Annotated in this window: 43 protein-coding genes, 10 tRNA genes, 1 other RNA gene and 1 riboswitch (2 of these 55 running past the window's edge); of the genes, 24 read left to right on the top strand and 30 right to left on the bottom strand. The window is 71.1% G+C overall.

The window, feature by feature from the left end; genetic code table 11:
* Positions 1–1,672, bottom strand: the 5' portion of a protein-coding gene (locus ACGFW6_RS36745; protein WP_393520130.1) for an asparagine synthase-related protein. 446 nt of this gene lie to the left of the window's left edge; only the first 1,672 of its 2,118 coding nucleotides appear in the window; it begins with the start codon at positions 1,670–1,672; its stop codon lies beyond the left edge, outside the window.
* Between the two features lie 760 nt (positions 1,673–2,432).
* Between ACGFW6_RS36745 and ACGFW6_RS36740 the strand changes: the two genes are divergently transcribed.
* The 4 genes from ACGFW6_RS36740 (at position 2,433) to ACGFW6_RS36725 (ending at position 8,021) form a co-directional block, all read left to right on the top strand.
* Positions 2,433–3,857 carry an MFS transporter gene (locus ACGFW6_RS36740; protein ID WP_393520127.1) on the top strand — a complete coding sequence of 475 codons (1,425 nt, stop codon included), beginning with the start codon at positions 2,433–2,435 and terminating at the stop codon, positions 3,855–3,857.
* Between the two features lie 491 nt (positions 3,858–4,348).
* Positions 4,349–5,557, top strand: coding sequence for an L-2-hydroxyglutarate oxidase (gene lhgO / locus ACGFW6_RS36735; protein ID WP_393520124.1), 1,209 nt, complete (start codon positions 4,349–4,351; stop codon positions 5,555–5,557).
* 100 nt (positions 5,558–5,657) lie between these two features.
* Positions 5,658–6,509, top strand: a complete 852-nt coding sequence (gene trmB, locus ACGFW6_RS36730; protein WP_393520121.1) for a tRNA (guanosine(46)-N7)-methyltransferase TrmB — start codon at positions 5,658–5,660, stop codon at positions 6,507–6,509.
* A 135-nt stretch (positions 6,510–6,644) separates the two neighbouring features.
* Positions 6,645–8,021 carry a PrsW family intramembrane metalloprotease gene (locus ACGFW6_RS36725; protein WP_393520118.1) on the top strand — a complete coding sequence of 459 codons (1,377 nt, stop codon included), beginning with the start codon at positions 6,645–6,647 and terminating at the stop codon, positions 8,019–8,021.
* Positions 8,022–8,145: 124 nt separating this feature from the next.
* On the opposite strand, the gene ACGFW6_RS36720 is transcribed toward ACGFW6_RS36725, so the two are convergent.
* From ACGFW6_RS36720 to ACGFW6_RS36705, 4 genes are all read right to left on the bottom strand, one after another.
* Positions 8,146–9,171 (bottom strand): M23 family metallopeptidase, encoded by a 1,026-nt coding sequence (locus tag ACGFW6_RS36720; RefSeq protein WP_393520115.1) that lies wholly within the window; start codon positions 9,169–9,171, stop codon positions 8,146–8,148.
* An 11-nt stretch (positions 9,172–9,182) separates the two neighbouring features.
* Positions 9,183–9,340, bottom strand: a riboswitch (cyclic di-AMP (ydaO/yuaA leader).
* 233 nt (positions 9,341–9,573) lie between these two features.
* Positions 9,574–10,635: a PP2C family protein-serine/threonine phosphatase gene (locus tag ACGFW6_RS36715; RefSeq protein ID WP_393520112.1), complete on the bottom strand. Its 1,062-nt coding sequence runs from the start codon at positions 10,633–10,635 to the stop codon at positions 9,574–9,576.
* A 125-nt stretch (positions 10,636–10,760) separates the two neighbouring features.
* Positions 10,761–10,834 (bottom strand) — tRNA-Met (locus ACGFW6_RS36710).
* A 112-nt stretch (positions 10,835–10,946) separates the two neighbouring features.
* Positions 10,947–12,080 (bottom strand): dihydrofolate reductase family protein, encoded by a 1,134-nt coding sequence (locus tag ACGFW6_RS36705; protein ID WP_393520109.1) that lies wholly within the window; start codon positions 12,078–12,080, stop codon positions 10,947–10,949.
* Positions 12,081–12,146: 66 nt separating this feature from the next.
* Between ACGFW6_RS36705 and ACGFW6_RS36700 the strand changes: the two genes are divergently transcribed.
* Positions 12,147–12,662 carry a MarR family winged helix-turn-helix transcriptional regulator gene (locus ACGFW6_RS36700; RefSeq protein WP_393520106.1) on the top strand — a complete coding sequence of 172 codons (516 nt, stop codon included), beginning with the start codon at positions 12,147–12,149 and terminating at the stop codon, positions 12,660–12,662.
* 252 nt (positions 12,663–12,914) lie between these two features.
* Here the strand turns inward: ACGFW6_RS36700 and ACGFW6_RS36695 are convergent, their stop codons facing one another.
* The 7 genes from ACGFW6_RS36695 to ACGFW6_RS36665 all read right to left on the bottom strand — a co-directional run bounded on the left by ACGFW6_RS36695 (position 12,915) and on the right by ACGFW6_RS36665 (position 22,303).
* Positions 12,915–13,694 carry an MBL fold metallo-hydrolase gene (locus ACGFW6_RS36695; RefSeq protein WP_393520103.1) on the bottom strand — a complete coding sequence of 260 codons (780 nt, stop codon included), beginning with the start codon at positions 13,692–13,694 and terminating at the stop codon, positions 12,915–12,917.
* A gap of 196 nt (positions 13,695–13,890) precedes the next feature.
* Positions 13,891–13,963 (bottom strand) — tRNA-Lys (locus ACGFW6_RS36690).
* Positions 13,964–14,082: 119 nt separating this feature from the next.
* A complete protein-coding gene (locus ACGFW6_RS36685) occupies positions 14,083–15,663 on the bottom strand; it encodes an amino acid permease (protein ID WP_393520101.1) in 1,581 nt (526 codons plus the stop codon).
* Positions 15,664–15,711: 48 nt separating this feature from the next.
* Positions 15,712–18,801 (bottom strand): FG-GAP repeat domain-containing protein, encoded by a 3,090-nt coding sequence (locus ACGFW6_RS36680; protein WP_393520098.1) that lies wholly within the window; start codon positions 18,799–18,801, stop codon positions 15,712–15,714.
* A 245-nt stretch (positions 18,802–19,046) separates the two neighbouring features.
* Positions 19,047–21,053, bottom strand: a complete 2,007-nt coding sequence (locus ACGFW6_RS36675) for a DEAD/DEAH box helicase (protein WP_393520095.1) — start codon at positions 21,051–21,053, stop codon at positions 19,047–19,049.
* 248 nt (positions 21,054–21,301) lie between these two features.
* The gene (locus tag ACGFW6_RS36670) at positions 21,302–21,841 is read right to left on the bottom strand and encodes a hypothetical protein (RefSeq protein WP_393520092.1); all 540 of its coding nucleotides are present in this window, start codon (positions 21,839–21,841) and stop codon (positions 21,302–21,304) included.
* A gap of 111 nt (positions 21,842–21,952) precedes the next feature.
* Positions 21,953–22,303 carry a metallopeptidase family protein gene (locus tag ACGFW6_RS36665; RefSeq protein WP_328880690.1) on the bottom strand — a complete coding sequence of 117 codons (351 nt, stop codon included), beginning with the start codon at positions 22,301–22,303 and terminating at the stop codon, positions 21,953–21,955.
* 85 nt (positions 22,304–22,388) lie between these two features.
* Between ACGFW6_RS36665 and ACGFW6_RS36660 the strand changes: the two genes are divergently transcribed.
* The 7 genes from ACGFW6_RS36660 (at position 22,389) to ACGFW6_RS36630 (ending at position 28,924) form a co-directional block, all read left to right on the top strand.
* Positions 22,389–23,960, top strand: coding sequence for a metallophosphoesterase (locus tag ACGFW6_RS36660; protein ID WP_393520089.1), 1,572 nt, complete (start codon positions 22,389–22,391; stop codon positions 23,958–23,960).
* 80 nt (positions 23,961–24,040) lie between these two features.
* Positions 24,041–24,113, top strand: a tRNA-Glu gene (locus ACGFW6_RS36655).
* 37 nt (positions 24,114–24,150) lie between these two features.
* Positions 24,151–24,228 (top strand) — tRNA-Asp (locus ACGFW6_RS36650).
* 21 nt (positions 24,229–24,249) lie between these two features.
* Positions 24,250–24,323 (top strand) — tRNA-Phe (locus tag ACGFW6_RS36645).
* A gap of 95 nt (positions 24,324–24,418) precedes the next feature.
* On the top strand, positions 24,419–28,396 hold the full coding sequence (hrpA, locus tag ACGFW6_RS36640; RefSeq protein WP_393520086.1) for an ATP-dependent RNA helicase HrpA: 3,978 nt from the start codon (positions 24,419–24,421) through the stop codon (positions 28,394–28,396).
* Positions 28,397–28,490: 94 nt separating this feature from the next.
* Positions 28,491–28,565 (top strand) — tRNA-Asp (locus ACGFW6_RS36635).
* A 164-nt stretch (positions 28,566–28,729) separates the two neighbouring features.
* Positions 28,730–28,924: a DUF6274 family protein gene (locus ACGFW6_RS36630; protein WP_393520084.1), complete on the top strand. Its 195-nt coding sequence runs from the start codon at positions 28,730–28,732 to the stop codon at positions 28,922–28,924.
* A gap of 538 nt (positions 28,925–29,462) precedes the next feature.
* Here the strand turns inward: ACGFW6_RS36630 and bldC are convergent.
* A complete protein-coding gene (bldC, locus tag ACGFW6_RS36625; RefSeq protein ID WP_003949541.1) occupies positions 29,463–29,669 on the bottom strand; it encodes a developmental transcriptional regulator BldC in 207 nt (68 codons plus the stop codon).
* Between the two features lie 579 nt (positions 29,670–30,248).
* Positions 30,249–31,091, bottom strand: coding sequence for a hypothetical protein (locus tag ACGFW6_RS36620; protein WP_393520081.1), 843 nt, complete (start codon positions 31,089–31,091; stop codon positions 30,249–30,251).
* A 222-nt stretch (positions 31,092–31,313) separates the two neighbouring features.
* On the opposite strand from ACGFW6_RS36620, the gene ACGFW6_RS36615 reads away from it, so the two are divergent.
* Positions 31,314–32,411, top strand: coding sequence for a Leu/Phe/Val dehydrogenase (locus ACGFW6_RS36615; protein ID WP_393520078.1), 1,098 nt, complete (start codon positions 31,314–31,316; stop codon positions 32,409–32,411).
* 284 nt (positions 32,412–32,695) lie between these two features.
* Complete coding sequence (locus ACGFW6_RS36610; protein WP_393520075.1) at positions 32,696–32,956, top strand: DUF3073 domain-containing protein; 261 nt, start codon at positions 32,696–32,698, stop codon at positions 32,954–32,956.
* A 72-nt stretch (positions 32,957–33,028) separates the two neighbouring features.
* Here ACGFW6_RS36610 and purM read toward each other — a convergent pair whose 3' ends face one another.
* The 9 genes from purM to purS all read right to left on the bottom strand — a co-directional run bounded on the left by purM (position 33,029) and on the right by purS (position 42,099).
* Positions 33,029–34,105, bottom strand: a complete 1,077-nt coding sequence (purM, locus tag ACGFW6_RS36605) for a phosphoribosylformylglycinamidine cyclo-ligase (RefSeq protein ID WP_393520072.1) — start codon at positions 34,103–34,105, stop codon at positions 33,029–33,031.
* 34 nt (positions 34,106–34,139) lie between these two features.
* A complete protein-coding gene (gene purF / locus ACGFW6_RS36600; RefSeq protein WP_393520069.1) occupies positions 34,140–35,669 on the bottom strand; it encodes an amidophosphoribosyltransferase in 1,530 nt (509 codons plus the stop codon).
* 61 nt (positions 35,670–35,730) lie between these two features.
* Entirely contained in the window at positions 35,731–36,501 is a 771-nt protein-coding gene (locus ACGFW6_RS36595) for an META domain-containing protein (protein WP_393520066.1), read from the bottom strand.
* A 68-nt stretch (positions 36,502–36,569) separates the two neighbouring features.
* Positions 36,570–37,367, bottom strand: coding sequence for a sterol carrier family protein (locus tag ACGFW6_RS36590; RefSeq protein ID WP_393520063.1), 798 nt, complete (start codon positions 37,365–37,367; stop codon positions 36,570–36,572).
* Between the two features lie 10 nt (positions 37,368–37,377).
* Positions 37,378–38,211, bottom strand: a complete 834-nt coding sequence (locus tag ACGFW6_RS36585; RefSeq protein WP_393520060.1) for a M23 family metallopeptidase — start codon at positions 38,209–38,211, stop codon at positions 37,378–37,380.
* Positions 38,212–38,233: 22 nt separating this feature from the next.
* A complete protein-coding gene (locus tag ACGFW6_RS36580; protein WP_393520057.1) occupies positions 38,234–38,737 on the bottom strand; it encodes an ArsR/SmtB family transcription factor in 504 nt (167 codons plus the stop codon).
* A gap of 166 nt (positions 38,738–38,903) precedes the next feature.
* The gene (gene purL, locus ACGFW6_RS36575; protein ID WP_393520054.1) at positions 38,904–41,162 is read right to left on the bottom strand and encodes a phosphoribosylformylglycinamidine synthase subunit PurL; all 2,259 of its coding nucleotides are present in this window, start codon (positions 41,160–41,162) and stop codon (positions 38,904–38,906) included.
* Positions 41,159–41,839, bottom strand: a complete 681-nt coding sequence (purQ, locus tag ACGFW6_RS36570) for a phosphoribosylformylglycinamidine synthase subunit PurQ (RefSeq protein ID WP_393520051.1) — start codon at positions 41,837–41,839, stop codon at positions 41,159–41,161. The genes purL and purQ overlap by 4 nt, the downstream gene beginning before the upstream one ends.
* Positions 41,836–42,099, bottom strand: coding sequence for a phosphoribosylformylglycinamidine synthase subunit PurS (gene purS, locus ACGFW6_RS36565; RefSeq protein WP_019982969.1), 264 nt, complete (start codon positions 42,097–42,099; stop codon positions 41,836–41,838). Before purS ends, purQ begins: the two co-directional genes overlap by 4 nt.
* A gap of 364 nt (positions 42,100–42,463) precedes the next feature.
* Here purS and ACGFW6_RS36560 point away from each other — a divergent pair, with 364 nt between their 5' ends.
* The 8 genes from ACGFW6_RS36560 to ACGFW6_RS36525 all read left to right on the top strand — a co-directional run bounded on the left by ACGFW6_RS36560 (position 42,464) and on the right by ACGFW6_RS36525 (position 46,998).
* Complete coding sequence (locus tag ACGFW6_RS36560) at positions 42,464–42,781, top strand: Lsr2 family protein (RefSeq protein ID WP_030947653.1); 318 nt, start codon at positions 42,464–42,466, stop codon at positions 42,779–42,781.
* A gap of 160 nt (positions 42,782–42,941) precedes the next feature.
* Positions 42,942–43,013: transfer RNA gene (locus tag ACGFW6_RS36555), tRNA-Gly, on the top strand.
* A 97-nt stretch (positions 43,014–43,110) separates the two neighbouring features.
* Positions 43,111–43,183: transfer RNA gene (locus tag ACGFW6_RS36550), tRNA-Gly, on the top strand.
* A gap of 130 nt (positions 43,184–43,313) precedes the next feature.
* Positions 43,314–44,273 (top strand): ABC transporter ATP-binding protein, encoded by a 960-nt coding sequence (locus ACGFW6_RS36545; protein ID WP_393520048.1) that lies wholly within the window; start codon positions 43,314–43,316, stop codon positions 44,271–44,273.
* The gene (locus ACGFW6_RS36540) at positions 44,270–45,046 is read left to right on the top strand and encodes an ABC transporter permease (RefSeq protein ID WP_393520045.1); all 777 of its coding nucleotides are present in this window, start codon (positions 44,270–44,272) and stop codon (positions 45,044–45,046) included. Before ACGFW6_RS36545 ends, ACGFW6_RS36540 begins: the two co-directional genes overlap by 4 nt.
* Before the next feature lie 16 nt (positions 45,047–45,062).
* On the top strand, positions 45,063–46,289 hold the full coding sequence (locus ACGFW6_RS36535) for a sensor histidine kinase (protein ID WP_393520042.1): 1,227 nt from the start codon (positions 45,063–45,065) through the stop codon (positions 46,287–46,289).
* On the top strand, positions 46,286–46,900 hold the full coding sequence (locus ACGFW6_RS36530) for a response regulator (RefSeq protein WP_393520039.1): 615 nt from the start codon (positions 46,286–46,288) through the stop codon (positions 46,898–46,900). The genes ACGFW6_RS36535 and ACGFW6_RS36530 overlap by 4 nt, the downstream gene beginning before the upstream one ends.
* 22 nt (positions 46,901–46,922) lie before the next feature.
* A tRNA-Gly gene (locus tag ACGFW6_RS36525) sits at positions 46,923–46,998 on the top strand.
* A gap of 41 nt (positions 46,999–47,039) precedes the next feature.
* Here the strand turns inward: ACGFW6_RS36525 and ACGFW6_RS36520 are convergent.
* From ACGFW6_RS36520 to ffs, 6 genes are all read right to left on the bottom strand, one after another.
* Entirely contained in the window at positions 47,040–47,939 is a 900-nt protein-coding gene (locus tag ACGFW6_RS36520; RefSeq protein WP_393520036.1) for a phosphoribosylaminoimidazolesuccinocarboxamide synthase, read from the bottom strand.
* Between the two features lie 83 nt (positions 47,940–48,022).
* Positions 48,023–49,513 carry a N,N-dimethylformamidase beta subunit family domain-containing protein gene (locus tag ACGFW6_RS36515; RefSeq protein ID WP_393520033.1) on the bottom strand — a complete coding sequence of 497 codons (1,491 nt, stop codon included), beginning with the start codon at positions 49,511–49,513 and terminating at the stop codon, positions 48,023–48,025.
* A 319-nt stretch (positions 49,514–49,832) separates the two neighbouring features.
* Positions 49,833–52,037: a hypothetical protein gene (locus ACGFW6_RS36510; RefSeq protein ID WP_393520030.1), complete on the bottom strand. Its 2,205-nt coding sequence runs from the start codon at positions 52,035–52,037 to the stop codon at positions 49,833–49,835.
* Between the two features lie 381 nt (positions 52,038–52,418).
* Positions 52,419–53,669, bottom strand: a complete 1,251-nt coding sequence (gene purD, locus ACGFW6_RS36505; RefSeq protein ID WP_393520027.1) for a phosphoribosylamine--glycine ligase — start codon at positions 53,667–53,669, stop codon at positions 52,419–52,421.
* Between the two features lie 359 nt (positions 53,670–54,028).
* Entirely contained in the window at positions 54,029–56,332 is a 2,304-nt protein-coding gene (locus ACGFW6_RS36500; protein ID WP_393520024.1) for a DNA polymerase III subunit gamma and tau, read from the bottom strand.
* A gap of 110 nt (positions 56,333–56,442) precedes the next feature.
* Positions 56,443–56,539, bottom strand: an RNA gene (ffs, locus tag ACGFW6_RS36495) — signal recognition particle sRNA small type.
* A gap of 73 nt (positions 56,540–56,612) precedes the next feature.
* Here ffs and ACGFW6_RS36490 point away from each other — a divergent pair.
* Both ACGFW6_RS36490 and ACGFW6_RS36485 read left to right on the top strand, forming a co-directional pair.
* Positions 56,613–56,700 (top strand) — tRNA-Ser (locus ACGFW6_RS36490).
* Positions 56,701–56,827: 127 nt separating this feature from the next.
* Positions 56,828–57,007 carry a hypothetical protein gene (locus ACGFW6_RS36485; RefSeq protein WP_393520021.1) on the top strand — a complete coding sequence of 60 codons (180 nt, stop codon included), beginning with the start codon at positions 56,828–56,830 and terminating at the stop codon, positions 57,005–57,007.
* A gap of 43 nt (positions 57,008–57,050) precedes the next feature.
* Here ACGFW6_RS36485 and ACGFW6_RS36480 read toward each other — a convergent pair whose 3' ends face one another.
* On the bottom strand, positions 57,051–57,671 hold the 3' portion of the coding sequence (locus ACGFW6_RS36480; protein ID WP_393520018.1) for a phosphatidylserine/phosphatidylglycerophosphate/cardiolipin synthase family protein. 594 nt of this gene lie beyond the right edge of the window; only the last 621 of its 1,215 coding nucleotides appear in the window; its start codon lies beyond the right edge, outside the window; its stop codon occupies positions 57,051–57,053.

Here is a 57,671-nt window from a genome sequence, read left to right as displayed (position 1 = left end):
GGGCCTCCGGCAGGGCGCGGCAGGCGCGGACGACCTGGTTGTCGAGGAAGGGCGTGTGCAGGCGCTGGGAGCGGATCTCGGCGGCCTGTTCCAGGACCCGGATGTCCGAGGCGTACCGGGCGAGGGCGGCACGCGCGCGGTAGTCGCCGGGACGCTGGCCCGGTCCCACTCCGTTGCGCCCCGTCACCCCCTGCAGGCGAACCGATACTTCAGCCAGCGCCTCACCGGTCAGCCAGCGCGCCGCGGGACCCGGTCGGGCCCAGGTGAGCGCGGCGAGGGAGGCCCCCACGGCGCCCCCGGGTTCGTCGAAGCGGCGTTCCATCAGACGGTCCGCGAGGGACTCGAGGCCCGTCCGGTACGGGGTCCGGGCCAGCTTCCGTGCCGCGCCGTACACGCGCGCGGGGACCAGCACCGAGCCGTCCGCCTTCGCCAGGGCCGCGACCGGGCGGACCAGGTGGCGCCGTTTGCGGTCCATCAGCAGGTCCGCGAGACGGGCCGGGTGGGCGTCCAGGACCTGGCGGGCGCCGTAGCCGGTGAAGTGGTCGGCGCTGCCGGAGGCGAGGCGGGCGCGGTGCCGCGCCGCCGTCACCAGGCTCGGGCCGGGCTCGTCGGTCAGCGGGCCGTCCAGGTCGGCGTACGGCAGTGTCTCCTCGCCGCCGGCCACCACCACGTGATGCAGGCGCGGGTTGGCCGCGAGGGCGCCCGCCCGCTCCAGTTCCGCCTCACGGCCGGCGACCGCGAGGTCGTTGAAGGTGACCGCCAGGAGGCGTTCGCCCGCGCCCGTGCCGTGCCCCAGCACCGTGCCCGGCATGCCCGGGAGGCCGGCGGCCAGCAGCGCGAGGGTGCCCGAGGCGGGGCCGCCGGACAGGTCGGCGCCGATGCCCGGCACCGGCATCCCGCGCGCGGCACGCCGCTCGGCGGGACCCATCCCCGGCACCGGACCGGGGTCGATGTCGGGGACGTGGCGGGGTGCGGACAGACGCGCGCGCACCGCCTCCACCAGGGCGTCGCGGACGGCGTCGACCGCGCTGTCAGGGTCGGCCGTCGGCGCCGCCACCGCGAGCGAGGCGACCGGCTCGTACCCGGCGATCTCGCGTGCTCCGGCGCGCAGGATCAGTGCATGCCCCGGCGGAATGCGCCGTACGCCGTCGTACGGGGTGGAGTCGTGCAGGGCCGCCGGCACGTCGGGGGCGGCGAGCAGGGCCGCGAGGTGTCCGAAGTCGAGGTTGGCCTCGATGAGGTCGGCGAGGGGAAGCGCGGCGGTCGCGTACGCCGTACCGCCCGCCCAGGGGGTGTAGAACACCGGCCGGGCGCCCGCCAGATCGCCGCACACCATGAGCCGGCGGCCGACCTGGACCACGGCCGTGTAGCTGCCGGACCAGGCCGTCAGGTGCCGAAGTGCCCCTCCGCGCGCGGCGAACAGGCCGAGGCGGAGCTGCTCGTCGCTCGCCCCGCAGGTGCCGAGGACGGCGATCCGGTTCTGCGCGTCGGCCTTCACCACGCGCACCTCGTCGGGGCGCCAGTCGCCGACCGCCCACAGCGGATCGGGGTCGCCCCACAGGAGTTGGGACCCCACCGGGTGCACGGTCTCGCCGTCGCCGCCGGTCGCCCCCGCGGAACCGATTCCGGCGGCAACCGCGGCGGTGCTGCTCCATCCCACCAACCACCGCATGGACGCCTCCACAGGCTGTGGACAACCAGTGCACCGTACGAACCGGTTCACCATGCTGCCATGAAGGACGCGCGCCGGAGCGGCGGCGGAGCAGGTCGCGATCGGCCGATCAGGCCCGTGCGGGCGCAGGTACGGCCCACGGCACGCGCTCTGAACACCCGGACGGAGCAAGGGGATCCACGCGCGCGGGACCAGCAGGTCCGGCCGTCCGGAGCGGCGAGATCAAGCAATACCCACGGCGCGAATGCGCCCCCGATACGCTCCCCAAAAACTCCCTTCGCGCCCTCAAGTGCCATGGTAGGAGCGGCATTCACCCACGAGAGGCGGGGTCGGTTTTCGGCCAAATCGGCGTCGTAGGGACAGGCTCACGCACACTCCGTGCAAGCCCTCCGCACTACTCGCCGTGCTCGCCGCGTGCGCAGTCCGGGGAACGGAGTGCGCCCCCCGGACCGTTCCGCCGCCCGCGGGGATGGAGGCGGCGGAATCCCCCAGCCCACTGGATCCAGTACAGCGGGCCGACCCACGCATCAGCCATGGAACCGCTCCCCCGGTGGCCGGAGAAGAGCGCACGGACGGGCGCACGGCCACACACTGGGAGCACGCCACAACTGTGCGTAGGGGGTGCCCACTTGAGTACGGACCACAATCCCGCCATCCGGAAGAATGCCCCTTAACGCTTGGGATGCGGCGAACTACGCTGGGTTTACGAATGCCGCGTGGTTATGCCAGCGCGGCAGCCGTCTGTGTCGAGGGGTGGCGCATGTCCAGGGAGCAACGCGGGCCGAACGAAAAGCTCGGCGCCGTTCTCGCCCTCGCGGGAATCAGCAACGCAGGACTCGCTCGGCGCGTCAACGACCTTGGCGCTCAGCGGGGCCTGACTCTTCGCTATGACAAGACCTCGGTGGCGCGCTGGGTGTCGAAGGGCATGGTGCCGCAGGGCGCCGCCCCGCACCTCATCGCCGCCGCGATCGGCCAGAAGCTCGGCCGCCCGGTGCCGCTCCACGAGATCGGCCTGGCGGACGCGGACCCCGCACCGGAAGTGGGCCTCGCCTTCCCCCGGGACGTCGGACAGGCGGTGAAGTCGGCGACGGAGCTCTACCGTCTCGACCTGGCCGGCCGCCGCGCGGGCTCCGGCGGCATCTGGCAGTCGCTGGCCGGCTCCTTCGCGGTGAGCGCATACGCAACGCCCGCCTCACGGTGGCTGATAACCCCGGCCGACAGTTCGGTCGCGCGCGAGGTGAGTCCTGCCGAGGCCTCCGGCGCACCGCTCAAAGTCGGCCACAGCGACGTACAGAAGCTGCGGGAGGCCGCCGAGGACGCCAGGCGCTGGGACTCCAAGTACGGAGGCGGCGACTGGCGTTCGTCCATGGTGCCCGAGTGCCTACGAGTGGAGGCGGCACCGCTGCTGCTCGGCTCGTACTCCGACGAAGTGGGCCGTGCTCTGTTCGGGGCGAGTGCCGAACTCACCCGCCTCGCCGGGTGGATGGCCTTCGACACCGGGCAGCAGGAGGCGGCGCAGCGCTACTACATCCAGGCGCTGCGGCTCGCCCGCGCGGCGGCCGACGTGCCGCTGGGCGGGTACGTCCTGGCGTCGATGTCGCTCCAGGCGACCTACCGGGGCTTCGGCGACGAGGGCGTCGACCTCGCGCAGGCCGCGCTGGAACGCAATCGAGGGCTCGCTACGGCCCGCACCATGAGCTTCTTCCGCCTCGTCGAGGCACGCGCACACGCGCGCGCCAATGACGCGCAGGCGGCCGGCGCCGCCCTGAAGGCGGCGGAGGGCTGGCTGGAGCGCTCCCGGGAGGGCGACAACGACCCGTCCTGGCTCGGCTTCTACTCCTACGACCGCTTCGCCGCGGACGCCGCGGAGTGCTACCGGGACCTGAAGGCACCGCGCCAGGTACGGCGGTTCACCGAGCAGGCCCTGTCGAAGCCGACGGAGGAGTTCGTGCGCTCGCACGGGCTGCGGCTGGTGGTCTCGGCGGTGGCCGAGCTGGAGTCCGGCAACCTCGACGCCGCCTGCGAGCAGGGCGTGCGGGCGGTGGAGGTGGCGGGACGGATATCGTCCGCGCGCACCACGGAGTACGTGAAGGACCTGCTGCACCGTCTGGAGCCCTACGGCGACGAGCCGCGGGTCGTCGAGCTGCGCGAGCGGGCCCGGCCGCTGCTCATGGCACCGGCCTAGGGGCCGGCGTTCGGATCAGGACCCAGGTGACGCGCCCGGGAGACCGGCGGCTCGGCATCCCCGGGCCGCCGCCCGTCCGTGGCGCCCTTCGTGCTGCCCGGCGGGCCATCGACGCGGCCGACGGGACGACCCACGTCCCAGCGGCTTGCGGGACGACCCATGCCCCAGCGGCTTGCGGGACGACCCACGCCCCAGCGGCTTGCGCGATGATTCCTGCCCCGGCGGTCGACGTGATGATCCACGCCCCGGCGGCCGGCGTGACGGTCCATACGCCGCCGGACGGCTGCCGCACCGTCGAAGCGGAGCTTGAACGTCCGGTGGCCGGTTCACGGCAGGTGAGTGGCCGGATCTCCCGGTCCTGCCCCAGGTTCTCCCCCGGAATCACCGGGAATCGCCTCGCCGGACGGCACCTCGTGCGGAGCGCGGCGTTCCGATGGTTTGACCGCGCTGTCAGTGGCGCAAGGCATTATCGAAACCGGGAGGTGGGGCAGGTGCGGGCGATCGCTTACGACTGTGACGTGCTCGTGGTCGGCGGTGGCATCGTCGGGCTGGCCACGGCGTACGCGATCACGCGCGCTGCGCCGGGCACCCGGGTGACCGTGCTGGAGAAGGAGCCGGGACCGGCCCGCCACCAGACGGGACGCAACAGCGGGGTCATCCACAGCGGGATCTACTACCGGCCGGGATCCCTCAAGGCGCGGTACGCGGTGCGGGGCGCCGCCGAGATGGTCAAGTTCTGCGCGGAGTACGGCATCGCGCACGCCGTCACCGGCAAGCTGATCGTCGCGACCGAGCGCGAGGAGCTGCCGCGGCTGCACGCCCTGGTCCAGCGCGGCCGGGAGAACGGCATTCCGGTACGGGAGCTGCGGGCGGCGCAGATCGAGGAGTACGAACCGGAGGTGCGCGGGCTGGCCGCCATACACGTCGGCACGACGGGCGTGTGCGACTTCGTCGGGGTCGCCCGGCAGCTCGCCGAGGGCTCCGGGGCGGAGATCCGCTACGGCGCACAGGTCGAGCGCGTCGACCGGCGGGCGGACCTGGGGGTCGCGGTACGGACGACGGCCGGGGACGTGGTGCGCGGGCGGGTCCTGGTGAACTGCGCCGGGCTGTACTGCGACGAGGTGGCCCGGATGACCGGGGACGAGCCGGAGGTGCGGATCGTGCCGTTCCGGGGCGAGTACTACTCCCTGGCGCGCCCCGAGCTGGTGCGGGGACTGGTGTATCCGGTGCCGGATCCGGCGTTCCCGTTCCTCGGGGTGCACCTCACACGCGGGATCGACGGCGGTGTGCACATCGGCCCGAACGCGGTGCCGGCGCTGGCCCGCGAGGGCTACGGCTGGGGTGTCGTACGACCGGGAGAGGTCGGGACGACGCTGGCCTGGCCCGGGGCATGGCGGATGGCGCGGCGGCACTGGCGGTACGGCGCCGGGGAGCTGCGGCGGTCGGTGTCCAAGGGGGCGTTCACGGTGGCGGTGCGCAGATTGCTGCCGGCGGTCACGTCGGACGATCTGGTGCCCTCGGCGGCGGGCGTGCGGGCGCAGGCGGTGCTCCGGGACGGATCACTGGTGGACGACTTCCTGATCCGCGAGGGCGCCCGGGCCGTGCACGTGCTGAACGCTCCGAGCCCCGCGGCGACGGCGTCCCTGCCGATCGGCCGGGAGGTGGCGCGCAGGGCGTTGGCGGTGCTGGGCTCCGTGTGAGCCGGCAGCCCGCGCCGCCCGGGGGCGCGGACCCGCGCGGATGCGGTCGGGGAGCGGCCGTGGGTCTCCCCGTCCCGCTCCCCGTAAAATCGGCCCCACTGTGTCTGACTCCCTCAACGCCTCCGAAGCCCCCCGGCCCGCCGCCCCCACCCAGCCCGAGACCGGTGGGGACGGGCTGCGCCATGTCCCCGGGATCTCCGTCCGGCACACCCGGGCCAAGGGTGAGCCCCGTTTCCCGGACGGGCCCAGGGCCGATCCCGCCGGGTCGCACTTCGAGCGGCGGATCCGCAGCTTCCAGCCGCGGCGCAGCAGGGTGACCGCGGGGCAGGCGGACGCGCTGCAGCGGCTGTGGCCCAAGTGGGGCCTGGACATCGACGGGCAGCAGGTGGTCGACCTGGCCGAGCTGTTCGGGAACGACAACCCCGTCGTCCTGGAGATCGGCTTCGGCATGGGCGAGGCGACCGCGCAGATGGCCGCCGGCGACCCCGGCACCAACATCCTCGCCGTCGACGTCCACACCCCGGGGCAGGGAAACCTCCTCAACCTCGCCGACCACCACGGTCTCGGCAACATCCGGGTGGGCAACGGCGACGCCATCATCCTGTTGCGGGAGATGCTGGAGCCGGACGCGCTCGACGGACTGCGCGTCTACTTCCCGGACCCGTGGCCGAAGAAGCGGCACCACAAGCGGCGGCTCATCCAGCCCGAGTTCCTCGACCTCGCCGCGACCCGGCTGCGGCCCTGCGCGCTGGTGCACTGCGCCACCGACTGGGAACCGTACGCCGAACAGATGCTCGAAGTTCTGGCGGCGCATCCCGACTTCGAGAACACCGTCGCCGACGGCGGTTTCGCGCCCCGTCCCGAGTTCCGGCCGCTGACCCGTTTCGAGGGCCAGGGACTGGACAAGGGTCATGTGGTGAACGACCTGCTCTTCCGCCGCGTACAGCGGTAGGAGCAGCGGGAACAACAGCACCGACGACCGTCCGCCGAGGACATCGACAGCAGCATCGACAGCAACCCCTCACCGGCGCCCGAGCCCCCCTCGCGCTGCTGCGGGCGGCGCCTCTGCCTCGTTAGGGTCAATGCCGTGGCCACCTGTCCCCCGTACCCGACGCACCCCACCGGTCCCACCGGCGGCGCACTGCGGCACGCGCACTGGTGGCAGCGGCGGTGGGTGCGCTACGGCGCGCTCAGCACCCTCCTCGCGCTCTCCGGGCTGGTGATCCTCGCGCTGGTGCGCGAGCAGACCGGGACCGAGGGGTTCCTGGTCGGACTCGGGCTCGCCGTGCTGCCCGTGCCGCTGCTGGTGGCGTCCTTCCGCTGGCTGGACCGGGTCGAGCCGGGCCCTTGGCGCAATCTGCTGTTCTCCTTCGCCTGGGGTGCCTGCGCCGCGGCGCTGATAGCGATCGTCGCGAACAGCTTCGCGACCAGATGGATAGCGACCGCGACGGCGGATCCCTCGCACGCGGACACCCTGGGAGCGACCGTCATAGCGCCCGTGGTGGAGGAGTTGGCGAAGGCCGCGGCCGTGCTGCTGGTCTTCCTCTTCCGCCGCCGGGACTTCACCGGCATCGTCGACGGCGTGGTGATAGCCGGGGTCACCGCCACCGGCTTCGCGTTCACCGAGAACATCCTCTACCTCGGCACCGCCTTCGGTACCGACCAGCTCTCCGGCGACAGCGGCATCGCCTCCGTCACGGCGGCGACCTTCTTCGTCCGCGTCATCATGTCGCCCTTCGCGCACCCGCTCTTCACCGTGCTGACCGGCATCGGCTTCGGAATCGCCGCGCTGTCGGGCGAGCGCCAGCATGTGCGCCGGGTCCTGCTCCCGTTCCTCGGCCTGCTGCTCGCGATGGGCATGCACGCCCTGTGGAACGGCTCCTCCACCTTCGGCGAGTACGGCTTCTTCGCCGTGTACGCGACCCTCATGGTGCCCGCGTTCGGGCTGCTGACCTGGCTGGTGATCTGGACCCGCCAGCGCGAGCTGCGGACCGTGCGTGAGGAACTGCCCGCCTATGTCATGGCCGGGTGGCTGTCGCCGGGCGAGCCGTTCGCGCTGGGCTCGATGCGGGACCGCCGGGTGGCCCGGCAGTACGCGCGTCGGCGCGGCGGACGGGCGGCGGCGCGGACGGTCGCGCAATACGAGGCCTACGCCACGTCGCTGGCGTTCCTGCGGCACCGGGGACGCCTCGGGAAGGCCGGCGCGGACTTCGTCGTACGGGAACAGGAGCTCCTGCAGGCCCTGTGGCACCGCCGGGAGTTCGCCCGCCCGGCCCTGGAACACGCGGCCTCAGCACAGGCCCGGCAGGCACACGAGCACGGATACGGGCACGGGCACGGGTACGGGTACGGGTACGCATACCCGGCGCCGGCGCCGGTCTACTGGCAGTCCTACGGCCAGGTCGACGGGCCCGGGTACGGCCCGACGGCGCCGTACCCCGCGTACAACCCGTACCGGACGTGACCGGGCCGGCGCACGGGAAGCGTTGACCGGCTCCGCGGACATGCCGAAAACCGGCAGCCCTGACGTCGGGGGGTCGTCGCCAGGACCGCCGGGGATCAGAAGTGGATACCCGTTTCGGGGTGGGTCAGGGGGTGAGGCCCTTGCCCTGGAGCCAGGCCATCGGGTCGATGCCGTTGGTGCTGCCGTCGGGGTGCACCTCGAGGTGCAGGTGGGCGCCGGTCACGTTGCCGGTGGCACCCACGCGGCCGATGACGTCGCCGGTGTTGACCTTCTGGCCCACGCTGACGCTGATCGAGGACTGGTGCGCGAACCAGAGCTCGGTGCCGTCGTCGAGGGTGATCTCGGTCTTGTAGCCGTAGGAGCCGTCCCAGCCGGCGAAGGTGACCGTGCCGGAGTGGATCGCCTTGATCAGCGTCCCGGTGGGGGCGGCGAAGTCGAGGCCGGTGTGGTACCCGGAGGACCAGTAGGCGCCGGCCTGGCCGAACGTCGAGGTGATCGTGTACGAGGAGGTCGGCAGCGTGTACTGCTTGGCCAGCTCGGCGAGGCGCTCGGCCTCGGCCTTCTTGCGGGCCTCCTCCTCGGCGGCGGCCTTCGCGGCGGCGGCCTTGGCCTTGGCCTCGGTCTCCGCCTTGGCGGCCGCTTCGGCGGCCTCCTTCTCGGCGGCGGCGACGGCGGCCGCGGCGGCCTTGCTGTCGATCTGGTCCTGCTGGAGCTCGGCCTGCGCGATGATCCGGCTGCGCAGCGCCTCACCGGCGTCCGAGGTGCCCTGCGCGGTCTGCTCGGTCGTCTCGCCCATCGTGCTGAGGGCGGTGGCCGTGTCCTCGGCGGGCTCGGAGGAGTCGTCGGAGATCAGCGGCAGGTCGGGCATGGTGATGGCGACCGGCGGCTTGCCGCTGTTCGCGCTGGCCATGCCGCCCGCGCCGACGGCGGCTATGACGCCTACGCCGAGAACGGTGGAGCTGCGGGCGAGTCCCCCGCCACGCTGCTTGGAGACGCGGTGCCTGCCACGAACGGGACGAAGGGAATCCGCGGTGGGGTTCCACTCCTCGAACGGGCCCTCGTCGGTGCGGTTGCGGTCGTAGCCGAAGGTTTCCGTGCTGCGCTGACTCGGCACGAACGGGGCTTGCGGAGCAGGCCGGTTGGACGCCACGTGGGCGTACTCCTTTCCTTCCTTCTCGCCTACCGGGTTAGCTGACGGGTTCGGAGCAGGAAGGTCTCCTACGCGCGTATATCAACCGTGACTTCCCGGCGATATCCGCGCGATTCACCCCAGGGTGGTGGTTCCCCGGCTCCCTTGCGGGACTCGGCGCGTGCGCACGGAGCCGACTCTTGTGACGGCTGGGACGACCGCGCTGCGTTATCGAACGTTAATAGACGCGGGGTGCGGATTCCAAGCTGTTCCTCTTGATCATTAACGATTTCCGCCTGGACTTACGGGTCACGAGTGGCCTAAATCGGGCGAGTTGGCCAAACCTCAGAGACCACATAGGTATTGACGGTGTGTCAGTTGTTATGCGGAGGGGGGTCGTCCGATCACCCCCGGTGACGACGATCAGGGCCGGCGTACGGCCATGAGCGCCATGTCGTCCGCCATTCCTCCACCGGAGTGCCGTCTCACCTCCACCGAAAGCACACCAAGCAGGGCACCGGGTTCGCGCAGCGCGTTGGCGCGTCCCGCGAGACCCGTCTCGGGGTCGTAGAACCGCCCGCCCTCGTCCCGTGCCTCGGACAGTCCGTCGGTGTACAGCAGCAGCGTGGCCCCGCCCGGGAAGGCGGCCTCGTCGGCCCGGTCGGGCCAGGCGCCCAGTTCGCCCATGCCGAGCGGCAGGGCGGGTTCGGTGGCGGGCAGCGGCCGTACGGTCCCGTCGGCGTACAGCAGCAGCGGTGACGGATGCCCGCGGTTGACGAGGCGCACGATCGCCTCGCCGTGCGGGAGTTCGGCGAGTACGGCGGTGGTGAACCCCTCGCGGGCCTCGATCCCTTCGCGCCGGGTGCGCTCGCGCGCCAGGGCCCGCTCCAGCCGCTGCGCGACCGCCTCCAGCGTGGCCTCCTGCTCCGCGGCCTCCCTGAAGGCGCCGATCACGACGGCGACCGCGCCGACCGCGCTCATGCCCTTGCCGCGCACGTCCCCGACGATCAGCCGGACGCCGTGCGGACTGTCCTGCACCGCGTACAGGTCCCCGCCGATGGAGGCGCCCTCCTGCGCCGCCTCGTAGCGCGCGGCGATCTCGAAGCCGCCGATCCGCTCGGCGGGCTCCGGCAGGACGGCCCGCTGGGCGGCCTCGGCGATCTCACGGACGGAGGCGAGGCGCTCGTCGCTGCGGCGGACGAGGAGATGGATGAGGACGGCGAGCACGGAGACGACCACGGTGGTGACCAACTCGGTGATCACCTCCGCCTTGGGCAGGCCGCCGTGCAGGCCGCGGAGCACGAGCAGCACGGTGACGGCCACGACGCCGGTGAGCACCGTGCCGCGCAGCGAGTAGAGAGGGGCGGCGACCAGGGGCGCGGCGGTGAAGAAGGGAGCACCGGTGAAGTCGGTGGGCGTGACGTGGTCGTACACGGCACCCATCGCGATCAGCAGGGCGGGGAGCGACCGGACGAACCGGCGCACGTATGAGATCCGCCCTTCCTCCACCCCACCAGGGTTGCCGAAGCGGAGGCGGGGAGCGAGCGGTGAGAGCCGACCGGGAAAACACTCAGGGCCGGAACTGATGAGTTCCGGCCCTGAGCCTTCAGTAGCGGGGACAGGATTTGAACCTGCGACCTCTGGGTTATGAGCCCAGCGAGCTACCGAGCTGCTCCACCCCGCGTCGGTGAAACCAATAGTACGCCATCCGCGGGACGCTCAGCACACGACTTTCCGGCACACTGCCCTGAACAGGACTTTTCGGTCACCAGTGCGGGCCACGTCACACCTGGCGCTCAGGGCAGGAGGTGCGCGTTGGGTGCCTTGGCCCGCTCCGCGTACTCCGGCAGGACCAGGACGTCCACGCCCCGCGCCGCGAGCATTCCGCTGCCGTCGGCCCCCGTCACGAACGTGTCCGGCTCCCGCCAGGCCGTCACCACCCGGCGGACCCCCGCTTCGAGGATCAGCCGGGCGCAGGGCACGGGGCGGGACGAGCGGTGCGTGCACGGCTCCAGGCTGCTGTACACCGTGGCGGAGGCGAGCCTCGGATCCCCGGCCGCGATCTTCGCCAGTGCCGCCTCCTCCGCGTGCACCACCCGATCGCCGCTCTCCCGCGAGTGCCCGCGGGCCAGCTCGGTCCCGTCGGCCGCGACGACCACCGCGCCGACGCTGAAGGCCGTCTCCGACGGCGGACACAGCTCCGCCAGCTCGCACGCCAGCGCCAGCCAGTGCCGGTCCGCGGCGGAGGGGAGGGCACCGCTGCCGGGTGCGGTGGGCGCGTAGCGCATCAGGACGACGTCCTCGATGGGGCGGGACTCCAGCAGCCGCAGCCGGCCGCCCTGGTAACCGCCCGGCCCGAACAGCCGGGGCGCCTCGGGGTCGCCCACGAACAGCGGCGCCAGCACCAGCTGCAGTTCGTCGGCCAGCCCCTGCGTCATGAGCTGCGTGTGGACGGTGCCGCCGCCCTCGACCATCAGCCGCTCGACGCCGCGCACCTCGCGCAGATGCGCCAGCAGGGCCCGCCAGTCCAGCTCCGGCCCCAGCACGACGACGTCCGCCGCGACCGGCGACCGGCGCAGCCGCTCCGCGCCCTTCTCCGTCGTGTAGACGATCTTCTCGCCGCCGGTGTGCCAGAAGTGGGCCGCCGCATCCAGCTCGCCGGAGGCGCTGACCGTGACCTTCAGCGGATACTCGGGCCTGCCCGCCGCCGTGCGCGCGGCCCGCCGCTCGGCCGAGTTCACCAGCAGCCGCGGGTTGTCCGCCCGGATCGTGCCGGCGCCGATCAGGATCGCGTCCACCGACGCACGGACCTCGTCGACCCGGTCGAAGTCGGCCGGGCCGGACAGCAGCAGGCGCTCGGTGGTGGTGTCGTCGAGGTAGCCGTCCAGGGACACGGCGGCGGACAGCAGGACGTAGGGGTACGACGGCATCGGCGCGCTCTCCGGCTCGGCAGACTCGATCTTGGTTCAAGTTTGAAACAAACCTACACTGATGGCATGACGACTCGCTGGCTCACCCCCGAGGAGCAGCGCGCCTGGCGCGCGTACATCGGCGCCGTCCACCTGGTGGAGGACGCGCTGGACCGGCAGCTCCAGCAGGAGGCCGGCATGCCTCACATGTACTACTCCATCCTGTCCACCCTGTCCGAGTCCCCGGAACGGCGGCTCCGGATGACCGATCTCGCGGAACGGCTGAAGATCACCCGCAGCCGGCTCACGTACGCCGTGACACGGCTGGAGAAGGACGGCCTGGTCCGGCGCGAGGACTGCCGCTGGGACAAGCGGGGCAGCATCGCCGCGCTCACCGAGGAGGGCATGACGGTCCTGGAGGGCGCGGCGCCCGGCCATGTCGAGACGGTGCGCTCGGTACTCTTCGACCGGCTGAGCCCGGAACAGGTCGGACAGCTGGAGGAGATCTTCACGCAGGTCACCGAGGGCTTCCAGGGCGAGACGGCGAACGCCGCCGGGGAGGACGTGCCCTGGCGGCGGCGTTCGGGCAAGTCCTGCTCGTGACCCGGACGGGAAATCTGTTGATTCCTGCGCGCGAAGGTCCTCCAGACCCAGCACACCCTGCCGCTGGGCGACCTGACGAAGCTCAGCGCCGGCTGAGCCCGCTCTCCTCAAGGGACCGTTCTCTGCGGAGGGTTCGAGGGTTCACGGAGAGGAGATCACGGGCCGGCGGGAACTCGCCCTGCGCCGAGGGGGGAATCGTCCTGCCCGGCCGGCACCGTGCTCGGCCTGCCCCCGGAGGGCACCGGGTGCCACTCACCCCCATTGCACGCGCTCGGTCAGCCCCGCGGCCTCGAAGGCGGCCGCCAACTCCTCGCGGCCCTCGGTGAAGTGGGCCCAGCTGTCGAAGTGGACCGGGACTATCCGCCGCGCATCGAGAATCCCGGCGGCCTCGGCGGCCCGCGCGCTGTCGAGGGTGAGGAGCTGCCGGTCGAGGACCGGGGTACGGGCGGCGCCGGCGAACAGCACGGCGAGGTCCACCGGCCCGAACCGCTCGGCGACCTCCTCGACCGGCCCGAGCTGGGCGTTGTCCCCGCTGACATAGACGGTGGGCAGCCCGTCCCCGGTCAGCACGAATCCGACGACCTGTCCGACGACCGCTTCGAGCTGCGCCCGCTCCCCCGGCCCGTGCAGCGCGGGCGCCCCGGTCACGGTGACGACACCTCCACCGGGCCGCTCCACCTCCACCGACTCCCAGTCCGCCAGCCCACGCGCGGTCCCGCCGAGCCGCTGGGCCCCGCCGGGCGTGGTCAGCGTGAGCGGTACGTCGGCGAGCAGCGCCCGCCCGGAGACGTCGAGGTTGTCGGGGTGCTCGTCGTGCGACAGCAACACCAGGTCGATACGGCCGAGTTCACCGACCGAGCCCGACGCGGGAGCCGTCTTGGTCAGGGCCCGGCCACCGCCCAGTGGGTAGTCGCCGGGCGCGTCGAACGTGGGGTCGGTGAGAATCCGCAGGCCGCCGTACTCGATCAGGGCGGTGGGACCACCGAAGACACGGACGGGAACCTGCTCACTGGTGATGCGGGTGGCAGCCATCGACAGTCAGACCTCACGGTTGCGAGTGAATGTATCCGTGAGACGACAGTAGCCATACCTCACGGATGGACGCAAGCAAGAACGTGAGAAGTCGGGAGCGCCGACAGGCCCCGGACAACGCAACGGCGCCCGGGCCGACCAAAGTCGACCCGGGCGCCGCAAGCAGAACGGACGGTCTCTCACCGTCCGCGAACCGTAGGCCCTGTGGGACTCGAACCCACAACCAATGGATTAAAAGTCCACTGCTCTGCCAATTGAGCTAAGGGCCCAGGCGATGTTGCCACCCCGAGCATAGCCCGACGTGGCCGAGTCTCCGATCGGGTATCGGGGTCACGGCCGCGTCGGCGGTGGCACAGGGTGCCGGAATGAGCCCTCACGCACCGAAGTGCTACGGATCCACCGGTTCGGGCGCCCCCACCCGCCCCGCCTCCCGGGCGATGTTCCGCTCGTGCCCGGGGTTGAGGAACCAGTGCCGGGCCGAGGCCAGCCACCAGCCCCAGGCGAAGCCGAGGACGACCAGGACGGCGACCGGGGCGTAGTTGAAGGTCTCCCAGGTCACCGGCGAGACCTGCGGCAGCATGAACAGCACCGTGATCACGCCGACCCAGCCCACCGCCACCACGCCAACGATCCGCGACCAGCGGCCCAGATGCCACGGCCCGCGCTCGAACGCCTCTCCCTTGCGCACCCGCAGCAGCGTCGGGATGACGTACGCGATGTACAGGCCGATGACCGCGATCGACGTCACCGCCGCGTACGCCGTCACATTGATCAGATACGGCAGGCCGAGCACCAGTGCCCCGCCCGCCGCCAGCCACACCGCCGCGACCGGTGTCCGGGTGCGCGGGCTGACCGTGTGCCAGAGGTGCGAGAAGGGCAGGGCGCCGTCGCGCGAGAAGGCGTAGATCATGCGGCTGTTGGCCGTCACGGACGCCATCCCGCAGAACAGCTGCGCCCCGACGACGACCAGCAGGAGCAGCTTGCCCGCCGTCGCCCCGAGCGCGTCGAGCAGGATCTGCGCGGGCGGCGCGCCCGTCGGGGAGGTGAGGGCGCCCTCGTACGACTGGATCGCGAAGGTGAAACCGAGGAGGAGCACGAAACCGGCGATCCACGACGTCCAGATCGACCGCACGATGCCCTTCGGGCCGGCCGTCGAGGCGTCGTGCGTCTCCTCCGTCATGTGGGCGGAGGCGTCGTAGCCGGTGAAGGTGTACTGGGCCATCAGCAGCCCGAGCAGGACCACGTAGACCCCGCTGCCCCAGCCCGTGTTGTTGACGAACTCGCCGAAGACGAAGGACGCGGACTGGTGCCGGTCCGGCACGAAGGCCAGCGCGCCGACGATCACCGCGACGCCCAGCACGTGCCACCACACGCTGATGCTGTTGAGCAGCGCGACGATCCGCACGCCGAAGGTGTTCAGCAGACCGTGCAGCACCAGGATCCCGGCGAACAGCAGGATCGTGCGGCCCGGCGTCACCTCGAAGCCGAACTGGAGGTTCAGATAGGCGCCGAGGAAGGACGCCGCCCCGAAGTCGATGCCCGCGGTCACCGCGACCTGGCCCAGCACGTTGAACCAGCCCGTGAACCACGCCCACGCGGCGGCCGTACGCGACGGCGCGAGCCGGTGCGCCCAGAAGTACAGGCCGGCGGAGGTCGGGTAGGCCGAGCAGATCTCGGCCATCGACAGCCCCACGAACAGGGTCATCAGGCCGACGGCCACCCAGCCCCAGGTGATCACCGCCGGGCCGCCCGTGTTCATCCCGAACAGATACAGCGTCAGACAGCCCGAGAGGACCGAGATGATCGTGAAGGAGACCGCGTAGTTGGAGAACGCCGACATGCGGCGGGCGAGAACCTGCGTGTAGCCGAGCTGGGCCAGCCGCTCTTCGTCGGAGAGCCGCACGTCCGGAGGTCTTCCGTCCGGGAGCTTTCCGTCCGACCGCCCGCTCGCTATGGCGTCATCTGTCATGTCCCCAGCGATTCCCGCACTGGGGACGTGACATGCGTCACAACATGGCTAAAAGATGCCCTTGTAGCCCTGCCATCCACCGGCGATCTTCACTCGGGCGCCGAAAGACCCCTTGCCGTCACCGTTGTTGCGCCAGACATCGCCGCTGCCGTCCCGCGAGACGAGGTCGGCCTTGCCGTCGCCGGTGATGTCCCCGGGCCCGACGATGACGTCGTAGCCCGTGCCCCAGTTCGCGAAGACCTTCACCCGGTCCTTCAACAGCCCGTTGCCGAGCCCGTTGTAGCGCCACAGCGTCCCGGACCGGTCCCGGGCGAGAACGTCCCCGTGACCGTCGCCGTTCAGGTCCCCGGCGCCCACGATCTTCGGGTAACCGGTCCACGCCGAACGGATCTTCCTGCCGGCCGCCAGCGTCCCGTCGCTCTTGGCCGCGAAGAGATGGATGTCCCCGGTCGACGCCTTGCGCGCCAGCAGATCGGGCCGCTTGTCGCCGGTCAGATCGCCGGGTGAGGTGAGCACGTCGTAGGCGTTCCAGCCGGTGCCGAGCTTCACGTACGACATCGAAGTGGCGGGCGCCTGACCGCACTTGACCTTGTAGCCGCGCAGCGCACCGTCACTCATCCGCACCAGCACGTCATTGCACCGGTCGCCGTTCAGATCCCCGAACGGCACCGCGACCGCCTTCGTCGACCAGCCGCTCCCCGAGACCTTCCCGGAGAAACCGCCCTTGCCGGTGCCCTGCTGGAAGGTGAGAGTGCCGGAGGAGTTGAGGGTGAGCAGGTCGCCGGTACCGTCGGGCAACCCGTCCGGTCCCGCGTGGTCGTGGCGCACCGGGTCGCCGCGCAGCAGCCTGACCGACCCTCGCACCTCCAGCGGGGCTCCCGCACCGTCCGCGGGCGTGACGCTCAGCGTCCAGTCGTAGGAGCCGCTCGGCAGGAACGCGACACCGGTGCGCGCGGGGTCGTCCCCGCCCCACCCGACGCTCAGCTCACCACGCGCCGCACCGCCGGTGGTCGTGGCGACGGCGTTCCCCGCCTTGTTCCGCACCGTCAGCTTCCAGCCCGCCGAGGGCTTGGACAGCAGCACGGTGGTCAGGGTGTCGGGCACGGCGCCCGTGGCGCGCGCCTGGACGGACGCGACGTTCTGCGCCGGCCCGAGCAGCCGCAGCGGCTGCTGCGGGACTCCGGACGGTACGAGGTGGACGCGCTCCTCGGTATCGACGTACGCCGCGTTGGCGCCGGACTCGTCCACCGTCCAGCGCACGTCGCGCTGCGCGACCCCGGTGTCCGGCAGATCCCCGATGACCCGGTCGACCGCCGTGCCCCCCGCCACCGCGGTCATCGTCAGCTTCCCGGCCTGCTTGTCATGGGTGACGACGTACCCGTCGCCGAGCTTGGCCTCGCCCGTCGGCACGGGCACGGACTTCTTCAGCGTCCGGTCGTAGACACCGGCCCGGTTCTCGCAGTTCCAGTACAGGTAGCGGCCGAGAGCCTGCAGTTCGACGGGGATGCAGCCGGCGTCGGTGGTGACGGTGCTGGAGGTCCTCGTCGACAGGTTCAGTGCCGTGACCGCGCCCGGGGACGTCGCCGGCGTCCACAGGACGTCGCCGGAGAGGGCGGCGGCCGCGGACGTCCGCGCGACCTCGGCACCGCTGCCGCCGATCCGGTAGACGTACGACGCACCCGGCGTCGCGTAGAGGACGTACTGCCCCGACACATCGGTGACGATCCCGTCGGCGGGCACACCCCGCTGCCAGAACCCCGCGTCCGTCGGACCGTTGACCCGCAGCACCTCGGCCTCGGAGCCGTGCTCCAGCCAGACGATCCGGCCGTCGGCGGTCCCGAAGACCCGCGAGCACGTGATGTCCAGCGCCGGACACGCGTCCATCACGACGGTCGAGTCCGGCGACGGCGTGAAGTCGGACCGCTCACCGAACTCGGGCGCACCGGTGGCCGCGACGGTCCGTACGTAGTCGTCACGCTGCGCCTCCTTGCTCGTGTCGGTGACGACCAGGCGGCCCTGTTCGAGGGAGATGCCCTGGATCCGGGCCGGCGGCTTCGGCAGCGCCTTCACCCGGGTGACGACCGGACGGCCCGAGGCGTCGGCGTGGATGCGCTGGATGCCCCAGTCGCCGTCCCCGGTTCCGCCGACAGCCACGGCGGAACCGTCCGACGCCGTCGCCACGTCGCGCCCGGCCACCGTGAACAGCCGCACATCCGCACCCCCCGCGATGGGTTTGGCGGTCACGTGGTCGCCGGTCACCGGGAGACTGACCAGCCAGTCGCCGACGACCGCGAGGTCGCTGACGGAACTGTCGGACCGGTTCTCCTCCAGGTCCACCTCGACAGGAGCGGCCGAGAGGTCGGTGCGGGACAGCACCAGCACCTTGGCGTCCAGCTCTCGGCTGTACACGGCGACGTGCTCGGGCGAGAGCTTGAGGTAGGCGTAACGACTGCTCGGCAGCGAACCGGACCAGCTCTGCACCCGGCCCGTGTGCCGGTCCACGGCCACGACACGCCAGCCGTCGTCCAGCACCGCGTTGAAGACGACACCCGAGACGTCGGCGCCGCGCGGGGTCCCCAGCGACATGCCCTCCGGGATCCCGCCCACCTCGGTGTCGACGACGGTGCCGTCGGGACCGACCTCCAGCAGATGATGCACGCGTGAGGTCGTACCGTCCGCGTGGGTGACGGGGCTCCAGGTCACCACCGTCGTGCCGTACACGCCGAGCACGGTGTGCCCGGTCGGCGTCCGGAAGGTACGGGTCGAGCCGTCGACCGGGTTCCACAGGTCGATACGGCCGCCGTCGTGGCGGTACGCGAGGATGTCGCTGCCCGTGCCGAGGGGGTATCCGCCCGGCACCGACGGCACCTCGACGGAGCGGCCGTCGGAGTAGCGCGTCCACAGCAGACGCGAACTGCCTTCCAGCCGGTGGTACATGCCCTCGGCGCCGACGGCGTCCGTTCCGTACAGGGTGTCCGGCTGGTACAGCGTCGCCCACAAAGGGGAGTTACGCGGCGTGGCCGGGACGATCGTCTCCTGCGGTGTGTCCGCCGCGGCCGCTGTCGGCAGCAGCGGAGCGAGGCCGGCCACGATCACCGAGGACGCGGTGATCAGCCGTACAAAGGCATGACGAGCCAAGAAAAGGACCCTCCCCAATGGCATGAGAGGCGGCTGCGACCCCGCGTCGGTCCTTCGGCCCCCCGGCCACCGACTCCCAGGTGTCGTGCTCCTCTCAGAAGTTGGCTGATCATAACCGGGTTCGCACGGATTTTCGGCCATGCAAAAGCGCCGTGGCCCACCCCGATGAGGGATGGGCCACGGCGCTGATCGCTCAGTGCCTCAGGAACCAGCGGATGCCTCGCATCCTGCGGAACCTTCCGAGGTCAGCCGTTGCGCTTCCAGCGCGGCTTGTCGTCGCGACGGCCGAAGGACGAGCCGCCGGTGCCGCGGTGGTCGTCGCGACGGCCGTACGGGCGGTCGTGGCCGCCGGAGCGGAAGCCCGGGCGGTCGTCGCGGCGGTCGCGGTTGAAGGGACGGTCGCTGCCGCGGTGACCGCCGCGCTCGTCACGACGCTCGAAGGAACGGCCCGCGGGACGCTCGTCACGGCGGAAGCCGCCACGGTCGTTGTCACGGCGCTCGAAGGAACGGCCGCCACGGTCGTTGTCACGACGCTCGAACGAACGCCCACCACGGTCACCGTCGAAGGAACGGCCACCCCGGTCACCACGGTCGTCACGGCGGAAGCCGCCACGGTCGTTGTCACGACGCTCGGAGCCACGGTCCCGGTTGAAGCCGCCCCGGTCGTCACGGCGCTCGAAGGAACGCCCGCCACGGTCACGGTCGAAGGAACGCTCACGGTCCCGGTTGAAGCCGCCGCGCGGACGCTCGCCCCGCTCGACGTCCTGCGCCGCGGGCTGCTCGGGCACGGCCACCTCGACGGCCTCGGCGGCCTCGACCGCCGCCGCCTGCGCCTCGGCCACCGCGGTCTCCGGGTCCTCGCCACGCTCGCGCGCCGCCCGGGCGACGAGCCGGTCGGACTCCTCGCGCAGCTCGACCGCACGCCGCTGCGCCCGCTCCAGCTGCTTGGTGAGCTGGGCGACCTCGCGCTCGGCCTGCTGCGCGGCGTTGCCGGCCGACTCGGCCTGCACCTCGGTCATCGAACGGGCGCCGGTGATCTCGGCGACCTCCGGGTCGAACGCGGCACCGCCCTGGATGATGTGCCGCCCGGCGTCGACGCCCGCGTCCTCCATCAGCCGGAAGATCTGGCGGCGCTGGTGCGGCAGGGAGAGCGAGACGACCGTGCCGGTGCGACCCGCACGGGCCGTACGGCCGGCGCGGTGCAGGTAGTCCTTGTGGTCGCCCGCCGGGTCGACGTTCAGGACGAGGTCGATGCCGTCGACGTGGATGCCGCGCGCGGCGACGTCGGTGGCGACGAGGACGTTGACGTAGCCGTCCTTGAAGTCGGCGAGGGTCCGGGTCCGGGCGCCCTGCGTCATGCCGCCGTGCAGCGCGTCGGCCTTCGCACCGGCGTCACGCAGCTGCTCCGCGACACGGTCGGCGCCCAGCTGGGTGCGGACGAAGATGATGGTGCGGCCCTTGCGGGAGGCGATCGCGGCGGTGACCGGCGCCTTGTCCTTGGGCTTCACGATCAGGATGTGGTGCGACATGGTCGTCACCGCGCCCTGGGCGGCGTCGACCTCGTGCAGGACCGGGTCCGTCAGGTAGCGGTCGACGAGGGTCTTGATCTCGTTCTCCATCGTCGCGGAGAACAGCATCCGCTGACCGCCCGCGGGAACCTGGTCGAGCAGCTCGGTGACCTCGGGCAGGAAGCCCAGGTCGGACATCTGGTCGGCCTCGTCGAGCACCGCGACCTCGACGTCCTCGAGGGAGCAGGCGCCGCGGTTGATGATGTCGCGCAGCCGGCCGGGGGTGGCGACGAGGACGTCGACGCCACGCTCCAGGGCGTAGATCTGGTTGCCCATGGACGTACCGCCGCAGACGACCTTCATCTTCAGGCCGAGCTGGTCCCCGTAGGGCTGGAGGGCGTCCGCGACCTGCATCGCGAGCTCACGGGTCGGGGTGAGGATGACGGCGCGCGGCTTGTGCTTCTCGGTGCGGCCGCCGGAGAGGCGGGCCAGCGTCGGGAGGCCGAACGACAGCGTCTTGCCGGAGCCGGTGCGACCGCGGCCCAGGATGTCCTTGCCGGCCAGGGCGTCCGGGATGGTCGCGGCCTGGATCGGGAAGGGGGTGGTCACGCCGTTCTGCGCGAGCTTGCGCACGACGCCCTCGGGCAGACCGAGGTCCGCGAAGGTGATCTCGGGGGCGGTCGTCTCGTCGGTGTTCTCGCCGTTCTCGGGCACGACGACGTGATCAGTACTGGAAATGGACATGCGTATGCGAAACCTTCCGGAGTCTCGTCGGCACGCGCCCGTCAACTCCGTGATTCGCAATAAGACCGCCTCAATGCGGTCAGCCACGGCAAGGGAGAGTACGCGCCACACGGCGCGCTCTGCGTTGGCGCCGGGCAAATGGGATCAAACGATCTACCACCATACGCACCCAGAGCCCCCCTAGGCAAACCGACCGTGGCCGGTGTAGGCAACGTCACTCCCGACGCCGCCGCCCGCCCCCTCGAACCTCACGCCGGCGCCCCCGTGGCCGGCGCCGGTTCCCGCTGCCCGAGCTGCGGCCCGGTCTCCTCGTGGGCCGACGACGAGGGCTCGGCCTGCGTGGGCGTCGGCGTGGCGGTCGTCGGCTGCTCGGTGGGCGTCGGCTCCGGTTCCACCGTACGGGTCGGCGTCGGTTCGGCCGTCCGTGTGGGACCGGGGTTCTCGGTCTGGCCCGGCTTCACCGGCCCGCCGCCGCCCACGGGCACGGACGCGCTCGTCTTCGCCGAGGGCGCGGCCGACGGGGACGCCGACTTCCCGGCCTTCTTCCCGCCCTTGCCCTTGCCCTTCGCCTTGTCCGGTCTGCCGTCGTCGCCGTGGGCGCCGTACCCGGACCCGCCCCCGGACACGGCCGAACCCCCGTCCGGCGCCTCACCACCACGCTGCCCCGCGGAGTGCGACGGCTTCGCGCTCCCGCCTCCGTCGTCGTCGCCGACACTCATACAGCCGGCGGCAGCGGCCACGGCCACCACCGTGGCGGCCAGACGGACAGGTACGTACAAACGGCGCACGGGGGCCACCTCCAGTGGCGGGCGAAGAAGTCAACCTGCCCAACTCCCGCCGCCCACAAGAGGACACGCGCCCCGCGGCACGGCCCGCCGGCCGTTCGCGCCGGCGCTCCCTCACCCGTAGCCGAGCGCGTGCAGCCGCTCGTCGTCGATCCCGAAGTGATGGGCGATCTCGTGCACCACGGTCACCTCGGTCTCCGCGACGACCTCCTCCCGCGACTCGCACATCCGCAGCGTCGGTCCCCGGTAGATCGTGATCCGGTCCGGCAGCACCCCGGCGTACCACTCCCCGCGATCGGTGAGCGGCGTCCCCTCGTACAGCCCGAGCAGCTCGGGGTCGTCCGCGGGCGGTTCGTCCTCGACGAACACCGCGACGTTGTCCATCAGCCGTGTCAGCTCCGGCGGAATCCGGTCCAGCGCCTCGGCGACCAGTTCCTCGAACTCCTCGCGCGTCATCTCCAGCACAGGCCCATTGTCGGGTACGACCCGCCCCGGAAGGAGCCGCCAACGGCCCCGCATATCCACCCACGCCCTTGGGCATACGGGACCAATGGCCCGCGTCCCCGCCGCAGTCCTGAAAGTTCTCGCCCACGTCCCCAGGGCCCCGCGCGCCCTCGCCCGCCGCTATTCGACCCGCCGCCCGCTGCCCACCCTGGAACTCGTCACCCAGCCGCACCCCTGGACGCGCGCCCTGGGCCTGGTCACCGTGGTCCTGCTGGGCGCCTGGCTCGGCCTGCTGATCGTCGGCAACGTGCGCGTCCCGGTCGGCCCCATGAACACGACGATGACGCTGCGCCCGTCCATCACCGGCGGCACGAAGATCAACATCTCCCCGCTCGGCGCCCTCCAGCTGGACAGCCACATCGCACCCGTTCGGCTGGACGTCAACGTCGACCAGCTCGACCCCGAGCGCGCCCAGGCCCTGGTCGACCACCCCGAACGGCTCTCCGGCCTCCAGCAGGAGGTCGCCCAGGACGTCGCCCACGGCACCCGTGACCTGGCCGTCCGCAGCTGCGTGGCCGTCGTCACCGGCGCCGCGGCCCTCGGCCTGGCCGTCTACCGGCGCCCCCGCCGCGCCCTGGCCGCCGGCGGCATGGCCCTGACCCTCCTGGCCGCCTCGGGCGGCACGGCCTACGCGACCTGGAACCCCGAGTCCGTCCTGGAACCGAAGTTCTCGGGCCTGCTCTCCTCCGCCCCGTCCCTGGTCGGCAACGCCCGCAGCATCGTCACCGAATTCGACGTCTACCAGAAGGAGTTGGCCCGCCTGGTCACCAACGTGACCAAGCTCTACGACGCCACCTCCACGCTCCCCGCCTACGCCCCGGACCCGAGCACCATCCGCGTCCTGCACGTGTCCGACATCCACCTCAACCCGGCGAGCTGGAAGATCATCGCCTCGCTGGTGAGCCAGTACAAGGTCAACGTGATCGTCGACTCGGGCGACACCATGGACCACGGCACGGCCGCCGAGAACGGCTTCCTCGACCCCATCGAGGACCTCGGCGCCCCCTACGTCTGGGTCCGCGGCAACCACGACTCCCGGCTGACCCAGCGCTACCTGGAAGACCTCGAGAACGTCCACGTCCTCGACGACGGCCAGGCCCGCACCATCGCCGGCCTGCGCTTCGCCGGCATCGGCGACCCCCAGTTCACCCCCGACCGCTCCACGGTCCCCGGCGGCGACGCGGCCAACGAACTCGCGGGCGCCCGCCTGGCCACGTCCCTGCGCGACCAGCGGGCCGCCGGCACCCCCGTCGACGTGGCCGTCGCCCACGAACCGGTCGCCGCCCGCCAGACGGACGGCGAGGTCCCGCTCGCCCTGGCCGGCCATCTCCACCACCAGGAGATGGAGGTCATGCGGTACGGCACCCGGCTGCGCCTGGAAGGCTCCACCGGCGGCAGCGGCCTGCGCGCGGTCGAGGGCAAGCACCCCGACCCGATCCAGACCTCGGTCCTCTACTTCGACCGCCAGACCCGGCGCCTCCAGGCCTGGGACGAGATCGAACTGGGCGGCCTGGGCCTGACCACCGCGGAGGTGCGGCGCCACCTGGTGGAGGAGAACCAGCCGGGCGCGACGGACGCCCCGAGCCCGGCGGACTCGTCCCCCAGCCCGTCCCCGTAAACCGTTTTGGCGATACCTCCCGCCATCCCATATGCTTCTCACGTCCCCGACGCGCTGAGAAGCGCCCAGGCGGGCCGATAGCCCTCATCGTCTAGCGGCCTAGGACGCCGCCCTTTCAAGGCGGTAGCACGGGTTCGAATCCCGTTGGGGGCACGCAGTACGGTGTGCGACACTGTCGTACGCAACGCAAGGTCCTGTGGAGCAGTTTGGAGTGCTCGCCACCCTGTCAAGGTGGAGGCCGCGGGTTCAAATCCCGTCAGGACCGCCAAGGCTTCGATGAAGCCTTGATGGCTGGGTAGCTCAGTTGGTACGAGCGATCGCCTGAAAAGCGATAGGTCGCCGGTTCGACCCCGGCCCCAGCCACAGTCAAGGCCCCGATCCCCGGATCGGGGCCTTTCTGGTGTGTGCCACAAAAGCGTTCGCCACGGATTTCGCCGGGATGAGATCCTGGATCCCGTATGTCTACGCACCCCGCCCCCGCCCTCGGCCCCCTGGCCCCCCGCCTGAACGAGCTGTCGCTGCGCGACGCGCACCGGCTCGGTCGGCGGCTCGAAGGTGCCCGCAAGATCCGCAAGCCGGAGGCGCGGGCCGCCGTGCTCGCGGAGATCGAGGCGGAGGTCGCCCAGGGCGAGGAGCGGATCGCCGCCCGGCGCACCCGTCTCCCCGCCGTCTCGTATCCCGAGCAGCTGCCGGTCAGCCAGAAGAAGGACGAGATCGCGGCCGCCATCCGCGATCACCAGGTCGTGATCGTCGCCGGTGAGACCGGTTCCGGCAAGACGACCCAGATCCCGAAGATCTGTCTGGAGCTCGGGCGCGGGGTCAGGGGCATGATCGGCCACACCCAGCCCCGCCGGATCGCGGCCCGTACGGTCGCCGAGCGCGTCGCGGAGGAGCTGGACACCCCGCTCGGGGAGTCCGTGGGCTGGAAGGTGCGCTTCACCGACCAGGTGAATCCCGAGGGCACCTTCATCAAGCTGATGACGGACGGCATCCTGCTCGCCGAGATCCAGACCGACCGCGAGCTGCGCGCCTACGACACGATCATCATCGACGAGGCTCACGAGCGGTCCCTCAACATCGACTTCCTGCTCGGGTACCTGGCGCAGCTGCTGCCGAAGCGGCCCGACCTGAAGGTCGTCATCACGTCGGCGACCATCGACCCCGAGCGCTTCTCGCGGCACTTCGGTGACGCCCCGATCGTCGAGGTCAGCGGGCGGACGTATCCGGTGGAGGTGCGGTACCGGCCGCTGCTCGAGGAGGACTCCGAGGACTCCGACCGCGACCAGATCACCGCGATCACGGACGCCGTCGAGGAGCTGATGGGGGAGGGGAAGGGCGACATCCTCGTCTTCCTCTCCGGTGAGCGGGAGATCCGGGACACCGCGGACGCGCTGACGAAGAAGCAGTACCGCTTCACGGAGATCCTGCCGCTGTACGCCCGTCTCTCGCACGCCGAGCAGCACCGGGTCTTCCAGCAGCACACCGGGCGCAGGATCGTTCTGGCGACCAACGTCGCCGAGACCTCCCTCACGGTCCCCGGCATCAAGTACGTCATCGACCCGGGTTTCGCCCGGATCAGCCGGTACAGCCATCGCACCAAGGTGCAGCGGCTCCCCATCGAGCCGGTCTCGCAGGCCAGCGCCAACCAGCGCAAGGGCCGCTGCGGCCGCACCAGCGACGGCATCTGCGTCCGGCTGTACTCGGAGGACGACTTCCTGGCCCGTCCGGAGTTCACGGACGCGGAGATCCTCCGTACGAACCTCGCCTCCGTCATCCTCCAGATGACCGCCGCCGGGCTCGGTGACATCGAGAAGTTCCCGTTCATCGACCCGCCGGACCACCGCAACATCCGCGACGGCGTGCAGCTCCTCCAGGAGCTCGGCGCGATCGACCCGGCCGAGAAGGACGTACGCAAGCGGCTCACGCAGACCGGCCGCAAGCTGGCCCAGCTGCCCGTCGACCCGCGCCTTGCCCGCATGGTCCTGGAGGCCGACCGGAACGGCTGTGTCCGTGAGGTCATGGTCATAGCGGCGGCGCTGTCCATCCAGGACCCGCGCGAGCGGCCGGCCGACAAGCAGGCGCAGGCCGACCAGAGCCACGCCCGCTTCAAGGACGAGACGAGCGACTTCCTCGCCTTCCTGAACCTGTGGCGCTACGTCCGCGAGCAGCAGAAGGAGCGGGGCTCGTCGTCGTTCCGCCGGATGTGCAAGCAGGAGTACCTCAACTTCCTGCGCATTCGCGAATGGCAGGACATCTACACGCAGTTGCGCACGGTCGCCAAGCAGATGGGCATCCACCTCAACGAGGACGACGCCCCCGCCGACCGGGTCCACGTCTCCCTCCTCGCCGGTCTCCTGTCCCACATCGGCATGAAGGACGTGAAGGAGTCCAAGGACTCCGGCCCCGGCGCGCGCAAGGACGGCGGGCGCAACGAGTACATCGGTGCCCGCAACGCGAAGTTCGCGATCTTCCCGGGCTCGGCGCTGTTCAGGAAGCCGCCGCGCTTCGTGATGTCCGCCGAGCTCGTCGAGACCTCCCGCCTCTGGGCCCGCGTCAACGCGCGGATCGAGCCCGAGTGGGTCGAGCCGCTGGCCGAGCACCTCCTGAAGCGCACGTACTCCGAGCCGCACTGGGAGAAGGACCAGGCGGCGGTGATGGCGTACGAGAAGGTCACGCTGTACGGCGTCCCGATCGTCGCCCAGCGCAAGGTCAACTACGGCCGGATCGATCCCGAGGCCAGCCGCGAGCTGTTCATCCGCAACGCCCTGGTGGAGGGCGACTGGCGCACCCACCACAAGTTCTTCGCCGACAACCGCAAGCTCCTGAGCGAGGTCGAGGAACTCGAACACCGGGCCCGGCGCCGGGACATCGTCGTGGACGACGAGACGCTGTTCGACTTCTACGACGCCCGGGTGCCCGAGCACGTGGTCTCCGGCGCCCACTTCGACTCGTGGTGGAAGCGCAAGCGGCACGAGGAGCCGGAGTTCCTGGACTTCGAGCGCGAGATGCTCATCCGGGAGTCGGCGGAGGCGGTCACCAAGGCCGACTATCCCGACTCCTGGCGGCAGGGGCAGCTCAAGTTCCGGGTGACGTACCAGTTCGAGCCGGGCGCGGACGCGGACGGTGTGACGGTCCACATCCCGCTCCAGGTCCTCAACCAGGTCACGGACGAGGGCTTCGACTGGCAGATCCCGGGCCTCAGGGAGGAGCTGGTGACGGAGCTGATCCGGTCCCTGCCGAAGCCGATCCGCCGCAACTACGTGCCGGCCCCGAACTTCGCCGGGCGGTTCCTCGATACGGCCGTCCCGCTCCAGGAGCCTTTGACGGTGACGATGGCCCGCGAGCTGAAACGCATGGTGGGCGTCCCCTTCGACGCGGACGACTTCGACTGGTCGAAGGTCCCGGACCATCTGCGCATCACCTTCCGGATCGTCGACGAGCGGCGCCGCAAGCTCGCCGAGGACAAGGACCTGGAGGCTCTGCAGCTCCAGCTGAAGCCGAAGGCGCGCAAGGCCCTGTCCCAGGCCGCGGCGGCCACCGCCTCCCGCGAGGGCGGGGAGTCCCTTGAGCGCAATGGCCTGACCGACTGGACCATCGGCACGCTCACCCGCGTCTTCGAGACCCGCCGCGCCGGCCAGCCGGTCAAGGCGTACCCGGCGCTGGTGGACGACGGCGACACGGTGTCGGTCCGTCTCTTCGACACGGAGGCCGAGCAGCAGCAGGCGATGTGGAAGGGCACCCGCCGGCTGATCCTGCGCAACATCCCGGTCAACGCGGCGAAGTTCGCGTCCGAGAAGCTCACCAACGCCCAGAAGCTCGCCCTGTCCGCCAACCCCCACGGCTCGATCCAGGCCCTGTTCGACGACTGCGCGATGGCGGCGGCGGACAAGCTGATCGGGGACTTCGGCGGGCCGGTCTGGGACGAGGAGTCGTACCGCAAGCTCTACGACAAGGTGCGCGCCGAGATCGTCGACACGACGGTCCGTGCGGTGGGCCAGGTGCAGCAGGTCCTCGCCGCGTGGCAGGCCGCCGAGCGCCGTCTGAAGTCCGTACGCAGCCCCGTGCTGCTGGCGAACCTGACGGATGTGCGGGGGCAGCTGGACGGCCTTGTGAAGCCCGGCTTCGTGACGGAGGCGGGGCTGCGGCGCCTGCCCGATCTGATGCGCTATCTGATCGCGGTGGACCGCCGGCTGCAGCAGATGCCGACGAACGTCCAGCGGGACACCACGCGCATGGAGAAGGTCCACGAGATGCGGGACGAGTACGCCTGGCTGCTGGAGCAGATGCCGCAGGGGCGTCCGGTGCCGCAGCAGGTCCTGGACGTGCGCTGGATGCTGGAGGAGCTCCGGGTGAGCTATTTCGCGCACGCGCTCGGTACGGCGTACCCGATCTCCGACAAGCGGATCGTGAAGGCGATCGACGCGCTGGTGCCGTGACGGACCGCGCACGCTGAGTGAGTTCGACCAGGGGGCTCGCCCTCCTGTAGAGTCTCTTCTCGCAGCGCAACGCACGAATAGCGCAGCAAAACCTGGTCCTGTGGAGCAGTTTGGAGTGCTCGCCACCCTGTCAAGGTGGAGGCCGCGGGTTCAAATCCCGTCAGGACCGCAGTGAACGGAAGGGCCCGCATCCCGCGAGGGATGCGGGCCCTTCGCGTGTTCGTGCGAGCCCTTCGCGTGTTCGAGTGGACCGGCAGGCCACCTTGACGGAGTCACATTCGCTGGGTACCCAGAAATCAGGGCCCTTCCTCGCGTGGCCCCCGGAGGTGGGATATGGCGGCTACCGCTAGGCACGAGACGCGGGCGCTGCTCCGCGCGCACCTGTCGGCCGCCACCTCCTATCGACATCGCACCCGCCACTGCCCCATCTGCCACCGGCTGCTGAGGCTCGCGATGGACTCCGGTACCCGCGACTACGAGCCGGCGCCGGACGAGGTCACGCAGGACGAGGCCCCGTCCACGGCATGACCTCCGGCGACACCAACTCCCGTCCGGCCGTGGGCCGCTGGAGCCCCCGCCTCCCTTTAGCGCACATAAGCCAGAGGCAACAAGCACTGTGGCATGTGACGGGTGTCACCGTATAAGTTTCCTGGGGGGTAGGTCTTACACCCCTCCTACAACTGGTCAATTTAATATGTGCAATTGCACCAGCATCGGCACCGGTTCGGGGCCTCGTCCGGCGCTCACCCACGCCTCCGCAGGCGGGCACACAGCTCACACATGGCGAACACTCAGAGTGAGCACACAGGAGATCCGACAGCCCTCCCCACACTCCGACAAGGCCGCTCACAGGACCACCGGCCGGCGCACACTCCGCGCACAAAAAAGATCGCGCTGGACCCGGCGGAGTCCAGCGCGATCTACGACGCACCCTTGTTGCGTGCCTGAAGTGCTCTGTTGGCTGGGGCGTGGGCTCTGTTGGGGCAGAACCCGCGTCGCTTGGAGCTAGGGTCCGGACGCTACGGCGAGTTGGGGGAACTGCCGTTTTGCCCGGTTATGAAGCTGTTCAGGCCTCGCTGCGCTGCTGCGGGATACCCGCGAGCAGAGCGCGGACCTCAGCCTCGCGGTAACGGCGGTGACCGCCGAGCGTACGGATGGAAGTAAGCTTCCCGGCCTTCGCCCACCGCGTGACCGTCTTGGGGTCGACGCGGAACATCGTGGCGACCTCAGCCGGGGTCAGCAGCGGCTCGGCATCAGGGGTGCGAGCGGTCATGAGCGGCCTCCTCGGGAGAACCGAACCTTCTCGGTTCTTTCCTCTAAATTCTGCACCTTGACCCGCGTTGCCCGAAATGGCGGACGCGAGTCGAGTCGGTTATAGGACGAACGGCTTGTCCTCGGCACTACAACTACACCATCTGTCCAGCCGCGTCGGCCAAACCGATGGAATTGCCCCTCCAGGTGTTCATCAGCGACCTAAGCCGATGGACCATGCCATAGCGGACAGTCACGCCACTGTGACGATCAGTCACAGTGGCGTGCAGGAGTCCCAAGACCCCCCAAAGTGTGCAATGTCGAGATGGAGTCCTCCCCGGACTCCTTGTCCTATTTTGGCACGAGGGGGGGTTGGGGACGCAAGAGCCGCGTACGTGCATTCCGTCACGCTTGCGGCCATTGACACATCCTTGATGCATACGCCCGGATCGGGACCTACGTCCCTTGTTGACGAGGCATCAAGAACCTCAGAACGAGCACGAAACCCCAAAACGGGCGTCCCGTCAAACGCCAGTTCGTTACGTCACACAGTGCGTCAGATCACACTCGCCGCTGTGCCCCAGGTCACTCCGACGGCGGCTCAGTTGGCCGAGCGCCGGTCCCGTACCGACCGCCACCGCTCCACGAGCCGCGCGTAGGCGTCGCCGGCCGCCGCCCCGTCGCCCTGCCGGAGCGCCTCGATCCCGTCGGCCACGTCGGCCGCCGAATGGTCGTCCTCCAGCTCGCCGGCCGGGAGGGCGTGCACCAGGCCGCCGTAGTCCAACTCGACCAGCGAGCGCGGATGGAACTCCTCCAGCCAGCGCCCGACGTCCACCAGGCCGTCGATGAGGGGCCCGTCGTCGATGGCGTCCTTCAGGGTCCTCAGGGCCCGCGCCACCCGGCGGCGCGCCTGCACCATCGGCGTCTGGTAGCGCAGCGTCGGAGGGCTCTCGCCCGAGCCCTTGTCGAACCGGCGCTCCTCGTCCGAGACGAGCACGAACCAGTGCAGCGGGACCTGCCAGGTCGAGGTGCGGATCCAGGGCCGGGCGTCCGGGTTGCGGGCCAGCCAGCGCTCGTAGTCCTGGGCCGCCTGGCGTCGCACGACCTCGGGCAGCACCGCGTCCAGGACGGGACCGGGCAGCTCTTCGGCCAGCTCCCCGAGGGCCTGCCAGCCGCGCAGCCGCGTGCGCCACGGGCACACGCACAGCACCCCGTCGATCTCCAGCACGAAGGCGTCGCTGCTCTCGTGCACCGGCACCGGGACGGGCGGGGTCGGCAGCAAGTCCGCCAGGGCACGGCGTAGTTCGTCCTGGTACGAGGGACGGTCGGGGCGGCGGGCGTAACGGGCCCAGTGGCCGCGCTCCGGCTCCGGGAAGGCCGCCAGCGGTTCATAGACCCGCAGATACGTCGCGTACGGGACGATCACCGAGGACACCTTGGGCACGCCTGCTCTCTCCCCCGCCGTCTGCCAGGGAAACCTGCGAAACCCGCTGACAAATGCGCGGGAAAACTATGCAAATCGTCGCACGGACGTACTCCACGCGTAGGTGATCCTGAGCACTGCGGGTTGGACGGGCGCTCGCGGGTCTAATCTCATGCTCAACAGCCCCCGCCACCTGTACGGGAGCTCGCTCCAACCGCCGCACCGTACTCAGGAGTCACCACAGTGACCGACGTAACACACGGCGTCCTGCACACCCTGTTCCACTCGGACCAGGGCGGTCATGAGCAAGTCGTGCTCTGCCAGGACCGCGCCAGCGGCCTCAAGGCCGTCATCGCCATCCATTCCACTGCCCTGGGCCCCGCCCTCGGCGGTACGCGCTTCTACCCGTACGCGACCGAGGAAGAGGCCGTCGCCGACGCGCTGAACCTCGCGCGCGGGATGTCCTACAAGAACGCCATGGCCGGTCTCGACCACGGCGGCGGCAAGGCCGTGATCATCGGAGACCCCGAGCAGATCAAGTCCGAGGAGCTGCTGCTGGCCTACGGCCGGTTCGTGGCCTCGCTCGGCGGCCGCTACGTCACCGCCTGCGACGTCGGTACCTACGTCGCGGACATGGACGTCGTGGCCCGTGAGTGCCGCTGGACCACCGGACGCTCCCCCGAGAACGGCGGCGCCGGCGACTCCTCCGTGCTCACCGCCTTCGGCGTCTACCAGGGCATGCGCGCCTCCGCCCAGCACCTGTGGGGCGACCCGTCGCTGCGCGACCGCAAGGTCGGCATCGCCGGCGTCGGCAAGGTCGGCCACCACCTGGTGGAGCACCTGCGCGCCGAGGGCGCCGAGGTCGTCATCACGGACGTGCGCGAGGAGGCCGTCGGCCGGATCCTCGCCGCGCACCCGGGGGGTGTGACGGCGGTCGCCGACACCGCGACCCTGATCCGCGTCGAGGACCTCGACATCTACGCCCCGTGCGCGCTCGGCGGGGCCCTGAACGACGACACCGTGCCGGCCCTGACCGCGAAGGTGGTGTGCGGCGCGGCCAACAACCAGCTCGCCCACCCCGGCGTCGAGAAGGACATCGCCGACCGCGGGATCCTCTACGCGCCCGACTACGTGGTGAACGCCGGCGGTGTCATCCAGGTGGCCGACGAACTGCACGGCTTCGACTTCGAGCGGTGCAAGGCGAAGGCCGCGAAGATCTACGACACCACGCTGGCCATATTCGCTCGTGCGAAGACGGATGGCATTCCGCCGGCTGCCGCGGCCGACCGGATCGCCGAGCAGCGCATGCATGAGGCGGCTTCGGCGCGCAGGACGCGCTGATCCGGTTCGGCCGGGACCCGTCGGCGCACACTTAGAGAGAACTCTCACGTTCGTCGGCGGGTCGGCTGCCAAGAAGTGGTTAAAATCGGGGTTGACCAGCGAGGACAGGGCACCTCGAGGGTCCTGGGCAGACGCGCGTGCTGCGGGCGACGTACCGTATGGGCGCGGGCTCAGGTACCGTGGAAGCCCTACGGACCGGTCTCTCCGAGGAGAGCCCGTTCCAGATCATGAACGCGTGTCAAGACTCTGGGGCCGTCGAGCCCCGTCACCGAGGGGGTCGAGCCATGGGGCGCGGCCGGGCCAAGGCCAAGCAGACGAAGGTCGCCCGCCAGCTGAAGTACAACAGCGGCGGGACTGACCTGTCGCGTCTGGCCAACGAGCTGGGCGCTTCGACTTCGAACCAGCCGCCGAACGGCGAGCCGTTCGAGGATGACGAAGACGACGACGACCCGTACGCCCAGTACGCGGATCTGTACAACGACGACGATGAGGACGAAGAGGACGACGAGTCCGGTCCCTCGTCGCAACAACGCCGCGGCGCTTGACTATCCAGCAGTGCCTGACCCGGTCCTGAGCGGTTATCCGCCGGACCGGGTTTTGCGCTGCTGTCGCCGCTCTCAGCTCGCGTAGTCGCCGACCAGCGCGGCACCCGTGGTGTGCTCGCCGCGGTCCGTGATCTCGCCCGCGACCCATGCGTCGACCCCGCGGTCGGCCAGCGTCGTGAGGGCCGCGTCCGCGGATTCCTCCGGCACGATCGCGATCATGCCGACGCCCATGTTCAGGGTCTTCTCCAGCTCCAGGCGTTCGACGGATCCGGTCCTGCCGACGAGGTCGAAGACCGGGGCCGGGGTCCAGGTGGAGCGGTCGACGATCGCGTACAGGCCGTCCGGGATCACCCGGGCCAGGTTGGCGGCCAGACCGCCGCCCGTGATGTGGCTGAACGCGTGCACGTCCGTGGTGCGGGTGAGGGCCAGGCAGTCCAGCGAGTAGATCTTCGTGGGCTCCAGCAGCTCCTCGCCGAGGGTGCGGCCGAACTCCTCGATCTGCGCGTCCAGGGCGAGACCGGCCTGGTTCAGCAGCACGTGACGGACCAGCGAGTACCCGTTCGAGTGAAGGCCGGATGCCGCCATGGCGATCACGGCGTCACCCGTACGGATGCGATCCGGACCCAGCAGCCGGTCGGCCTCCACGACGCCCGTACCGGCGCCGGCGACGTCGAAGTCGTCCTCGCCGAGCAGACCCGGGTGCTCGGCCGTCTCGCCGCCCACCAGGGCGCAGCCGGCGAGCACACAGCCCTCGGCGATGCCCTTCACGATGGCGGCGACCCGCTCGGGGTGGACCTTGCCGACACAGATGTAGTCGGTCATGAACAGCGGCTCGGCGCCGCACACGACGATGTCGTCCATGACCATCGCGACCAGGTCGTGGCCGATGGTGTCGTAGACGCCCATCTGGCGCGCGACGTCGACCTTGGTGCCGACGCCGTCCGTGGCGGAGGCCAGGAGGGGACGCTCGTAGCGCTTGAGTGCGGAGGCGTCGAAGAGGCCGGCGAAACCGCCGAGGCCGCCGAGGACCTCGGGGCGCTGGGTCTTCTTCACCCACTCCTTCATGAGCTCGACCGCGCGGTCGCCCGCCTCGATGTCGACGCCGGCGGCCGCGTAGGAAGCACCTGGGGCAGGGGTGGTCTCAGACATTGCCTGGGATCTTTCGGGTTGGTTTCTACGGGGCTTACGGGCGACGGATCGCGTCGGCCGCGGCCGTGGCTGCCGGACCGGCCGCCAGCTCGGTCTCCAGGAGCTGCTTGCCGAGCAGCTCGGGGTCCGGGAGCTCCATCGGGTACTCGCCGTCGAAGCAGGCACGGCAGAGGTTCGGCTTGGCGATGGTGGTCGCCTCGATCATGCCGTCGATGGAGATGTAGGACAGCGAGTCGGCGCCGAGCGAGGTGCCGATCTCCTCGATCGACATGCCGTTGGCGATCAGCTCGGCGCGGGTGGCGAAGTCGATGCCGAAGAAGCAGGGCCACTTCACGGGCGGCGAGGAGATCCGGATGTGGACCTCGGCAGCGCCGGCCTCGCGGAGCATACGGACCAGGGCGCGCTGGGTGTTGCCGCGCACGATCGAGTCGTCGACGACGACCAGACGCTTGCCCTTGATGACTTCCTTCAGCGGGTTCAGCTTCAGCCGGATGCCCAGCTGGCGGATGGTCTGCGAGGGCTGGATGAACGTACGGCCGACGTAGGCGTTCTTCACCAGGCCCGCGCCGAACGGGATGCCGCTGGCCTCCGCGTAGCCGATCGCGGCCGGGGTGCCGGATTCCGGGGTCGCTATGACCAGGTCGGCCTCGACCGGGGCTTCCTTCGCGAGCTTGCGGCCCATCTCCACGCGGGAGAGGTAGACGTTCCGGCCGGCGATGTCGGTGTCCGGGCGAGCCAGGTACACGTACTCGAAGACACAGCCCTTCGGCTTCGCTTCCGCGAATCGAGAGGTGCGCAAGCCGTTCTCGTCGATGGCGACGAACTCGCCCGGCTCGACCTCGCGGACGTAACTGGCGCCGCAGATGTCGAGGGCGGCGGACTCGGAGGCGACGACCCAGCCGCGCTCCAGACGGCCGAGGACCAGCGGGCGGATGCCCTGCGGGTCGCGGGCCGCGTAGAGGGTGTTCTCGTCCATGAAGACGAGGGAGAAGGCGCCCTTGACCTGCGGGAGGATCTGGTGGGCGGCGTCCTCGATGGTCAGCGGCTTGCCGTCCTCGTCGACCTGGGCCGCGAGCAGCGCGGTGAGCAGGTCGGTGTCATTGGTGGCCGCGACGCGCGGGGTGCGGCCGCCCTCCTGCTTGGGCAGGTCGGCGACCATCTCGGCGAGCTGGGCCGTGTTGACCAGGTTGCCGTTGTGGCCGAGCGCGATGGAACCGTGCCCGGTGGCACGGAACGTCGGCTGGGCGTTCTCCCACACGGAGGCACCGGTCGTCGAGTAGCGGGCGTGACCCACCGCGATGTGACCCTGGAGCGAACCGAGCGATGTCTCGTCGAAGACCTGCGAGACCAGGCCCATGTCCTTGAAGACGAGGATCTGGGAGCCGTTGCTGACCGCGATTCCCGCGGATTCCTGGCCCCGATGCTGGAGGGCGTAGAGCCCGAAGTACGTGAGCTTTGCGACCTCTTCGCCCGGAGCCCAGACACCGAAGACGCCACACGCGTCCTGGGGGCCTTTCTCGCCGGGGAGCAGATCGTGATTGAGTCGACCGTCACCACGTGGCACGGCACCGAGTGTAGGCGAGATCGACCACTGGTCCGAATTGGGGATACGCGCCTGTAAATGATCACTCTGCGGCGGTCGCGTTCACATGCTCGCCGTTTTCGCTGGTCAGAGTGAGGTTGCGGTGATCGATGCCGTACTTCACCGTGCCGTCGAAGAGGCCGAGGAGCGTCTTCTCCGCCTTCATGAGTGAGGTGTCGCACATCATTCGCGTGGTGGACGCGGTGCCGAGGGTGATGCTGCCGTCGCGGACCGTCGCGGTGGCCTTCACCTTGTTGCAGCCGAGACTGCCGCTGACCTCGCCCGTCCTGCGGTCGAACGTCAGGTGGGCCTTGCCGCCGGTGTCGGGGCTGGTGACGGTCCACTTCGTGCCGAGGAGGGCGGCACCCTCCTGCTTGGTGAGGGCGACGCGGTCGCCGTCGGCGGTGGTGAGGGTGAGCTTGTCGCCGTCGACCTCGGTGCCGAGGTCGCCGTCGGCGAGGGTGCGGGCGAGGGTCTGCTCGAAGTCCGCCGGGACGCCGTCACAGGCCATCTCGGTCGCCTGCACCTGGTCGAAGGTGACGCGGTCGTCGGCGAAGGCGGCCTCGGCGCCGAAGTTGTTGCAGCCGAGACTGCCCTTGACCTTGCCGCCGTCGGCGATGCTCAGCCAGGCGCCGCTCGGGGCGTCGCTCTTCTTGCCGTCCACGGTGACGCCGTCGACGGCCCAGTGGACGCCGGTGACGGAGGCCGCGCCCCCGGCACCGACCGAGGCGCTGCCCCCGTCCTCGCTGCCGCAGGCGGCGGCGAACGGGATCAGGGTCAGTGCGGCGAGAGCGGCCAGTCGCTTTGTGTCCATGCCGAGTGTGTCCATGCCGGTGGGACGGGAGGGACACGGGACCGGTTCCGTTGACCGCCCAGGTCGTGTCACCCCAGCAGAGGCAGCAGCCCGCCCAGGTCCGCCCGCTCCCCGCTCGCGCTCACCTTGGCCTCCGCCACGGCGTCCTTCCAGGTCACCCGCCCGGACGCGAGCCGGATCCAGGTCAGCGGGTCGGTCTCGACGACGTTCGGCGGGGTGCCCCGGGTGTGCCGAGGACCTTCGACGCACTGGACCACGGCGTACGGCGGGATCCGCACCTCGGTCGAACCGCCCGGCGCCTTGACGGCGAGCGTGTCGGCGAGGAGCCGGGTGCAGGCGGCGAGGGCCTGACGGTCGTAGGGGATGCCGAGGCCGGGGACCGCGGCGTTCAGGTCGTCGCAGTGGACGACGAGTTCGACGGTGCGGGTGACCAGGAAGTCGGCGAGGGTCATCGAGCCGGTGCGGACGGCGAGGATGCGGCCGCCGGGTGCGTCGGCCAAGTCCCGGGTGAGGCGTTCCTCGGTGCCGGCGTAGAGCGCGCCGAGGTCGGGGTGGGCCGCGGCGAGTTCCCGTGTCGCCGCGTCGATGTCCCCGGCGCGGGCGGCGATGGCGGAAGGCCACTCCAGCAGCCCGAGCTCCGCCTTCGCCGGCACGTCCCGCTCCAGGGCACGGCTCGCGGCACCCACGACCAGGACCATGTGCGCGGCCAGCTCCCGCACGGTCCAGCTCCCCAGCCGGGTCGGCAGGGCCAGCTGCTCATCACCGAGCCCACCGACGGCCTGCCGCACATGCCCGAACTGCGTGAGCACGGCGGTACGGATCTTGAGGGGGTCGTAGGTACGCGCGCGCTTCTTGGCCGGGGGCATGAGGGGCAGCCTATGCGGGGTGGGGTGCCGTCGCGGGCGGCTCGAAGGGTTCGCCGTTGCGGGGGACGCCCACTCCGCGCCAGGTGAACGGGATGCCGCGGGCGGTGTCCGGGTCGGGGGTGTCCATGAGCTGGAAGTGGAGGTGGGGCTCGGTGGAGTTGCCCGAGTTGCCGACGTCGGCCAGGTGGTGGCCGGTGGTCACCCGGTCGCCCTCGCGGACGGTGAGTGAGCCTTTGCGCAGGTGGGCGTAGAGCGCGAAGGTGCCGTCGCCGAGGTCGAGGACGACGTGGTTGCCGACGATGTACTTGACGCCGGACAGGTCGCGGACGGACGCCTCCACGATCATCAGGTACAGCAGCCCGAGGAGAGAGGTGCGGCTGAGGTGGTCGCGCTGGTCGTCCACCGCCCGTACGACGGTGGCGTCGGCCACCGCGAGCAGCGGGGCCCCGAAGGCGGGGAAATCGCTGTTGCGGCGGGCGAGTGGCCACAGCCGGCTGAAGCCGGGGCGGGCGCCCTCCTCGGGCTCGGCGACGACGTCGATGGCGTAGGTCTGGCCGTAGGCGTGCGTGCCGTGGCTGGGTGTGCGGTCGGCCGGGCTGTTCAGCGCGGACCAGCGGCCGGTGACGGGCGGGGCGACCTCGACCGGTTCCCGGGCCGCGCGAGGGCTGTCCGGGGCGCCTCCCCAGCGGTGGGCGGCGACGAGGATCACGTAGGACACCACAAGCGGCAGGAAGTTCCACCACCAGGGGTGACCGAGGTCGAGCGCGACGTCGGCGATCACCAGGCCGACGAAGGTCAGTTGCAGCAGACGGTAGACAGTCTTGACGAGCTTGCGCCCGGACATCGTTCCCCCAGTTCGGTCGCTGTTACGGCCGGGCCGTGCAGAGCGCCACCAGCAGCGGTACGACCCGCCCCGGCGGCACCTCGTAGCGGCCCCGTCCCGCGGTGTGGAGCCAGCCCGCGCCGGTCAGTTGGCGCAGGTGGTGGTAGATCTGGCCGGTCGTGCCGACCTCGTCCAGTTCGGCGAGTTCCGCCGCGGTGCGGCGGCCGCCGAGGATCTCGCGCAGCAGCCGCAGCCGGACGGGATGCCCCAGCGCCGCGAACGCCTCGGCGGCCTCGGTCCACTCGGCGTCCAGCAGTTCCTCCGTCGACGCACCCTGCTGCCAGGCGTACTGCTCCCCCGACGGCAGCCGTACGGCGCCGGTGAACAGGACGCCTCCGTCGGCCACGCCCGTCTCGGCGAGCCGCTCCTTCAGGCCGTCCAGGGCCCAGAAGTCGCCTTCGCCCAGGCGGGGGGCGGCGGTGTGCCGGGCGCCTTCCAGGGCCGCCAGCCGGCGTTCGAGGTCGGCGACACGCTCTTCGAGTTCCACGGTTTGCGATATTACGGAACTACGTAATTACGTGCAAGCGAGTGTGGATGCGGGCGCGTGACGGCCGGCACGCGATGGCCGGCATGCGATAGCCGGCATGCGAAAGCCGGCATGCGAAAGCCCCCGCCCGGTGGACCGGACGGGGGCTTCGACGCCGTACGACTGCTTACGCGAGCAGCGCCGGGATCGTCGCCTCGTGCGTCTCGCGCAGCTCGTCCAGGGTGAGCGCGAACTCGCCCTGGAGCTCCACCGAGTCGCCGTCCACGACACCGATACGGGTGGCCGGCAGGCCCCGCGCACCGCACATGTCGTTGAAGCGGACCTCCTCCGAGCGCGGGATGGCCACGACGGCGCGGCCGGCCGACTCGGAGAACAGGAAGGTGAAGGCGTCCAGACCGTCGGGGACGACCAGGCGGGCGCCCTTGCCGCCGAGCAGCGCCGACTCGACGACCGCCTGGATCAGACCGCCGTCGGACAGGTCGTGCGCGGAGTCGATCATGCCGTCGCGGGACGCGGAGATCAGGATCTCGGCGAGCAGCCGCTCGCGCTCCAGGTCCACCTTCGGCGGCAGTCCGCCGAGGTGGTCGTGGACGACCTGCGACCAGGCCGAGCCGTTGAACTCCTCACGCGTGTCGCCGAGAAGGTAGAGCAGCTGCCCCTCCTCCTGGAAGGCGACCGGCGTGCGCCGGGCGACGTCGTCGATGACGCCCAGTACGGCCACGACCGGGGTCGGGTGGATGGCCGCCTCGCCCGTCTGGTTGTACAACGACACGTTGCCGCCGGTCACCGGGGTGCCGAGCTGCTGGCAGGCGTCCGCCAGACCGCGCACGGCCTCCGCGAACTGCCACATGACGGCCGGGTCCTCGGGCGAGCCGAAGTTCAGGCAGTCGGAGACGGCGAGCGGCTTGGCGCCGGTGGTGGCGACGTTGCGGTACGCCTCCGCGAGGGCCAGCTGGGCGCCCGTGTACGGGTCCAGCTTGGCGTAGCGGCCGTTGCCGTCCGTCGCGATGGCGACGCCGAGACCGGTCTCCTCGTCGATGCGGATCATGCCGGAGTCCTCGGGCTGGGCGAGGACGGTGTTGCCCTGCACGAAGTGGTCGTACTGCGAGGTGATCCACTTCTTGCTGGCCTGGTTCGGGGAGCCGACCAGCTTCAGGACCTGGTCCTTCAACTCTTCGGCCGTGGCCGGCCGCACGAGCTTGCCGGCGTCGTCGGCCTGCAGCGCGTCCTGCCAGGAGGGGCGGGCGTAGGGGCGCTCGTAGACCGGGCCCTCGTGCGCCACGGTCCGCGGGTCGACGTCGACGATCTTGCCGCCGTGCCAGTAGATCTCCAGGCGGTCGCCGTCGGTCACCTCACCGATGACGGTGGCGATGACGTCCCACTTCTCGCAGATCTCCAGGAACCGGTCGACCTTCTCCGGCTCGACGACCGCGCACATGCGTTCCTGCGACTCGCTCATGAGGATTTCCTCGGGCGAGAGCGTCGAGTCACGCAGGGGGACGTCGTCCAGGGTCACGCGCATACCGCCGGAGCCGTTGGACGCGAGCTCGGAGGTGGCGCAGGACAGACCGGCCGCGCCGAGGTCCTGGATGCCGACGACCAGCTTCTCGGCGAACGCCTCCAGGGTGCACTCGATGAGGAGCTTCTCCTGGAAGGGGTCGCCGACCTGGACGGCCGGGCGCTTCGACGGCTTGGCGTCGTCGAAGGTCTCGGAGGCGAGGATCGACGCGCCGCCGATGCCGTCGCCGCCCGTGCGGGCCCCGTACAGGATGACCTTGTTGCCCGCGCCGGACGCCTTGGCGAGGTGGATGTCCTCGTGCCGCATGACGCCGATGGCGCCGGCGTTGACCAGCGGGTTGCCCTGGTAGCAGGAGTCGAAGACGACCTCGCCGCCGATGTTGGGCAGGCCCAGGCAGTTGCCGTAGCCGCCGATGCCGGCGACGACGCCCGGCAGGACGCGCTTGGTGTCGGGGTGGTCGGCGGCGCCGAAGCGCAGCGGGTCGACGACCGCGACCGGGCGGGCGCCCATGGCGATGATGTCGCGCACGATGCCGCCGACGCCGGTGGCCGCGCCCTGGTAGGGCTCGACGTACGACGGGTGGTTGTGCGACTCGACCTTGAAGGTGACGGCGTAGCCCTGGCCGACGTCCACGACACCGGCGTTCTCGCCGATGCCGACGAGCAGGGCGTCCGACTCGGGCGCCTTCTCGCCGAACTGGCGCAGGTGCACCTTGGAGGACTTGTAGGAGCAGTGCTCGGACCACATGACCGAGTACATGGCGAGTTCGGCACCGGTCGGGCGGCGGCCGAGGATCTCGACGACCCGCTCGTACTCGTCCTTCTTCAGACCGAGTTCGGCCCAGGGCAGCTCGACGTCGGGGGTCGCGGCCGCGTGCTCGACCGTGTCCAGAGGCGTCCGGCTCATGCGTTGACCAGCTTCTTGAGGATCGAGGTGAAGAAGGGGAGCCCGTCGGTGCGGCCGGAGCCGATGAGCGGCTCGACGGCGTGCTCCGGGTGCGGCATCAGGCCCACGACGTTGCCGGCCTCGTTGGTGATGCCGGCGATGTCGTTGAGCGAGCCGTTCGGGTTGAAGTCGAGGTAGCGGAACGCGACCCGGCCCTCGGCCTCCAGCTTGTCCAGCGTGTACTGGTCGGCGACGTACCGGCCGTCCATGTTCTTCAGCGGGATGTGGATCTCCTGGCCGGCCTCGTAGTCGGCGGTCCAGGCGGTGTCCGCGTTCTCCACCCGCAGCTTCTGGTCGCGGCAGATGAAGTGCAGGTGGTCGTTGCCGAGCATCCCGCCCGGGAGGAGGTGGGCCTCGGTGAGGACCTGGAAGCCATTGCAGATACCGAGGACCGGAAGGCCCGCCTTCGCCTGCTCGATGACCGTCTCCATCACCGGCGAGAAGCGGGAGATGGCGCCGGCCCGCAGATAGTCGCCGTAGGAGAAACCGCCGGGCAGCACCACGGCGTCGACCTGCTTGAGGTCCTTGTCCTTGTGCCAGAGAGCGACCGGTTCGGCGCCCGCGAGGCGGATCGCGCGCTGGGTGTCCCGGTCATCGAGACTTCCCGGGAAAGTGACGACGCCAATACGAGCGGTCACTTCGCCGCCTCCGCGACTTCCTCGACCTTGACGGTGAAGTCCTCGATCACGGTGTTCGCGAGGAAGGATTCCGCAAGATCGTGGATGCGGGCGAGCGCGGCATCGTCGACCGGTCCGTCAACTTCCAGTTCGAATCGCTTTCCCTGACGTACGTCGGAGATGCCTTCGAAACCCAGTCGCGGCAGTGCGCGCTGCACCGCCTGGCCCTGGGGGTCGAGGATCTCCGGCTTGAGCATGACGTCGACTACGACGCGTGCCACTGGCACTCCCGGTGTGTGGTGCTGAGCAGGTTCCTTCAGACTACCCGTACAAAATTTCTACGCGGGTAGAGTTGTAGGAAGCTACGTGACAGCCATCACGATCCGGCATCGGAGGGGGGTGTTCACGAAAAGTTACGGGAAAGATCCCCGATCAGCCGCAGATAGCTATTGCGCCCGCCCGTCTCCCACCACCACCCTCAATCGAAGTCGCTGCGCTCCCTCTTGATTTTTGACACGCGGAGAGATTTAGTCGGGCTTCACATTGCATTGCCGGGCACTGTACAAATGAATTGGCAAAAGCCAGAGACTCGGCACGTCGTAGCAGCTGAGCTGTATGAGGTGCCGCCTGAAGGGACCGATATTCGTGGCGCAGAAGGTCGTGGTCACTCTCTTTGACGACATCGACGGCTCGGAAGCGGCGGAAACGATCGCCTTCGGACTCGACGGCAAGTCGTACGAGATCGACCTGAATGAAGCCAATGCCAAGAAACTGCGTAAGGCGCTCGCGCCCTACGTGGAAGCCGGCCGCAAGCGGTCGAAGTCCGGCAAGGCGTACAAGCAGACCGAGGTCGCCCCGGACCCGGCGGCCGTCCGGGCCTGGGCCCAGGCCAACAAGATGGAGGTGCCGGCCCGCGGCCGCATCCCCAAGAAGGTCTACGAGGCGTTCGCGTCGGCGCAGTGAGGCGCCCCGGGGGCACGCGCCCTCAAGGCTCCGTCAGCGGGCCCTGAGGGCACCCGACTTGTGCCGGTGCGACAACCGACTTGCGCAACCCCCCTGCTGATCAGCTAATGTCTGGAGCACGCCGCCGGGCCGGGCCGAAAAAGTCCAGCTCGCCGAGCATGCGGGTGTAGTTCAGTAGTAGAACATCCCCCTTCCAGGGGGAAGGCGCAGTGTGCAATTCCTGTCACCCGCTCTGCACCGCCGGTCCGATCCACTGGGGGTCCCCCCGCTGGGGGAGGATCAGGTAGGCTGGTGCTCGCACCGATCGGTGAGAGCCGGTCGGGGGCAATGCGGACGTAGCTCAGTTGGTAGAGCGCAACCTTGCCAAGGTTGAGGTCGCGAGTTCGAGCCTCGTCGTCCGCTCTTGATGAAGAAGACCCCGGTCCATTGGACCGGGGTCTTTCTCATGCGTGAGCGTCCGCCTGACATTTGTCATGCCGAGTGGTGACAGCGCGCACTGCTGCCGGGCTCCCGCCGCGGGGACGCTGAGTGCATGAACACCAACGAACACGAACACGTGATTGAGGTCACCGACCTACGACGTGTCTACGGGGGCGGGTTCGAGGCGGTGCGCGGCATCACCTTCTCCGTGGCACGCGGAGAGGTCTTCGCGCTGCTCGGCACCAACGGCGCCGGAAAGACGTCGACCGTCGAACTGCTCGAAGGGCTCGCCGAGCCCGCCGGGGGCCACGTCCGGGTACTCGGGCACGACCCCTACGCCGAGCGGGCCGTCGTACGGCCGCGCACCGGGGTGATGTTGCAGGAGGGCGGCTTTCCCTCCGAGCTGACCGTCGCCGAGACCGCGCGGATGTGGGCGGGCTGCGTGAGCGGGGCGCGGCCGCCGCAGGAGGTGCTGAACCTCGTCGGACTGGCCGGCAAGACCGGCGTACGCGTCAAGCAGCTCTCCGGGGGTGAGCGGCGGCGGCTGGACCTGGCGCTCGCGCTGCTCGGGGATCCCGAGGTGCTGTTCCTCGACGAGCCGACGACCGGGCTCGACGCCGAAGGGCGCCGGGACACCTGGGAGTTGGTGCGGGCGCTGCGCGACAACGGCACCACCGTGCTGCTGACCACGCACTACCTGGAGGAGGCCGAGGGCCTCGCCGACCGGCTCGCGATCCTGCACGAGGGGCGGATCGCGGCGGCCGGGACGCCCGCCGAGGTGACCGCGTCCCAGCCGTCGCGGATCACCTTCGAGCTGCCCGACGGCTACTTCCTGGGGGACCTGCCGCCGCTCGGCGAGCTGGGCGTGAGCGCGCACGAGATCGAGGGGCGGGTCGTGCGGCTGCGCACCCACCGGCTCCAGTGGGCGGCCACCCGGCTGCTGGTGTGGGCCGAGCAGACCGGAGTGGAGCTGCGGCGGCTGGACGTGCGGTCGGCATCGCTGGAGGAGGCGTTCCTCGGCATCGCGCGCGAGGCGGCGGAGGCCGCCGGGACGAAGGAGTACGCGGCATGAGTACGGCGATGACCACGCCCGTGGGACGCATGACGTCGTTGGCCCGGGCCGAGCTGACCCTGCTCGGGCGCAGCAGGGGCACCCTTTTCGCGGCGCTCGTCGTGCCGCTGATCCTGCCCCTCAGCGCGCGGGAGGCGGCCAGGCAGATGGACCTGGCGGAGGTGGGCCTCACCCTCGGCACCGTCATCCTGCCCGCCTCCATCGGCTTCTCGCTGCTCTACGCGGTGTACGCGACGCTCGTCAGCGTCTACACCGCCCGCCGCGAGGAACTCGTCCTCAAGCGGCTGCGCACCGGCGAGCTGCGGGACACCGAGATCCTCGCCGGGGCCGCGTTGCCGGCCCTGGCGACCGGCCTCGCCCAGTGCGTGGTGCTGGCGATCGGCTGCACCGTCCTGCTCGACATGAGCGCGCCCCGCGCGCCCCATCTCGCCGTGCTGGGCCTGCTCCTGGGGTTCCTGCTGTGCGTGTCGCTCGCCGCGGTGACCTCGTCCTTCACCCGCAGCGTCGAGAGCGCGCAGGTCACGACGCTGCCGGTGGTGTTCCTCTCCATGATCTTCTCCGGCATGTTCGTGCCGCTGGAGGTCCTTCCCGACCGGGTGGCGTCGGTGTGCGAACTGCTGCCGCTGACCCCGGTGATCACTCTGGTGCGCGGCGGCTGGACCGGCGACCTGTCGGCGTCCGAGGTGCTGGCACCGGTCCTCGTCGCGCTGGTCTGGACGGTCGCGGGCGTGTTTGCTGTACGGCGATGGTTCCGCTGGGAACCTCGGCGTTGACCTAGGGGAGCGGCGGATGCGCGGGCCGGGAACGTGGTGGCGGGGGAAGAGCACCCCGGCGAAGGTGGAGACGTACACGCGAGGGTCGTTCCACTTCTTCGCGCTGGTCGAGGTCGCGGGGGCCGGGTTGCCGGTCATGGGCCAGATCGGGGGTTGGCCGGCCGCGGGACTGACGCTCCTGGTGTGCGCGCACGCGGCGACCTGCATGCTGACCGTGTCGCGGGCGGTGGACTGGGTGCGGGGCCTGCGGGAGCAGCCCGTACGGCTGATGTGCGCGCTCGGCGCGGCCAGCGCCGTGGTCGCCGTCACGGCTCTCGGGATCGCCGAGTACGGCCCGAAGGGGGACGACGTCGACTCGGCGGCGGGCAGCGTCTTCGGCGTCACCATGATCTTCGGGATGGGCATCATCGCGCTCGGCGTGCAGGTGCGCCGGCATGTGTACGCCGTCGTCGCGGGCTTCGCGGCGGGTACCGCGGTCATCGTGGTCGCGATGACCCGGTCGCCGCTCGGTGCGCTCGTCACCGCGGTGATCGTGCTGCTCGGCGGCGGATTCCTCGCCTTCACGGCCGTGTTCTCGGTCTGGCTGCTCAGGTCCGTCTTCGAGCTCGACGAGGCCCGCGAGACCCGCACCCGGCTCGCGGTCGCCGAGGAGCGGCTGCGGTTCGGGCGGGATCTGCACGACGTGATGGGGCGCAACCTCGCGGTCATCGCCCTCAAGAGCGAGCTCGCCGTGCAGCTGGCGCGGCGCGGCCGGCCCGAGGCCGTGGAGCAGATGATCGAGGTGCAGCGGATCGCGCAGGAGTCGCAGCGCGAGGTGCGGGACGTCGTGCGCGGGTACCGGGAGGCCGACCTGCAGGTCGAACTCGTCGGTGCGCAGGGAGTGTTGACGGCGGCCGGGATCACGTGCGAGGTGGCGGGGGAGGCGGCCGGGCTGCCGGTCGAGGTGCAGTCGGCGCTGGCCTGGGTGGTGCGGGAGGCGACCACCAATGTGCTGCGGCACGGGAACGCCCAGCGGTGTGCGGTGGAAGTAGGGGTGCGGGAGGGACAAGTGGTGCTGACGGTGGAGAACGACGGAGCTGCCGGGGCCTCCGACGGGGGTGGCGGCTCCGGTCTCACCGGGCTGCGCGAGCGGCTGGCCGCGGTGGACGGCACATTGGAGGCCGGCCGGGCCGGCGAGGGGACGTTCCGGCTGGTGGCGGAGGTGCCGTTGACGGGGGCGGGCGTGCGGGAGGTCACCGTATGAGCGGGTCGGTTCGGTTGCTGCTGGCCGACGACGAGCATCTGATCCGGGGCGCGCTCGCCACGCTGCTCTCCCTGGAGGACGACCTCGTGATCGTCGCCGAGGCGGCCAGCGGACCCGAGGCACTGGCGATGGCCCGGGCGCACCGGCCCGACGTCGCCGTACTGGATCTTCAGATGCCGGGGGCGGACGGTGTGAAGGTCGCCACATCCCTGCGTGCCGAACTGCCCGGCTGCCGGGTGCTGATCGTGACCAGTCACGGGCGGCCCGGGCACCTGAAGCGGGCCCTCGCGGCGGGTGTGCGCGGGTTCGTCCCGAAGACCGTCAGCGCGCAGCGGCTCGCGGAGATCATCCGGACCGTGCACGCCGGTAACCGTTACGTCGACCCGGAGTTGGCCGCCGACGCCATCGCCGCCGGGGACTCGCCGCTGACCGTGCGGGAGGCGGAGGTGCTGGAACTCGCCGCCGACGGGGCGCCCGTCGCGGAGATCGCGGAGCGGGCCGCGCTGTCCCAGGGGACCGTGCGGAACTATCTGTCGTCCGCGGCCTCGAAGCTCGGTGCGGAGAACCGGCACGCGGCGGTGCGTCTCGCGCGGGAGCGAGGTTGGGTATAGTGGTTCCCGCGCCACGGCGCATGCGAACGTAGCTCAGTTGGTAGAGCGCAACCTTGCCAAGGTTGAGGTCGCGAGTTCGAACCTCGTCGTTCGCTCCAGATCAAAGGCCCCGGTCATCGACCGGGGCCTTTGTCATGGGTCAGCTCCAGCTCGTGCCGGTCAGCCGCTCGTACGCCTCGACGTACTTCGCGCGGGTCGCGTCCACGACCTCCTGCGGGAGCGGCGGCGGGGGCTGCTCGCTCTTGCGGTCCCAGCCGGAGGCCGGCGAGGTCAGCCAGTCACGGACGAACTGCTTGTCGTACGACGGCTGCGCCCGGCCCGGCTCCCACTGGTCGGCCGGCCAGAAGCGGGAGGAGTCCGGGGTGAGCACCTCGTCGGCGAGGACCAGCGTCTCCCCCTCGAAGCCGAACTCGAACTTGGTGTCGGCGAGGATGATGCCGCGCTCGCGGGCGATGTCCCGGCCCCGGGAGTAGACGGCGAGGGTCGCCTGGCGCAGCCTGGCCGCGGTGTCGGCACCGACCTGGCGGGCGACCTCCTCGTAGGAGACGTTCTCGTCGTGCTCGCCGACCGCGGCCTTGGTGGCCGGGGTGAAGATCGGGGCGGGCAGCTCGCTGCCGTCGACCAGGCCCTCGGGCAGGGCGAGGCCGCACACGGTGCGCGCGGCGTCGTACTCGACGAGGCCCGAGCCGGTGAGGTAGCCGCGGGCCACGGCCTCCACGGGGACCATCTGCAGCGACTTGCACACCAGGGTGCGGCCCGCCCAGTCGGCGGGGGCGCCGGCCGGCACGTCGGTGCTCAGCACATGGTTGGGGACCAGGTCCGCGAGCTGGTCGAACCACCACAGGGAGAGCTGGGTGAGGACGCGGCCCTTCTCGGGGATCTCGGTCGGCAGCACCCAGTCGTAGGCGGACATGCGGTCGCTGGCGACCATCACGAGGTCGCCGTCCGCGTTCTGGTACAGGTCCCGCACCTTGCCCGTGTGCAGGTGCACCAGGCCCGGAACCTCGATCGGCTCGGGCTTTTCTACGAATCCGGACACGGTTCCTCCCCGTGGTTCTGTCCAACTTGGTCGATTGTCCCGTATGCGGGCTCTGACCTTGGACTTGGGGTGTGCTGGTGGGCTCAGTCACGTTTGCAGATGCGGTCCAGGAGGTTGGCGGTGGCGCGCTGGACGCGGGCGTCGACGTGGCCCGGGCGGTCCAGCGCCGGGGACCAGGCGAAGGTTCCGGAGGCGAAGACCAGGGCGCCGGAGGGGGCGCGGTACAGGGACGTCTCCTGGTGGCGCAGGGCGCCTTCGCGGTCCGTGTAGGGGGAGTGCGCGAGCAGGATGCGCTCCTCGTGCTCGGGCAGCGGGGCACGCGGGAAGTAGCGGTCCGCCTCGCCGGCGACCAGGCCCTCGATGCCGTCGCCCTCGTGGGCGCCGGTCGCCTCCCACAGCCAGTGGTCGGCGTTGCGGATGATCAGGGGCTGCGGCTCGGGAACCTGGCCCGCGTACTGGATGCCGATCACCTCCTGCTCGGGGCGGTCGATCTCCCGCCACAGGACCGTGCGGCCGGGGCCCTTGCGCTTGCGGCAGGTGAGCAGACGGTCCGGCACGCCGGACGGGGAGGGCGCCAACTCGACCTGCCAGTACATGGTGTTGGCGGAGAGGAAGACGAGGGAGGTGCCGTTCTCGCGGGCGAGCTCCGTCGTGCGGCGCATGTTCGTCGACCAGTACTCGTCGTGGCCGGGGAAGACCAGGCCGCGGTACCGGGTGGGGTCGACGTGGCCGGCGTGCAGGTCGCGGGCGTCGGCGTAGGCGATGTCGTAGCCGTAGCGCTCGGCCCAGCGGATGAAGTCGTAGGCGTGGCCCACGTGCAGGGGCAGGCCCGCGCCCGCGTACGGGCGGTCGAAGGAGACCGTGGTGGCGGCGTCGGCCTCGCCGAGCAGCCGGCCCCCCTCGTCCCAGGCGTGGTAGAGGCTGGCGCCCGTGCGGCCGTCCTCGGGGTAGAGGTTGTAGGCCTGCCAGGTCACGTCGGGCATCAGCAGGAGCAGGTCCGCCGGGTGGTTGTCCCGGACGGTGAAAGGGATGTGGGAGCGGTAGCCGTCGACGGTGGTCAGGACGGCGACGTACGCGCCGATGCTCCAGTACGAGGGGATCTGCAGCCGCCAGGACAGCCACCAGTGGTGGCAGGAGACCGTGCGGTCTGCGGTGAGCGGCGCGGGCTGGACGATGCCGGACAGCCGGGGACTGGTGGTGATCTTGGCCGCGCCGTCGCCGCCGTAGTGGCCGATGCGGTAGATGTCGACGGCGAACTCCTGCGGCGGGTCCACGGTGATGTGGAAGTCGACCGCTTCGCCGGGGGCGACCGCGCCGGTGGAGATGAAGCCCTTGATCTGCCGGTGGACGTCGTCCGCGGAGCGCGGCCCGGCGCTTCGGGGGGCCGGGACCCTGGGGGCGTCCGACGTCGGAGGGTGCGCCTGCCCGTCGACGTACCAGGGGACGACCTGACCGGTGTCGTCGAAGTAAGTGACGTTTCCGCGCAGCCAGGGCACGGGCCCCTGCCCGAAGGGGTCCGTGACGGCGTGCGCGAGTGCTCCCGACTCCCAGCGGCGGATCTGCTCCGACCCCATGGCGTACCCCTCCCTCGTTCCCCCGTGGTGGTGCGTCCAGCGTTCTGTGGTGTGCGGCGTGCCGGCGGGACTGCTGTGCCTGGCGTGGTGCGCGTGCTTGGGGTTTCGGTCTGACGGCGCGGGCTTTCGTACGGCTGTCGTATGTCGTAAGCCCTTGCCATATGCGCTATCGGTCCCAGCACATCACATTGCGCACGCATCCTGTCACTATTCGTTGCGAATTGGCCGAAAGTGGAACCGGGGACTCCGACCGCATACGGCGTCCACAGCCGTCTGGCCTGGGCTTGTACGGCCCGTCAGGCCCGGGTCGATGCGGCCGTCAGACCAGGCGCACCGGCTTCTCGGGGCGTATCCCCGACTCCACGAGCCAGGCGCGCAGCGGCCCCGGATCGCCTTCCTCGATCAGGCTGAGGACGCGCGGGGTCAGATCGGCGGCCCGTGCGCCGTTGATCAGCAGGGTGGGGCCGTCCAGCCAGTCCAGGCCGGGGGTCGCGCCCGCGGTGTCCATCGCGGCGCAGCAGACCATCGCGGTCACGTGGTCGGTGAGCAACTCGCGTGAGGTGCGCGGCGGTTGCAGCGGGAACAGGGGGAGCGCGCCGATGTCCAGGAGGGTGGTGCCGGGCACGGGGGACGTCGTCTGCTCCGCGGGGGCCGCAGCCTCCTCGCGGGCCATTTCGGCGGTCAGGCCGGCGGCGAGGGCGGAACTGCGCTCGGTTTCCTGGTCGCCGTCGCCGGGGTGGTCGTCGGCCATGGCGGCGTAGGGGAGCTTGGGGGGTTTGGCGGGCTTGGGGTGTTGTGGGGGCGGGGGTGCTTCTGCGGTCGCCGGTGCTGCTTCGGTCGCCTGTGCTTCCTCGGCCGCCCGTGCTTCTGAGGTCGCTGCCTGCGTCTCTTCGGTCGCCTGTGCTTCATCCGGCGCCGCCTGCGCTTCTTCAGCCGCCCGTGCTTCATCCGGCGCCGCCTGTGCTTCCTCGGCCGCCCGTGCTTCTGCGGTCGCTGCCTGGGCCTCTTCGGTCGCCCGTGTCTCGGCACTGCCGACGGGCTTGGTGCCGTCGACGGCCTCGGTGGGCTCGGGTGCCTCGGGGGGCGGTGTGGGCCGGGTGCCGGTCGCCGTGCCGTTCGCGGTGGGGGCGGCAAACGCTTGCTCGTCGGCGGGGCGGGGAGCGGTCTCGTCCGTGGCGCGGGGAGCGGCCTCGTCGGCGGGGCGAGGAGCGGTCTCGTCCGTGGGGGTCGACAGGTGGTCCAGGACCCGGGCCAGGGTCGGGCCGCCGGTCTCCGGGGAGGTGTCGTGCGGGGTGCGGCGGACTCCCAGGGCGTCGAGGACGCGGTGCAGACGCGCCGCGTCGGTGCGCCACTTGCGGTCGACGACCTCCTCCGGATACGCCTGCCAGTCCACCGGGGACCAGTCCGGGCCGGTCTCGGCGGGGCCGCCGTGGAAGAGACGGGCGGCGAGCAGCGAGGTGGCCTCGTCGATCAGGCCGGGCTCTTCCAGCAGGTCACAGGCGGGTCGCTCGCCCAGCCGGGAGGCGAAACCCTCGGCCAGCCGGTCCCGGCGGGACAGCTCGGTCAGCGCGGCGACGACGCCCGCGTCCAGCCGGGAGGGCCAGCGGCCCATCCGCCAGGCGGGCAGCGCGACCCGCGTGAGCAGCCGGTCCCAGCCCGCGTACGCCAGTCCGACCTGCTCCTGGGCGACGATCCGCAGTCCGTAATCCACAGCCTGTGCACGCTCGGCGGCGGCCGCCGCCACACCCCGTTCCATCTCGGCGGCGTGCTCCCGGCAACTGCGCAGCAGCAGCCGCGCGACCCAGCCGATCCCGGCGCACACCGCCCGCGACCCCGGGCACCGCCCGCGCGTCGAGGCGACGGCCACCGCGGCGTCCAGACCCCGGACGAAGCGCCGGGCCTGGGCTATGTCCGGGTGTGCCGAGGGTCCCGTGCCGGCGACGACCGGAGCGAGGACCGCACGCAGCTCACCAACCCGCATCCACCACAGGAACGGGGAGCCGATGACGAGGACGGGGGCGGCGGGCGTACGGCGATGGGAGCCGTGGCCGCTTCCGCCGTGCAGGCCGTTGAGGCCGTCGTCCTCGCGGCGCTCCGCCGGGGGCGGTCCGTGTGCCGGGTGGGTGCGGTCCTCCAGCCAGCTGTCGCAGTCCGGGGTGAGCGCTATGGCGGACGGGGCGGGCACGTCGAGGCGGTCGGCGAGGTCGCGCACCAGCCGGTAGAGGTCCGGGGCCTGTTCCTCCGCGATCTGGACCGTGGGGGTGACGGCGGGGTGGGCGCGGGCGACGACCAGCGCGACGACCGCGGCGGCGATCAGCACGAGCACGGCGAACGGGGTGAGCACCCAGCGGGCGGTGTGCCAGCCGGGGCCGACGAGGTGGCCGGTCGACGGGCCCGCGAGCAGCACCACGGCGAACGCCGCGGGCAGCAGGGCGACGGCCAGTGCGCGGCTGCGGATACGCAGCACCGCGAGGGCCCGGGCGCGCGCGGCCTGCGCACCCGCCTCCACACCCATACCGGTCACGCCGGACCTCACCCCCTCCGCGGTGCCCTGGCTGTCCGTACTGTCCTGGCTTTGCTCACTCCCCCACTGTGGCACCCACGACTGACATCGCAATGCCGGTGGGCCAAGTGCCGGAACGCTTGCGCCGCACCCTAGTTGGGGTGTCGACCCACGTCAGCCGGATGGGGCATCGGTCACTCGATGGAATGGCTTTGGGGAGAGGTGGATGACGGACAGCGATGATCAGGCCCCCAATCCTGACCAAAGTCCAGTCGCGGATCCGGGAACTGACCGGTGGTCGGACCCAGGGGGTCGGACCCGGCCCGCGGAACGGGTCAGGCCCCGGTTCCTGAGACGGAATCGGGGCCTGTCCGGTTTATCGGGAGTGCGCGGTTGCTCGGATTACTCGCCCGCAGCCTTCGCCGCGATGTCCGTACGGTGCTGGGAGCCGTCGAGCTTGACGCGGGCGACCGCACGGTAGGCGCGGTCGCGGGCCTCGGTGAGGTCCTTGCCCGTGGCCGTCACCGACAGGACGCGGCCGCCGGCGCTGACGATCGCGTCGCCGTCCCGCTTGGTTCCGGCGTGCAGGACGTAGGCGTGCGGTGCGTCCTCGGCGGCCACCTCGTCGAGGCCGGTGATCGGGTCGCCGGTGCGCGGCGTGCCGGGGTAGTTGTGCGAGGCGACGACGACGGTGACCGCGGCGTCCTCGCTCCAGCGCAGCGGCTCCAGGTCGGCCAGATCGCCCTTGGCGGCGGCCAGCAGGACACCCGCCAGCGGCGTCTTCAGGCGGGCCAGGACGACCTGCGTCTCGGGGTCGCCGAAGCGGGCGTTGAACTCGATGACCCGCACGCCCCGCGAGGTGATCGCGAGACCGGCGTACAGCAGGCCGGAGAAGGGGGTGCCGCGGCGGCGCATCTCGTCGACGGTCGGCTGGAGGACCGTCTCCAGGACCTCCTCGACGAGCTTGGGGTCGGCCCACGGGAGCGGGGAGTACGCGCCCATGCCGCCGGTGTTGGGGCCCTCGTCGCCGTCGAGCGCCCGCTTGAAGTCCTGGGCGGGCTGGAGCGGGAGGACCGTGTCGCCGTCGGTGATGGCGAAGAGGGAGACCTCGGGGCCGTCGAGGAACTCCTCGATGACGACGCGCTCGCAGGAGTTGGCGTGCGTCCTGGCGGCCTCGATGTCGGCGGTGACGACGACGCCCTTGCCCGCGGCGAGGCCGTCGTCCTTCACCACGTACGGGGCGCCGAAGGCGTCCAGGGCCTCGTCGACCTCGGCGGGCGTGGTGCAGACGTAGGAGCGGGCCGTCGGGACGCCGGCTCCCGCCATCACGTCCTTGGCGAACGCCTTGGAGCCCTCCAGCTGCGCGGCCTCCCCGGAGGGGCCGAAGACCGGGATGCCCGCCGCGCGCACGGCGTCGGCGACCCCGGCGACGAGGGGGGCCTCCGGTCCCACGATCACGAGATCGGCGCCGAGCCGTTCGGCGAGCGCGGTCACGGCGGCGCCGTCCAGGGCGTCGACCTGGTGCAGCTCGGCGACCTCGGCGATGCCGGCGTTGCCGGGGGCGCAGTGCAGCGCGGTGACGTCGGGATCGAGGGACAGGGAACGGCACAGGGCGTGTTCGCGGGCACCGCTGCCGATGACGAGGACCTTCACGGGGGTCAGCCTAACGGGGTTGTCGTGCGGGCATCCGAAGGGGCCGTTCTGGTCGGGCTGGACGTTCCTCCAAAACGGGACCCGGCTCCGCGGGTGGCCGACTCCGCGGCGGCCGGCTCCGCAGTGGCCGTCGCCCTGGGGGCCGTCGCCCCCAGACCCCCGCTTCGGCCCTGAACGGCCTCGTCCTCGAACGCCGGACGGGCTGGATGGTGCCGACCGGCCCTGTGAGGGGAAGCGCCGGTCGGGGCTGCGTCCGCGGGTGGCACGGGTGGACGGGTGGACGGGTCCGGGAGTACCGCCGCCACCGGGTGCCCACGAGCCGCGATCGGTGCGCCGGGCGTCGGGCGGCCCTGCGCTCCCTACTCGTTCATGAACTCCTCCACCACCGTCGCCCCTAGCTCCCGCACGATCAGGTCGTGGCCCGAGAGCGCCGACTCGTTGAGGTCCGGGTCGTCGTCCTCGGGGATGTCGTCCTCGGGGGCGACCGGGGGCGGCGGCTCCGGAGCGGACGCCGTGGGTGGCTGGGGGGCCGGGGTCGGCGCCGCGGAGGGTGCCGAGGGGGTGGCCGGAGGCGGCGTGGGTGCCGAGGGCGCCGACTGGGGGGCGGGCGGGCGCGGGGGCGTACCGCCGCCGTAACCGCCGGTGCCGCCACCGCCGTAGCCACCGGTGCCGCCGGTCGGCGGGGGAGCCGAGCCGCCGCCCGACGGGTCGATGATCGCCTCGATCTTCCACTGGACGCTGAACTGCTCGCCCAGTGCCTGCTTCAGCACGTCCTCGCTGCCGCTGCTCGCGAAGTTGTCGCGCGCTCCGGCGTTGACGAAGCCGAGCTGGAGGGTGGTGCCGTCGAAGCCGGCCACGTGGGCGTTCTGGCTGAGCAGGATCCAGGTGAAGCGGCGGCGGTTCTTGACCGCCTCCAGGATGTTCGGCCAGAGCATGCGGGGGTCGAGGCCGCCGCTCGGCGGGGCGTAGGCGGGTGCCTCGCCCGCGGCCGGGGCCGCAGCCGGCGGTGGCGTGGGTGCGGGGGCGTTGCCGGCACCGGCCGGGGGCGGGGTCGGGGTCGGCTGGGTGCCGCCGCCCGCGGGCGCCGCCGTGGGCCAGCCGCCGGGGCGCCGGCCGCCGCCCGCGGGCGCGGCGGTGGGCCAGGCGCCGGGGGCCGGGGCGGGCGCGGGCGGAGGTGTTCGAGGGGGCTCGGCGGCCGGGGCGGGCGGCGGGGTGGCCGGGGCCTGGGGCTGAGCCGGTGTCTGGGGCCGAGCCGGAGCCTGGTGCTGAGCCGGAGCCTGGGGCTGAGCCGGGGTCTGCTCCGTGGGTGGGCTCGGCTGCCCTGCCGGGGCCGGGCCGGGGGCGGCCGGACCCGACGCTCGTACGGCCGCGCGGGCCGCGGCGGGGCCGCCTCCCGGGGAGACCGGCGGGGCCTGGGGAGCGGCGGCGGCAGCGGGCGGCGCGGCATGGGCCTCGGGGCCGGGGGCGTACCCCATGGCGGGCATCCCGCCGCCCCCGGAGAAGTTCACGCTGCGCTCCAGGCGGTCGAGGCGGGCCATGACGGAGCGATCGTCGCCGTATGCGGCCGGCAGGAGCACCCGTGCGCAGATCAGTTCGAGCTGGAGGCGGGGGGAGGTGGCGCCCCGCATCTCGGTCAGCCCCTCGTTGACCAGGTCGGCGGCGCGGCTCAGCTCGGCGGCGCCGAAGGTGCCCGCCTGGGCCTGCATCCGCTCCAGGACGTCCGCGGGGGCATCGATGAGCCCCTTCTCCGTGGCGTCCGGCACGGCGGCCAGGATCACCAGGTCGCGCAGGCGCTCCAGCAGGTCGGCGACGAAGCGGCGGGGGTCGTTGCCGCCCTCGATGATCCGGTCCACGACCTCGAAGGCCGCGGCGCCGTCACCGGTGGCGAACGCCTCCACGACGGAGTCGAGGAGCGAGCCGTCGGTGTAGCCGAGCAGGGAGGTGGCCATGGCATACGTCACACCCTCCTCCCCCGCTCCGGCGAGCAACTGGTCCATGACGGACATGGAGTCACGCACCGAGCCGGCGCCCGCGCGCACGACGAGCGGCAGGACGCCTTCCTCCACGGCCATGTTCTCGCGGCCGCACACCTCGCCGAGGTACTCGCGCAGGGTGCCCGGCGGGACGAGCCGGAAGGGGTAGTGATGGGTCCGCGACCGGATGGTCCCGATGACCTTCTCGGGCTCGGTGGTGGCGAAGATGAACTTCAGATGCTCCGGCGGCTCCTCGACGACCTTCAGCAGCGCGTTGAAGCCGGCCGACGTGACCATGTGGGCCTCGTCGATGATGTAGATCTTGTAGCGGCTGCTCGCGGGGCCGAAGAAGGCCTTCTCGCGCAGCTCACGGGCGTCGTCCACACCACCGTGAGACGCGGCGTCGATCTCGATGACGTCGATGGATCCCGGGCCGTTGCGAGCCAGGTCGCGGCAGGACTGGCACTCTCCGCACGGGGTCGGGGTGGGACCTTGCTCACAGTTCAGACACCGCGCGAGGATCCGTGCGCTGGTCGTCTTGCCGCATCCGCGCGGACCGCTGAACAGGTACGCGTGATTGACCCGGTTGTTCCGCAGCGCCTGCTGCAACGGGTCGGTGACATGCTCCTGCCCGATGACCTCGGCGAACGACTCCGGGCGATAGCGGCGGTACAGCGCGAGAGACGACACGCATACGAGGTTATAGGCGCCCACTGACAACGTGGACCGCCCGGTGGCATGGGCTTCCTCGGCGTACGGGCCGGGCGGCGGCGCCCTTGAGCCCCGGGTACGACCGGGAACGAGAAGACCCCCCACGCACCCGCCAGAGCCAACCTACCCTTGCTGCCTTCCGGCCCTGGGGGAGTTCAGTCAGATAGCGCCGCGTGAGGGGCTGAGCCCCAGCCTACCCGATCGCCGGGCGCCCGAACGAGTTCGCAAGCACCCTCCGACGTCATGTAATGTTTCCGGCGGAGGATTCGCCTAGAGGCCTAGGGCGCACGCTTGGAAAGCGTGTTGGGGGCAACCCCTCACGAGTTCGAATCTCGTATCCTCCGCCAGTGCCTCACCGGGCACGATGTCGAAGGGCCCCACCGTTCGCGGTGGGGCCCTTCGACGTTCTCCGTCTCAGTTTCCGCCGCAGTTGTCTGGTTCGGAGGAAGGTGGGTCTTCAACCTGGGCGGTGCGGTGGAAGCGACGCTGGCGCGCCGGCGGGCCGTTCTGGAGCTGAAGGGCCGGCGCACAGGCGATCTGAGCCTCGCGGACACCGAGAGCCTCGGCCCCTGGTTCTTCAAGCTGATCGGCGGCGTCATAGCCGTGGGAGGACTCGCCCTGCTGGCCCTGAGCCTGATCCTCGCGGCCGGCTGAGCCGCGTGCCGGTGCCGGCGGCTCTCAGGGGTGCCGGCGACGGTCAGAGGAAGCGGCGGAGGGGGCGGACGGCGGCTTCGCGGGCGCGTTGGAACGCGGAGCGCTTCTTCCACCGGCCCCAGCGCATCCGTTCGCTGGCGGCGACGTCCGTGTCGAAATGGGCGTCGATCGTGGCCGTGAAGCCGGCGTCCAGGACGGCGAGCATCACTTCCTCGTCGTGGTCGAGGGAGCGCCGGTTGAAGTTGGTCGACCCGACGAGGGCCGCGGTGCGGTCCACGGTGATGACCTTGGCGTGCATCATCGTCGGCTGATACTGGTAGATCTTCACCCCGCAGGCGAGCAGGTCCTCGTAGTAGTGCTGTCCGGCCAGTTGGCAGACCCGCTTGTCGGTGTACGGGCCGGGCAGCAGGATCTCCACCTCCACCCCGCGGCGGGCCGCGGCGCACAGCAACTCGATGAAGTGGGCGTCCGGGGAGAAGTAGGCGGTGGCCAGCCGGAGCCGCTCCTCGGCCGACTCGATGATCACTCGGATCAGGGTCTGCATGTCCTGCCAGCCGAAGCTGGCCGAACCGCGCACGACCTGCACCACCGCGTCGCCCTGCGGGCGATGGATGGTGAACCGGTCGCGGTCGTCGAAGAGTTCGTCGTGGCACTCGGCCCAGTT

Source organism: Streptomyces sp. Y7, from assembly GCF_043195415.1.
GTDB lineage: Bacteria > Actinomycetota > Actinomycetes > Streptomycetales > Streptomycetaceae > Streptomyces.
This window is presented reverse-complemented; position numbering and strand designations above follow the sequence as displayed.

Bases quoted from the DNA above. Each gene is read 5' to 3' on its own strand.
- ACGFW6_RS36740 (WP_393520127.1), top strand. From the start codon at position 2,433: ATGTCCAGGGAGCAACGCGGGCCGAACGAAAAGCTCGGCGCCGTTCTC.
- ACGFW6_RS36705 (WP_393520109.1), bottom strand. From the start codon at position 12,080: ATGCCGTCGTACCCCTACGTCCTGCTGTCCGCCGCCGTGTCCCTGGAC.
- ACGFW6_RS36700 (WP_393520106.1), top strand. From the start codon at position 12,147: ATGACGACTCGCTGGCTCACCCCCGAGGAGCAGCGCGCCTGGCGCGCG.
- ACGFW6_RS36695 (WP_393520103.1), bottom strand. From the start codon at position 13,694: ATGGCTGCCACCCGCATCACCAGTGAGCAGGTTCCCGTCCGTGTCTTC.
- ACGFW6_RS36685 (WP_393520101.1), bottom strand. From the start codon at position 15,663: ATGACAGATGACGCCATAGCGAGCGGGCGGTCGGACGGAAAGCTCCCG.
- ACGFW6_RS36675 (WP_393520095.1), bottom strand. From the start codon at position 21,053: ATGTCCATTTCCAGTACTGATCACGTCGTCGTGCCCGAGAACGGCGAG.
- ACGFW6_RS36660 (WP_393520089.1), top strand. From the start codon at position 22,389: ATGGCCCGCGTCCCCGCCGCAGTCCTGAAAGTTCTCGCCCACGTCCCC.
- hrpA (WP_393520086.1), top strand. From the start codon at position 24,419: ATGTCTACGCACCCCGCCCCCGCCCTCGGCCCCCTGGCCCCCCGCCTG.
- ACGFW6_RS36630 (WP_393520084.1), top strand. From the start codon at position 28,730: ATGGCGGCTACCGCTAGGCACGAGACGCGGGCGCTGCTCCGCGCGCAC.
- bldC (WP_003949541.1), bottom strand. From the start codon at position 29,669: ATGACCGCTCGCACCCCTGATGCCGAGCCGCTGCTGACCCCGGCTGAG.
- ACGFW6_RS36610 (WP_393520075.1), top strand. From the start codon at position 32,696: ATGGGGCGCGGCCGGGCCAAGGCCAAGCAGACGAAGGTCGCCCGCCAG.
- purM (WP_393520072.1), bottom strand. From the start codon at position 34,105: ATGTCTGAGACCACCCCTGCCCCAGGTGCTTCCTACGCGGCCGCCGGC.
- ACGFW6_RS36595 (WP_393520066.1), bottom strand. From the start codon at position 36,501: ATGGACACAAAGCGACTGGCCGCTCTCGCCGCACTGACCCTGATCCCG.
- ACGFW6_RS36590 (WP_393520063.1), bottom strand. From the start codon at position 37,367: ATGCCCCCGGCCAAGAAGCGCGCGCGTACCTACGACCCCCTCAAGATC.
- ACGFW6_RS36585 (WP_393520060.1), bottom strand. From the start codon at position 38,211: ATGTCCGGGCGCAAGCTCGTCAAGACTGTCTACCGTCTGCTGCAACTG.
- purL (WP_393520054.1), bottom strand. From the start codon at position 41,162: ATGAGCCGGACGCCTCTGGACACGGTCGAGCACGCGGCCGCGACCCCC.
- ACGFW6_RS36545 (WP_393520048.1), top strand. From the start codon at position 43,314: ATGAACACCAACGAACACGAACACGTGATTGAGGTCACCGACCTACGA.
- ACGFW6_RS36540 (WP_393520045.1), top strand. From the start codon at position 44,270: ATGAGTACGGCGATGACCACGCCCGTGGGACGCATGACGTCGTTGGCC.
- ACGFW6_RS36535 (WP_393520042.1), top strand. From the start codon at position 45,063: ATGCGCGGGCCGGGAACGTGGTGGCGGGGGAAGAGCACCCCGGCGAAG.
- ACGFW6_RS36530 (WP_393520039.1), top strand. From the start codon at position 46,286: ATGAGCGGGTCGGTTCGGTTGCTGCTGGCCGACGACGAGCATCTGATC.
- ACGFW6_RS36515 (WP_393520033.1), bottom strand. From the start codon at position 49,513: ATGGGGTCGGAGCAGATCCGCCGCTGGGAGTCGGGAGCACTCGCGCAC.